Origin of the sequence: Cytobacillus massiliigabonensis (assembly GCF_900199725.1) — a bacterium.
GTDB lineage: Bacteria > Bacillota > Bacilli > Bacillales > Cytobacillaceae > Cytobacillus > Cytobacillus massiliigabonensis.
In genome coordinates this window covers 91298-148968 of record NZ_LT904904.1, presented here as the reverse complement: position 1 = coordinate 148968, position 57671 = coordinate 91298, and the positions used below count along the sequence as shown (strand labels likewise).

51 protein-coding genes, 3 tRNA genes and 1 rRNA gene (1 of these 55 cut by a window edge) are annotated in these 57671 nt (G+C 38.3%); 12 read left to right on the top strand and 43 right to left on the bottom strand.

Annotation, left to right across the window (positions count from 1 at the left end; all coding sequences use genetic code 11):
- The 7 genes from C1726_RS12100 to C1726_RS12070 all read right to left on the bottom strand — a co-directional run.
- Positions 1-886: the 5' portion of an ankyrin repeat domain-containing protein gene (locus C1726_RS12100; RefSeq protein ID WP_102273389.1), read on the bottom strand. Its footprint begins 194 nt before the window's first position; 886 of the gene's 1080 nt are visible here — the first part of the coding sequence; its start codon is at positions 884-886; the stop codon falls past the left edge of the window.
- Positions 887-939: 53 nt separating this feature from the next.
- Positions 940-1134 (bottom strand): Imm26 family immunity protein, encoded by a 195-nt coding sequence (locus tag C1726_RS26590; RefSeq protein ID WP_102273388.1) that lies wholly within the window; start codon positions 1132-1134, stop codon positions 940-942.
- A gap of 697 nt (positions 1135-1831) precedes the next feature.
- Entirely contained in the window at positions 1832-2860 is a 1029-nt protein-coding gene (locus C1726_RS12090) for a potassium channel family protein (protein WP_102273387.1), read from the bottom strand.
- A 3-nt stretch (positions 2861-2863) separates the two neighbouring features.
- Positions 2864-4096: a glutathionylspermidine synthase family protein gene (locus C1726_RS12085; RefSeq protein ID WP_102273386.1), complete on the bottom strand. Its 1233-nt coding sequence runs from the start codon at positions 4094-4096 to the stop codon at positions 2864-2866.
- A complete protein-coding gene (locus C1726_RS12080) occupies positions 4093-4554 on the bottom strand; it encodes an RNA helicase (RefSeq protein ID WP_102273385.1) in 462 nt (153 codons plus the stop codon). The genes C1726_RS12085 and C1726_RS12080 overlap by 4 nt, the downstream gene beginning before the upstream one ends.
- Positions 4555-4573: 19 nt before the next feature.
- Positions 4574-4972, bottom strand: coding sequence for a DUF350 domain-containing protein (locus C1726_RS12075; RefSeq protein WP_102273384.1), 399 nt, complete (start codon positions 4970-4972; stop codon positions 4574-4576).
- 45 nt (positions 4973-5017) lie between these two features.
- Positions 5018-5359: an aminotransferase yhxA gene (locus C1726_RS12070; RefSeq protein WP_235822768.1), complete on the bottom strand. Its 342-nt coding sequence runs from the start codon at positions 5357-5359 to the stop codon at positions 5018-5020.
- Between the two features lie 262 nt (positions 5360-5621).
- Between C1726_RS12070 and C1726_RS12065 the strand changes: the two genes are divergently transcribed.
- Positions 5622-6395: a DUF1266 domain-containing protein gene (locus C1726_RS12065; RefSeq protein WP_102273383.1), complete on the top strand. Its 774-nt coding sequence runs from the start codon at positions 5622-5624 to the stop codon at positions 6393-6395.
- Between the two features lie 242 nt (positions 6396-6637).
- Here C1726_RS12065 and C1726_RS12060 read toward each other — a convergent pair whose 3' ends face one another.
- Positions 6638-7249 (bottom strand): hypothetical protein, encoded by a 612-nt coding sequence (locus tag C1726_RS12060; RefSeq protein WP_102273382.1) that lies wholly within the window; start codon positions 7247-7249, stop codon positions 6638-6640.
- Positions 7250-7261: 12 nt separating this feature from the next.
- Positions 7262-8431 carry a ParM/StbA family protein gene (locus C1726_RS12055; protein ID WP_102273381.1) on the bottom strand — a complete coding sequence of 390 codons (1170 nt, stop codon included), beginning with the start codon at positions 8429-8431 and terminating at the stop codon, positions 7262-7264.
- Between the two features lie 553 nt (positions 8432-8984).
- On the opposite strand from C1726_RS12055, the gene C1726_RS12050 reads away from it, so the two are divergent.
- Complete coding sequence (locus C1726_RS12050; protein WP_102273380.1) at positions 8985-9905, top strand: VanZ family protein; 921 nt, start codon at positions 8985-8987, stop codon at positions 9903-9905.
- Between the two features lie 131 nt (positions 9906-10036).
- Here C1726_RS12050 and rlmH read toward each other — a convergent pair whose 3' ends face one another.
- The 23 genes from rlmH to C1726_RS11930 form a co-directional block, all read right to left on the bottom strand.
- On the bottom strand, positions 10037-10516 hold the full coding sequence (gene rlmH, locus C1726_RS12045; protein ID WP_102273379.1) for a 23S rRNA (pseudouridine(1915)-N(3))-methyltransferase RlmH: 480 nt from the start codon (positions 10514-10516) through the stop codon (positions 10037-10039).
- A gap of 80 nt (positions 10517-10596) precedes the next feature.
- Entirely contained in the window at positions 10597-10758 is a 162-nt protein-coding gene (locus tag C1726_RS12040; protein ID WP_102273378.1) for a CxxH/CxxC protein, read from the bottom strand.
- Between the two features lie 159 nt (positions 10759-10917).
- Positions 10918-12147, bottom strand: coding sequence for a S1C family serine protease (locus C1726_RS12035; RefSeq protein WP_102273377.1), 1230 nt, complete (start codon positions 12145-12147; stop codon positions 10918-10920).
- A 437-nt stretch (positions 12148-12584) separates the two neighbouring features.
- Positions 12585-13379: an MBL fold metallo-hydrolase gene (locus tag C1726_RS12025; protein WP_102273375.1), complete on the bottom strand. Its 795-nt coding sequence runs from the start codon at positions 13377-13379 to the stop codon at positions 12585-12587.
- Between the two features lie 6 nt (positions 13380-13385).
- Complete coding sequence (locus C1726_RS12020) at positions 13386-14183, bottom strand: two-component system regulatory protein YycI (protein WP_102273374.1); 798 nt, start codon at positions 14181-14183, stop codon at positions 13386-13388.
- Positions 14170-15498, bottom strand: coding sequence for a YycH family regulatory protein (locus C1726_RS12015; protein ID WP_102273373.1), 1329 nt, complete (start codon positions 15496-15498; stop codon positions 14170-14172). Before C1726_RS12015 ends, C1726_RS12020 begins: the two co-directional genes overlap by 14 nt.
- On the bottom strand, positions 15495-17318 hold the full coding sequence (walK, locus tag C1726_RS12010) for a cell wall metabolism sensor histidine kinase WalK (protein WP_102273372.1): 1824 nt from the start codon (positions 17316-17318) through the stop codon (positions 15495-15497). Before walK ends, C1726_RS12015 begins: the two co-directional genes overlap by 4 nt.
- A gap of 9 nt (positions 17319-17327) precedes the next feature.
- The gene (gene yycF, locus C1726_RS12005; RefSeq protein ID WP_102273371.1) at positions 17328-18038 is read right to left on the bottom strand and encodes a response regulator YycF; all 711 of its coding nucleotides are present in this window, start codon (positions 18036-18038) and stop codon (positions 17328-17330) included.
- A gap of 225 nt (positions 18039-18263) precedes the next feature.
- Positions 18264-19739, bottom strand: a complete 1476-nt coding sequence (locus C1726_RS12000) for a M23 family metallopeptidase (RefSeq protein WP_102273370.1) — start codon at positions 19737-19739, stop codon at positions 18264-18266.
- A 403-nt stretch (positions 19740-20142) separates the two neighbouring features.
- Positions 20143-20215 (bottom strand) — tRNA-Phe (locus C1726_RS11995).
- A 217-nt stretch (positions 20216-20432) separates the two neighbouring features.
- Positions 20433-20504: transfer RNA gene (locus tag C1726_RS11990), tRNA-Glu, on the bottom strand.
- Between the two features lie 10 nt (positions 20505-20514).
- A tRNA-Lys gene (locus C1726_RS11985) sits at positions 20515-20590 on the bottom strand.
- 262 nt (positions 20591-20852) lie between these two features.
- Positions 20853-22145 carry an adenylosuccinate synthase gene (locus C1726_RS11980; RefSeq protein WP_102273369.1) on the bottom strand — a complete coding sequence of 431 codons (1293 nt, stop codon included), beginning with the start codon at positions 22143-22145 and terminating at the stop codon, positions 20853-20855.
- Between the two features lie 259 nt (positions 22146-22404).
- Positions 22405-23769 carry a replicative DNA helicase gene (gene dnaB / locus C1726_RS11975; protein WP_102273368.1) on the bottom strand — a complete coding sequence of 455 codons (1365 nt, stop codon included), beginning with the start codon at positions 23767-23769 and terminating at the stop codon, positions 22405-22407.
- Positions 23770-24103: 334 nt separating this feature from the next.
- Positions 24104-24553, bottom strand: coding sequence for a 50S ribosomal protein L9 (rplI, locus tag C1726_RS11970; RefSeq protein WP_053478323.1), 450 nt, complete (start codon positions 24551-24553; stop codon positions 24104-24106).
- A complete protein-coding gene (locus tag C1726_RS11965) occupies positions 24550-26523 on the bottom strand; it encodes a DHH family phosphoesterase (protein ID WP_102273367.1) in 1974 nt (657 codons plus the stop codon). Before C1726_RS11965 ends, rplI begins: the two co-directional genes overlap by 4 nt.
- Before the next feature lie 69 nt (positions 26524-26592).
- Complete coding sequence (locus C1726_RS11960; protein ID WP_102273366.1) at positions 26593-27537, bottom strand: YybS family protein; 945 nt, start codon at positions 27535-27537, stop codon at positions 26593-26595.
- A 181-nt stretch (positions 27538-27718) separates the two neighbouring features.
- Positions 27719-29710, bottom strand: coding sequence for a methyl-accepting chemotaxis protein (locus tag C1726_RS11955; protein WP_102273365.1), 1992 nt, complete (start codon positions 29708-29710; stop codon positions 27719-27721).
- A gap of 314 nt (positions 29711-30024) precedes the next feature.
- Positions 30025-30261, bottom strand: coding sequence for a 30S ribosomal protein S18 (gene rpsR / locus C1726_RS11950; protein ID WP_053478822.1), 237 nt, complete (start codon positions 30259-30261; stop codon positions 30025-30027).
- A gap of 49 nt (positions 30262-30310) precedes the next feature.
- Positions 30311-30823, bottom strand: coding sequence for a single-stranded DNA-binding protein (gene ssb, locus C1726_RS11945; RefSeq protein WP_102273364.1), 513 nt, complete (start codon positions 30821-30823; stop codon positions 30311-30313).
- A gap of 57 nt (positions 30824-30880) precedes the next feature.
- Positions 30881-31168, bottom strand: coding sequence for a 30S ribosomal protein S6 (rpsF, locus tag C1726_RS11940; protein WP_057768004.1), 288 nt, complete (start codon positions 31166-31168; stop codon positions 30881-30883).
- Positions 31169-31360: 192 nt separating this feature from the next.
- On the bottom strand, positions 31361-32461 hold the full coding sequence (gene ychF / locus C1726_RS11935) for a redox-regulated ATPase YchF (RefSeq protein WP_102273363.1): 1101 nt from the start codon (positions 32459-32461) through the stop codon (positions 31361-31363).
- A gap of 128 nt (positions 32462-32589) precedes the next feature.
- A complete protein-coding gene (locus tag C1726_RS11930) occupies positions 32590-32787 on the bottom strand; it encodes a DUF951 domain-containing protein (protein WP_057768006.1) in 198 nt (65 codons plus the stop codon).
- Positions 32788-33166: 379 nt separating this feature from the next.
- Between C1726_RS11930 and yyaC the strand changes: the two genes are divergently transcribed.
- Entirely contained in the window at positions 33167-33814 is a 648-nt protein-coding gene (gene yyaC, locus C1726_RS11925; RefSeq protein ID WP_102273362.1) for a spore protease YyaC, read from the top strand.
- A gap of 166 nt (positions 33815-33980) precedes the next feature.
- Here the strand turns inward: yyaC and C1726_RS11920 are convergent, their stop codons facing one another.
- The 11 genes from C1726_RS11920 to rpmH form a co-directional block, all read right to left on the bottom strand.
- A complete protein-coding gene (locus C1726_RS11920) occupies positions 33981-34694 on the bottom strand; it encodes a DUF554 domain-containing protein (protein ID WP_102273361.1) in 714 nt (237 codons plus the stop codon).
- A gap of 154 nt (positions 34695-34848) precedes the next feature.
- Positions 34849-35691, bottom strand: coding sequence for a ParB/RepB/Spo0J family partition protein (locus C1726_RS11915; RefSeq protein WP_102273360.1), 843 nt, complete (start codon positions 35689-35691; stop codon positions 34849-34851).
- Positions 35684-36445, bottom strand: a complete 762-nt coding sequence (locus C1726_RS11910; RefSeq protein ID WP_102273359.1) for a ParA family protein — start codon at positions 36443-36445, stop codon at positions 35684-35686. Before C1726_RS11910 ends, C1726_RS11915 begins: the two co-directional genes overlap by 8 nt.
- Before the next feature lie 293 nt (positions 36446-36738).
- Positions 36739-37617, bottom strand: a complete 879-nt coding sequence (noc, locus tag C1726_RS11905) for a nucleoid occlusion protein (RefSeq protein WP_102273358.1) — start codon at positions 37615-37617, stop codon at positions 36739-36741.
- A gap of 180 nt (positions 37618-37797) precedes the next feature.
- Entirely contained in the window at positions 37798-38514 is a 717-nt protein-coding gene (gene rsmG / locus C1726_RS11900; protein ID WP_102273357.1) for a 16S rRNA (guanine(527)-N(7))-methyltransferase RsmG, read from the bottom strand.
- A gap of 27 nt (positions 38515-38541) precedes the next feature.
- Positions 38542-40431, bottom strand: a complete 1890-nt coding sequence (gene mnmG, locus C1726_RS11895) for a tRNA uridine-5-carboxymethylaminomethyl(34) synthesis enzyme MnmG (protein ID WP_102273356.1) — start codon at positions 40429-40431, stop codon at positions 38542-38544.
- 307 nt (positions 40432-40738) lie between these two features.
- Positions 40739-42124, bottom strand: a complete 1386-nt coding sequence (mnmE, locus tag C1726_RS11890) for a tRNA uridine-5-carboxymethylaminomethyl(34) synthesis GTPase MnmE (protein WP_102273355.1) — start codon at positions 42122-42124, stop codon at positions 40739-40741.
- A 503-nt stretch (positions 42125-42627) separates the two neighbouring features.
- Positions 42628-43248: an RNA-binding cell elongation regulator Jag/EloR gene (gene jag / locus C1726_RS11885; protein WP_102273354.1), complete on the bottom strand. Its 621-nt coding sequence runs from the start codon at positions 43246-43248 to the stop codon at positions 42628-42630.
- On the bottom strand, positions 43245-44024 hold the full coding sequence (gene spoIIIJ, locus C1726_RS11880; RefSeq protein WP_102273353.1) for a YidC family membrane integrase SpoIIIJ: 780 nt from the start codon (positions 44022-44024) through the stop codon (positions 43245-43247). Before spoIIIJ ends, jag begins: the two co-directional genes overlap by 4 nt.
- A 133-nt stretch (positions 44025-44157) precedes the next feature.
- The gene (gene rnpA, locus C1726_RS11875) at positions 44158-44541 is read right to left on the bottom strand and encodes a ribonuclease P protein component (protein ID WP_102275784.1); all 384 of its coding nucleotides are present in this window, start codon (positions 44539-44541) and stop codon (positions 44158-44160) included.
- A gap of 75 nt (positions 44542-44616) precedes the next feature.
- Positions 44617-44751 (bottom strand): 50S ribosomal protein L34, encoded by a 135-nt coding sequence (gene rpmH, locus C1726_RS11870; RefSeq protein ID WP_053478303.1) that lies wholly within the window; start codon positions 44749-44751, stop codon positions 44617-44619.
- 714 nt (positions 44752-45465) lie between these two features.
- Here rpmH and dnaA point away from each other — a divergent pair.
- The 9 genes from dnaA to C1726_RS11825 all read left to right on the top strand — a co-directional run bounded on the left by dnaA (position 45466) and on the right by C1726_RS11825 (position 57606).
- Complete coding sequence (gene dnaA, locus C1726_RS11865) at positions 45466-46812, top strand: chromosomal replication initiator protein DnaA (RefSeq protein WP_102273352.1); 1347 nt, start codon at positions 45466-45468, stop codon at positions 46810-46812.
- A 175-nt stretch (positions 46813-46987) separates the two neighbouring features.
- Positions 46988-48124, top strand: a complete 1137-nt coding sequence (gene dnaN / locus C1726_RS11860; RefSeq protein ID WP_102273351.1) for a DNA polymerase III subunit beta — start codon at positions 46988-46990, stop codon at positions 48122-48124.
- Between the two features lie 127 nt (positions 48125-48251).
- Positions 48252-48464: a S4 domain-containing protein YaaA gene (yaaA, locus tag C1726_RS11855; RefSeq protein ID WP_102273350.1), complete on the top strand. Its 213-nt coding sequence runs from the start codon at positions 48252-48254 to the stop codon at positions 48462-48464.
- An 86-nt stretch (positions 48465-48550) separates the two neighbouring features.
- Complete coding sequence (recF, locus tag C1726_RS11850) at positions 48551-49669, top strand: DNA replication/repair protein RecF (RefSeq protein ID WP_102273349.1); 1119 nt, start codon at positions 48551-48553, stop codon at positions 49667-49669.
- Positions 49670-49678: 9 nt separating this feature from the next.
- Positions 49679-49927 (top strand): extracellular matrix regulator RemB, encoded by a 249-nt coding sequence (gene remB / locus C1726_RS11845; protein WP_102273348.1) that lies wholly within the window; start codon positions 49679-49681, stop codon positions 49925-49927.
- Positions 49928-50036: 109 nt separating this feature from the next.
- Positions 50037-51959 carry a DNA topoisomerase (ATP-hydrolyzing) subunit B gene (gyrB, locus tag C1726_RS11840; RefSeq protein ID WP_102275783.1) on the top strand — a complete coding sequence of 641 codons (1923 nt, stop codon included), beginning with the start codon at positions 50037-50039 and terminating at the stop codon, positions 51957-51959.
- 110 nt (positions 51960-52069) lie between these two features.
- Positions 52070-54589, top strand: a complete 2520-nt coding sequence (gyrA, locus tag C1726_RS11835; protein WP_102273347.1) for a DNA gyrase subunit A — start codon at positions 52070-52072, stop codon at positions 54587-54589.
- A 94-nt stretch (positions 54590-54683) separates the two neighbouring features.
- Positions 54684-55775, top strand: a complete 1092-nt coding sequence (locus tag C1726_RS11830; protein ID WP_102273346.1) for an HD-GYP domain-containing protein — start codon at positions 54684-54686, stop codon at positions 55773-55775.
- A 280-nt stretch (positions 55776-56055) separates the two neighbouring features.
- A 16S ribosomal RNA gene (locus C1726_RS11825) occupies positions 56056-57606 on the top strand.
- Positions 57607-57671 lie beyond the last annotated feature (65 nt).

Sequence of the window (57671 nt, the reverse complement as noted above, 5' to 3'; positions counted from 1 at the left end):
TGCCAAATTTCATCTCAATCGTATCGGTCAATGTGAAAAAGTCGATATACTTGATTTCATATTCATTTTGCACTAGCTCAAGGCACAGATTGTCTCCGGTAAGAAAACTGACCAGTTCATCAGTTAATTTATATTTTTTTAGCTCATACTTTTTATTTTCCAGATTATGCATATCTGCCGGCTCCAGCGATTTTAAATAATCGGCCATGACTGTATTCTTATTACTAACCGCAATCGTATAAGGCCGCTCGCCGTCCTTCTCCGCTAAAGTAACGTCCGCGCCGTGTTCAATCAAAAATTTGACCATGGCCATATTACCCATACTTACAGCAACGGTTAATGGAGTCGCTTGATAAGGATAGACCTTATCCGGTTTGTTGTAATTGATGTCCACGCCATGATCGAGCAAATACGTAAGTGTCTTAAGATCGTGGTCCGATGCGGCTTGACGCAATACAGCGCCGCCATGCAGCTTGATATCTAATCCCAGCTCATGAATAAGCGGGATGTTCTTTTTGTTGCCATAGTAGGCTTGTGAATATGCGCCTGAACCGGTTTGATTAAGCTTATCCATCTTGCCTCCTTGCGCTGCAATATAGCGAACGATGTCCTCCTTGCAATAACGAACAGCTCGCAAAAAGGCCGGATTATGATTGACATTCAGGTTGACGCCGTGCTCTACCAGCAGCTTTACAACATTCATTCTCTGCGATACAAGCCCCAGATCCAACGGACTTAATGTGATATGCTTGCTAAGTACAATACCATCCTCAATATCCCAGCCTGCGGCAATTGCAGCCTGCAAAGCCGGAATATTTCCTTCGTAAATATGCATGGCGATTTCCGGCAGCTCCTCAAACTTCCCGATATCTTTCAAAACGATCATCCCAAACCACTCCTACATCTGCATTATGAGTTACTTACTTTTCAAATTGTGAATCACAGCCCCGGTCTCTTAGTCCGCCGCATCAGCCAGCCATGCTTGCATAGCTTTTTAGTCCCCAAGCGAATTACACCGAACGAAAGTGCCTTTTTGAAACGGCCCTTCAGCGCGCACACTATCTGGCATATTGCAAATCGATCATCCTGCATGGGAATTATAAATATATCGCCTTCGTTAAATTTCTTTTTCATGAGTTCCTTAGAATCTTACTTCTTTAGCTAAATATTTCTACACTCCCCAAATGAATTAGCAAAAAATACCATCGTCTTAATCTGCTGATATAACTACTATCAAACATTATTTCTTTTCTGATTGTATGTACCATCACAAGTGGTATGGTTTACCGTAACGTATATAATTGAGGTTTTCTTGATATAAAGAATGCTTAAATCAAAGCACCCTTCTTTGTTAACAATACAAATATTAAAAACTATCCGCTTTCATTTAAATATAAATCCTATCCTTAATTAAGCAACCAGGGAAAGTAAAATAAGCGTAGAATATCCGGTTATTTTCTGAATGAAGCACGTTTCGGGATAAATAAGGGGAGTTTTTCCGCTTATACAAAGCAAAATCGCCCATTTTCACGTTTTTAGAGTCCATAGGGGTAATTTCTCCGGCTATTATGGTTTTTTTCAATACTATTTACTAAATAAGCGGATTTCTTCCGTCTATTTCATCAGATCATATGCTTAACCTGATCCCCCAACCTTAAGGTGAGGCATTTGACTAAAAAACTCATTTATTTATGGTACAGTTCATCGAGGCGCATCAGGTTTTTATTTCACTAGAATTTGCCGTTCAAACTTGACATCTATAGGGCCTCCTTTGGATTACACCTACACAGGAAAATACCGATAAACTAGGCTGCATTTTAAATTTTTTCCATCACCCAACGATTTTTCTATATGTAATTTCATCACAGATGATAAACAGGTTGGCATCTTCAGGGATTTTTTCATTATGGCGGCGGGCAATGTCTAGGGCACTGCCATCTGAAATTAGTGTTGCACCCATATTAAATAGTTCCATGGCTGCATCTCTGTATGTATTCCAGTGTGCCTTCGTCTTAATTTCATATAAATTTTCACCGTCAGCGCTACTTAACATCTGATTGAATAATTTACTTGAACCATGGTGAATGGCTGCCTGCGCCATAAGCCGGGAAACAGAATCATTTGAAAGGATGACTTCATCGACATTTGCATGCTCAAACAACGCGATATGCTTGTCCTTTTTTATTTCTACAATGGTATAGATATTTTTATCATATTTCTTTGAGATATGTTCAACCCTGGAAGCAGTAAGCAATGTTTTTCCATCAGCGTATTCCGCAAAGTCATTTCGATCATCCGAAAAGATTGCCACCGATTTAGCCTCAAGGATATTCGCCTTCAACAACACCTCTTCCTCAGCAGGGTTGCCGCTAACAAAATGCACTCGATTTTGTTCTATTGGTGTCCGTTCAGCATGATCCACAATGACAACATCACATGTATCCCTGCCATTAAAAATTTCTTCCACGACATTTTCTAATTTCTCCTTTGATGCACCAATTAGGATGTAATGACCCTTTCCTGAATAATTCAATTGCCCTTCCTCCTTCAACTTTCGATATATGCTGAAGCTTTCAAATACCTTCCCGATAATAACACCCATTGCACCAATCCCTACAGTGTAGATTAGAATCATTGTGAAAATTCTTCCAATATCACTTTTCGGAAAATAATCCCCATATCCGACCGTAACAAGCGTGGTCATGGTCCACCACACTGCATCAATAAACCGCGGAAATGTCTCCGGCTCTGCCAGTCTCATTGTTATACTACTTATAATAATCATCAGCAGCGCAAGAACAGCAGCGTGCAAGAGGCTAATCTTCGTTAATTTTGAAAAGATTTTATGCAAAATCCACATACTCTATTTCTCCCCTTTTAAGAGCCCCACAGGTAAGTAATAAGAAAGGTTATTGGTAATAGTACCTCCTACCCTATATCCAAGTGCTGCCGGTTTTCCGTTCAGCAGAAAGCTTCCAAGCAAAAGCTGGCCATCCTGTTTTCCCTTTTCACAATTAAAAGTTATGGTTGGATGCTCGACATATTTCTGATAAACAGGGACGTATTCTGAATACGAACTCTGACCATCCTTGTATATTAATTGACCATCCTTATTAAATATTTTTACCGTGTCCCCTTCTCTCCCAAAGGCAGGTTTTTTTACATAAGAAAGACCATTTTGTAAAAAATATTCAGATTCAAAATAGGTCGGAAGAAAGTATTCATCTATCCACATATGCTCTTCATCTGTAAAAAAAGGATGATGCTCTTCATGCAATCCCCAAATAACAGCCTGAACCGCTTTATTTTGTAATAAAAATGCTGAAGGGGGATTAATGACAGAAAGCTTCCCCTCTTCAACAAGTTCTAATAACCATAGTCCGATTGGATTTCCTTCCTCGTCTACATCTGCTATCAAACTCTCTATCGGGAAGGTTTGCCGATAAAGGATATCTATTTTCATTCCATCCTCATCAAAAAGACCCACACCTTTATGAATTTGCAGCTTATGGAGCGGGGTAAATTTAGATGGTATAAAATTCTGAAGATAGAGCACGGTTTCGCGATCTTCGATGTTATCCTCGTGAGCAGTAAAAACAATATGAGGGGATTCCTTATCTGTGCATTGGAATATGATTTCACGAACTGCTTTTTGTAAAAGCCGATCCATTCCCTCATTCGGATTCTCCACTCCGAATTCTCTGCATACCAAACCATTTATGTGAAAAAGCTCTTTAATAAATGTAGGGGTATCAGCATTGATTTCAATGCATTTAAAACTATCACCATATGGAATAAGGTCAAGCCGGGAGATAACACTCTCGGATGGAAGTGTTTTAAGCCGAATAAATGTGAGTGTTTCCTTTGGGAAACCCATTTCCAAAAGGGTTTCATCAGGGGCCCTTCGAAGCAGGGAGGCTGTTTTTATAAAAATGAATCCAATACGCTGACTTATCAGCCTAATTTGAGAAACATCTTCTTGATGTAAAAGTTTTATATCATAAAGTGCATATTCCTCTCCATAAAGATTGGCCCAAAAGCCTTCTATTTTCCCGTAAAACTGCTGCCGTTTTGCATGATACGCTTGCCCGCTCAATCCTTTTTCTCTCCTAAGTCCTTGACGTATAGTACATACACTCCCCGATCTTCATCAATCTCCGTAGAGGTTACACACATTTGTCCAATACCTGGAACATCCACAACATCCTTTAAGAGAAAGCGAAGGACATCAAAGTGAGTATGACAGGAAATTCTGGCGAACAGTTTAAAATTTTCACTTTCTTCAGGGCTGCGAAACTCGATATGCAATCCATTGCCGCGATAACTTATTTCCTTTTCTCCCGGCAGATTCCTTCCTATTTCTTTAAGTACCAAAATGTCCTCTTCTCCATTCATCTCATTAGAAGTAAGCTCGTATTGGGTACCTCTCATAATAAAATACGTACATAGCTGTCTGGCATAAAATTCGTCCTCGCCAACATTCGGAATCGTATATTCATAGAACGGCTCATAATGGCCATTTCCTTTATCTATATAATAGGTTAATTTCTCCAATGTACTTCCCCGCCTCAAGTTAGTAAGATAGGCATTTTGCTACAATCCAGCCGATTGCTAAAGATAAGGATAATAGCAGGGTACCCACTGCCCGGTTATCCTCGATGATTGCTTTATGAATACTGAAACGTACAGTGATGACCTCTGCAAGAATAAAGACAATAATTTGGGACAATATCCCGATGCCCCCCCAAATGATCATATCAATTAGTGACACTGAGTACTCAGCAGCGGCACCTAAAACAATGGCAAGGCCAAGGATTTTACCTCCGAGGGACAATGCTGCCGTTATGTTTTTTTCAGCAATCAAACGAAATTCTTTTATCTTTGGTGTGCTGATTGTAAACAAAATAACTCCCACGATAAGGAGAAGCAGGGCAACCCCTAAATAAGATGCAAAATTAATATATAAATTCACTTATGATCCATCCTTTCCTCTTTATCCTTCATCATGTATGGACGTTTATCCCCCAATACTTTTCGACCCGCTGCCAAATCCAGAGCTAGTCTTGCCCCCTCCTTTAAAAGAAGTGCTATTTTTATAGCTCTTGTAGGAATCACTCTTTAACAGTGCGCTTTTGCTTCCATAATAATAGCCGCCATAATAATAATGACCATAGTGTCTCGAACTGCTGTCTTCACATGCCCAGATCCCATCATCGGAGTCCCATTCCCAATCATCACAATTCGGATCATTTGGGGGAGAAGGGACGTCAGCATTTTGCGAACTGCATCCAACCAGACCAAAAGTGAATGCCGTTGTTATGCCTGCCATTACTTTTCTCGTTTTTCCCAATGTATTCACCTCGTTTCCTTTATACACTATGCTTACGAACAGATTTTATTAAGGATTCATATAATTAAACAATCATGTTTTTACTTTACATTATCTTTCATGAAGAGATTCATGTATGCAACAATATTCCAGATGATTCTCTATTATGTAAAATATTGGTTTAATCTACCATTTATTGTGTTACAATAACATACGAAATGTAAGAAAAAGTTAACACTAAACAAGCCTTTTTAACTGTACCAAAGAATAACATGGAGAGGAACGTGATGGTTTGAAGACTTTTCTAATTATTGTGGGAATTATTGCAGCAATTGTAATTTTACTTATCGTAGGTTTGATTACAGCGAGCAAACGGATTGAGAATAACAACAAAAAAGCGCGAGGAGAAATGGAGATGGCGAACACTTTGCCGAAGGAGAAACAGCATTTGCTTGCCTACGGTGCCAATCTCTCTCTTTACCGCTCTGAGTCGCCACGGATACTGCCGGTGAAGGTAGATTATGAAACCTTGAAGGAAGGTCTTTCTTCATCCTGGGACGTTAGTAATACGGAGGAGGCCGTACAAACCCTGGAATGGCTACTTACGGAAGGGCATCGTGCAAGGTATGATCAGCTTCTTATAGCGTTAAAAGCTGGTCAGTCTTTTACAGAGGAGGAAGTTGGGAAATCCCAGCAATGCTATGAAGCAGCCCAAGAAGCGATGATGAAAAAGCTTTCCTTTACGAAGCCCGATTTTGATCAGGTAGACACCATTGCTGCATGGGATTTTGACCGAGCTGTAAATATTGCAAGATGGAGCTACATACTTGGTTATATTACCGAAGAACAGGCATGGGGCTATGTAGAGAGAGCAGCTGATGATGCCAGCCAATTCTTCGGATCCTGGAAGGACTATTTTATATCATTTGCATTTGGCCGAGCCATTGCTTACGAGGGTGACATTTTCGATATTCTTTGGAATGGAAAAGAATTGCTGGATGAAAAGGACTCGATCTGGAATGAATTTAGCATTAAACGATCCGGAACAAAAAGCCAAATAATTTAGGAGTGGACAAGGTCTGAGAGAATGTGATGCTTGCTATACATAATAGCCGTCAACCATAGGGCTAGAATTACCTATAAATCATCGCCGTCAACCATAGGGCTAGAATTACCTATAAATCATCGCTCTCACAGACCTCTGGCCCTATTCCCCCAATTTTTTGCCGTTACTTATGGTACTGTTTCCCCGTTATAGTTGTTAATGAGGTTTATTTTGTATTTGCAATTTTCCCCTTTTCTATCATGCTACTTATTCATTTTATTAAGAAAATCCCCTAACAGACTGTCTAGATCATTTTCCATGTCAGCCTGTTGCTCTTCTGCTGTTATCGATTTATCTTTTGTTACTTTTTTCCAATCAAACGTGTCTAAATCATCCATAGTACTTAAATCTTCGGCGTCAGCTTTTTTCTCAAAAGTACTTAAATAGTCACTCGCTAAGGATGCTTCCGTATCAGGTACCTCTTCATTCGGCAATTCTTCTTGCAAATATAAGGCCTCATTAATATCTAGAGAATTACTATTTAACGATGCAAGCAAGGCAGTTGTACGAATGGGATCCGTTAAAAGCTGGTAAACAATCGAACCCAATACGGCCTCCGAATGCTCATGTTTTAACCAATCTCGTTGTGACTTACTTAATTTATGAGGAAGAGGAACCGTAATCGTTTCCCGTTCCTTCGAAAAGGATTGTCCAACCCCTTGTAACACAAACTCGGCAATCTTACTCGAAAAATTCCTTCTTTCTAATTCCTTTAGCCTTTGTAAATGCCCTAATAGATGATCAGGGGTATCTGAAGGGATACGAAATGAAATGGCTTGCCCTCTCTTAATCTCCTTTGAACTAGAGCTTTTCATATCATCACCCTATTATTTCTTTACAGGTTCTTGGGATGGCTTAGACTTTTCATTCTTCCTCACAAAATCAGTAATAAGCTTATAGTAAGCATTCGCCATCATCCAAATACTCTCTTTCTCATCTTCAAAGAAATCAATATTATACCCATCTAGATTATTATTCAATGTTTTAATATATTCTTTTAAAACATTCGCTCCCCCACCAACAAAATAGCAGATTTCTGTTTGTGAATTTTTCTGCCATACATTTCGTAATAGACGATATTGTTTTTTTGCTAGTTCAAGTAAGATCCGATCCGTAATATCATGGACACTTGTCCGACTTCCCTTCACCATAATATGATTCCGGTCATTTTTTCTCGTGATAATTTCGACAACATCACGACGGCTATCTAATTCGATGGCATGTTTGGATCTGATTTCTTCTCTAATAGCCTCTAATGATTCCGATACACCTAGATTAAATCCTTGTGCCTTATCATCATCAACATTTCGATTCTTAATGACAGCAATATCTGTCGATAGTCCCCCTATGTCCTGAATGATTATTCTTTTATCAATTAAATCTTTATTAATGATTTTTAGCTGGTTGTCCATGACAAGATTAATATAAGCAGCAAACCCTTCTGGATAAATCTTCACTTCATTAAACTTAATATTCACTTTTAGACCTTGATATTTAGGAGTAACAAGGAATTCCACCTGATGGACGGAACCAACCAATTTGGAACGGTATCCAGCGTCCTTCCCTTCCTTTACTTCACGTAGTGGGAGGCCAGTTCCAAGTGTATAATTGGCATCGATAATATTTTTTACTCGTGGGAAAGTATTGCTATTCTCCTCATTTACGGCATCTAATGCTAGAGTGGCAAAAAGCATGATCAATGTTTGATCTTCTTCGGATTTAGCACTTCCTGGATCTAGCTCTGTTGCATTGTCACTTTTTGTTGCCAAATGCCCTACACGGTAGATGGCATTGTTGTCTTTCAATGCAGGGGAGTGAACCTTAATATGTATTCCTTCTAACGGATTTTTATTATTTAATTCTTCTATTCCAATCACAGGACGATCTTCTGTGTCTATTCCTACAATATTAGGAATATTTAATTCGTACTCTAATTCACCAAAAATGGCCTTAATGGAGTCATTACCAACATCTACAGCTGCAATTCTAGAGTTCATCTTTAATCAATCCTTTTTATTTATTTCTTTACTATAAAAAGGCTATAAGAGATTACTAGATTCCACAATGAGCTATACCCAAAAGATATACAACTGTAAACACTTCGTAAACTATGGCTATTTGTAGACATTTCCGTAATCTTTAGCAACAAACCCGTATACATCTTGCCGCTATAGGATGTATACGGGGTTGTTTACTTGTAAACGCTTTTGCATACAATCTGATTACAAAATGTAGACATGTAAACAATTTTGTATACTTCATTTTTTTTGTAAATGATTGAGAAATTATCAACCTCTTGAAAAATTGAATAATTGTCATTCTTTAATTTGATCTAAACAATTTTTCCATAAAATTACTATATAAGTCACTATTACTATTAATGCATACAAACAATTATCCTGCCATTCAGCCTCTATTTTTGTTCATTAATCCCAAATTTTTCTTACTTACTTTCACTGAAAGTGTCTAAATTGTCACCTTCATTTTCACTTAAAAGTCATTTTAAACAGCTACAATGATATTTATTCTATTTTACGTGGAGGAAGGTAAATGAAAAAGCAACATTTGATTACCACGATTACAATTATATATACGGCTCTTACTTTATATTTTATGTTTTTAGGTTTTAATCGCCTAGAACATAGAAGTAATTACATGGATGCAGGTTATGAATTTCTAATTATTCCATCAAGCGTCCCTTTAAAATTCCCTAGTTTCCGGTTTTCTTGGTTGTACGACTTAGGAAATATAGCGGCATTCATCCCCTTTGGTATCCTGTTTCCTTTATTAAAACAAGTTAACTTTGGAAAATTTTTAAGCTGGTTTATTATCGTAATTCTTGGATTAGAAATACTCCAAGTTTTAACATATCTCGGAGCCTTTGATGCTGACGATATTATTTCAAATACAATAGGTGCAATAATAGGCTATGTTGTCTACAAAGTTGGTTTCACACCAAAATTGACTTGTATGAAGCTCATTGTTTCTTGCTCAACAGCTACTCTACTGTTAGTTTGTGTAATGTGCGTCTCTGAAATTTTAGATAAGCGCGTAAGTTCTAAACAGCCTTTACAGTATATCGAGGAAACAATGGGGAAGAAGCCACTAACGAAAGATATTCCAAACTTCACTATAACTGGCGATACAATAGAACCCCAATTCAACTTGTACAGTAATGATAGGAATACTAGCCAAATCTATACTTATAATGTTGAAGGGAAAGAGGAGCTAATTTTTTATCTAAACCTTGGCATTCCAGATTCTGAGGAATTTAAGGGTAAAGTAACCATATATACGGATGATAGGGTAAGAATTCAAATAGATGAGAAATACTTAATAGAACAAGGAACAATGGAAATGCCATTAGAAATCCCACTATTTAACGAGACGAAAGAAATAACCATAGCTATTACTGGTAACATAAAATTATGGGATGTAGACTTCACAGAACTAAAGCATTGGTGGGAGTAGTCTAGTGACTAATACCGATGTATGGCTGCGGTAAATATTTAAAGGGATTGGACGTGTCCAATCCCTTTAAATTCATAAAAAGCCGACCTTATTATGTTAGGATGCTAAAAGTCCCTTTCCTTTAACTACACTTACTTATGATACGGTTCCCCCCGCAAAATCCGAAACGCCCGATAAACCTGCTCAACTAGTATCAAACGCATTAACTGATGAGGAAACGTCATCTTCGAAAAACTCAGTTTCTCATTGGCACGCTGCAAGACCTCAGAGCTCAATCCAAGCGATCCGCCGATCACAAATGTAACTTTGCTTTTGCCATATGTAGCAAGCTTATCTAGCCCATCAGCCAGCTCCTCTGATGTTTTCATTTTTCCCTCAATTGCAAGAGCAATGACATGTGCATCTGGATGGATCTTTGATAGGATCCGTTCGCCTTCCTTTTGTTTCACTTGAAGCATTTCTGTTTCGCTTAGTTCTTCTGGGGCTTTTTCATCTGGAACCTCGATGATTTCCATTTTTGCGTATGCTGATAATCTTTTTAAATATTCATCGATTCCTTGCTTTAAATATTTTTCTTTTAGCTTGCCAACCGTTATTATTGAGATATTCACAGGTCATCCTCACTTTGTAAACAAGATATCCACACCAGTTATCCACATATCCACATTTTCTATCCACATCTTGTGTGAGATCATTCGTTCGCCACAATATATACAGCGTTATTTCGACAATATTCACAGGTTGTTGATAACTCTTGTTCCTTTGATACTTTTGATAATTGTGGGAAGGTTTCGTACTCATCAACCACTGTATCTATTGCTATATCAACGTGTTCTTCGCAGCTGTAAATCATTTATGTATTCCTTCTTTCTTCATTTTTACTTATGATTATTATTTGAATTGTGGATAATTTTCATTCCACTCACATTTCCTACTTATCCACATCCCATCTTATCAAAACAATAAAAAACAGGAAAGCCCCCACTGTGCTTTCCTGCTTTAAATCAGCTATTTAGAATGTCTCTCCGCTCAGTTTGATCGTTGCTTCCTGGAGCTTTCCTGCTCGGTAAAACTTCACTTTCATTTGATCGCCGACTTTTTTCTGATTATACAAATGCTTTCTTAGCTGAATGACATCAGCAATTGCTTCGCCATCCATTTCAACAATGACATCCATTTCCTTTAAGCCTGCTTGTGCTGCAGGTGAATTCGGCTCAACAGATGTAATCGCAACTCCAGTTTTCACATCAGCCGGAAGCTTTAATGCCTCCTGCTGATAATAGCCAGGGATTTCACTTACTGATGCTAATTGAATACCCATATACGGTCTTCTTACTTCACCGAACTTCTCTAGGTCCTCAATAATTGGCCGTGCATAATTGATTGGAATAGCCAATCCAATACCTTCAACTGCCGATTCAGCAATTTTCATTGAGTTAATCCCGATGACTTGGCCGCTAATATTAATTAATGCTCCGCCGCTATTCCCAGGGTTAATAGCCGCATCTGTTTGGAGAACCTCTGCCTGCCAATCAGCGGTCCCATTTTGATCAATATCAACTGGTACCGTCCGTTCTAAGCCAGAAATAATCCCTTGTGTGACAGAGCCCTCAAATGTGCCTAATGGATTTCCAATTGCAATGACTGGTTCTCCTGTTTTCAGCACACCGGAATCACCAAATTCGGCAACCGTTTTAATATCCTTTGAGTCCACTTGTAAAACGGCGAGATCGGTCCAAATATCGCTGCCCACAAGCTCTGCCGGTATTTTTGTTCCATCAGCGAGACTTACTTCCAGCTGCTGTGCCCCTTCGACCACATGATGATTCGTGACGATAAAGGCATTTTTCCCTTGTTTTTTATATATGACACCTGAGCCAGTTCCAGCTGGTACGCCATCCTCCCCAGTCTCTCTGGACCAGAAGCCGGCTGCTTGTATATTTGTTATACTAACGACAGCATCCCCCGCTTTATCAACGGCTTTCGTTACATCTGTTACGACGTTAAGGGATACATTTTGTGTAGGAATGTTTGCATTTTCGTTGCTTGCAGCTTCCTCTTGCAATTGGTTATCCGGCTCAATCGAATACGGCAAAACATTGTAAGCTGCGAGCTTAGGGATTGCAACAATAACAAGAATGGCGCCTAGAATGACACCTACTAGGCTTGCTAAAAAATAGCCGCCTTTATTTCCTTTTTGTTTATTGGATCGATTTTGATAATCTTGATCATAATAGCCCACATTGCACCAGTCCTTTCATTTCACGTCTAATTAAAGAATGAGAGAGCTACATGTCTTCCCTTTATGTCATGAATTGTCCTAAGATTTATTCTTCCTTCTTACCCATTATTATACTCCCTCATTTTTTATAAGCTAAACAAAAAGTGATTATTAAAAGCATTCTTACGACTTTGTTCATAAATTTGATGAATTTTGTTAAGAAAAGCGCAAGCGCCTTGATTATCGCCGGACAAACTGGAGGGGCTCTGACTGAGATAAAGGAAACACGATGAGCGAGAGCGAATCGATGTTGACTTATCGTAGGGAGGAGACCTGAAGTTTGATAGGCGATAGGCGCTGGAGCTAGACAATTCTCTAACTCAAAAGTTACACTTTCTTTGTTAAAAAAAATGAGTACCGCTATCAAGCGGCACTCATTTCATGCATCTATTCCACTATTAAACCGCTGTTAAAGCAGTTGGAATTTTCGGGTCTGTATCAAACAGGTCAAACTGCTCCCCTGCTCTAATCCCTCTGCTCTCAAGTGTTTGTGCAACAGCCATTCTTGCTAAATCCTTCATATTATTATCCTGACTTAAATGAGCCAGATAAATGCGCTTTGTTCGATCTCCAGCTACCTCACTCATGGCAATCGCCGCATCCTCATTAGAAACATGACCAACATCACTTAAAATTCTTCGCTTAATACTCCAAGGATACCTTCCCATTCTAAGCATTTGCACATCATGATTGCTTTCGAATACATACGCATCCGCATTGGAGATAAGACCTTTCATTCGGTCACTTACATAGCCAGTATCTGTTATTATAACTACCTTTTTTTGCCCATGATGAAACACATAGAACATCGGATCTGCCGCATCATGAGAAACACCAAATGATTCAATATCTAAAGAACCGAACGTTTTTACCGTTTCCATATTAAAAAGAAACTTCTGCTCAACTGGTACTTGTCCAATTAAGCCATCCATTGCCTGCCATGTTTTCTCGTTTGCATACACAGGCAATTTATACTTTCTAGCAACGACCCCGACACCTTTAATATGATCACTATGCTCATGTGTAACTAAAATGCCTGAGAGCTTCCCCATATCCCGGTCAATTTTTTGAAATAAGGCTTCCATCTGTTTCCCGCTTAGACCAGCATCAACCAAAAATGAATGATCCTCCGTCTCAACATAGATCGCATTCCCGGTACTTCCGCTTGCGAGAACACTAAATTGCAAGGACATATTCTCTCACTCCACTATTTTTTTCTCTTCATTGTTTAATTGCATAATCTGCCCCTCGATCGCGTGGACAAATAAATTCTCTTCATCACTAATGACAAAGCGCCAAGCTGGCGTCAGCACCTGAGATGTACCTGTATGAACAAAGGTAACATAGCCTAGCTCAACTTTTGATATTTTGCTTTTTGGCTTTAATGAGCCTTTTTCATATAATGTTTCAATGGCTTTAAGCGGCTGAATTATTTTTTCTTTTTCCGACAGTTCTTCGATATTTTCTAATATTGTTTGCTGATAGGAAACGATATCATTTTCAGCATTTAGCCAAATCGTCAATTCACCGCTTATATTTTTATAGAATACCTTATCCTTGAACTGCTGATAATAGGTAATTTTGTTTTCATCTTTCCCCCAGAAACGATACTGATCGCCATAGATCACATGGTTTTTAACAAAAGAATTAATCTCTGACGTATCCAGCTTATCATTTAACTCATATGGCTTTTCAAGAGTAGCAGTTAAAACCAGCCCATCATTCACTGTTACTTGCTGCCCTTTTAGCTTGGGATCTTCTAAGCTATCATCATTCGTGAAATTTTTTGGCCTCGCACTTAAATAGTTATCTTTCTGAAAGTTTTTCGGAAGTTCAATATACTCAATTTCATCTGCTTTCAGTCTTTTATCAAATGAAGGCTCCGCAATTACTTCTAATTGACTGGAATCTTTTAATTTAAAGAACTCATACATTAAGTAAATATCGAGTACAAGGAAGGTCAAAATAAAGATTGTTTTAATTTTACTCCAATCCATGATTGCCCCCCTCTATTTCATCGAAGGATATTTTATTCCATGTATCATTGTATTCGTAGTACCAAGCTGGTTCAAGATAAACTAATACATTGTGTAAATCCTTTTTCATCGTATACCCTATCACAATATTCTGCACCTGGTTAAGATGAACGCCTTCCATTCTTTCCAATTTCTCAATTACCTCTTGTCCGGATTGGAGGGTTGTTTCTGAGGAATCTGTCTGAATGCCAAATGAAAAATTACTGCGAGAATACTCCAAGATCTCATTTTGCCCCCAAGTATGGCTGATTTCAGAAATTCCATTCGCATCACTAAACACAGGATATCCATTACTCTCATAGAGGCGGAACAATACCCGATAACTTGATTCATCTACCTTTACATATTGGTAATTTCCTGTCCATCCCCCGTGTTCATTAACAAAGTCAATGCTCCTTTTCAAGAGATTATCTGCAGGAAACGGCTTCTCATTGCTTTCAGCCGGGTTCACATATGAAAGTGTATTTTTATCATAATTCACCCGCATCAAACTTGAATAATCCTTAAATTCTACTCCAGAAGATTGATGATTCTTCTGAACCACACTCGGATTTGTAAATAAGGCATTCTTATATTTTTCATAATCTAATGGCTTTGTTATATATTGATACCTTAACATCTTTGTTTCATTCGACGGCAAAAATAGTACTCGTTCATTTGAAACTTTATATGGAAAATAAGATAAATAACCAGAATTGTATTCCACATTTTTAAAGAAAGCATTATTAAAGTTATTGACGAACGACGAAGCAACATGGCTTCTAAATGCCTTTTTCTCTTTAGCTGATATGAAATAGACATAGCTTTGTTCCTTCGACGTTCCATCTACATCAATAACAATACGATCAAATTGAAAATTTGGAAGTTTTTTATCCTTAATATCGATAATCGATCGGTAAAGATCAATAGGAATCAAGTCTGGAAATTCAATGACTGCTTTTCCCGAATTATGGATAAAGGAGGAGAAATTCTCAATCCCTCCTGACATATTTTCAAAATCAGCATAATTCCATTTGCTAATTTCAGCTATTACCTTATTAATTTCATTTGTATTAACTGTTCCGAAATGCTTCTCTTTATCCAAATGATAAAAAATCCGGTCTGGTTTAACAATTTCCCCGACATCCTTTTTGTCGCTTATTGCTACTTTTTCAACCGTATTCTGTTCGGTCATCACTTCTAAATTTGGCTGGTATGTCCAAATGCTCCATGTCAATAAAATACTAAAACACACTAAAATGACTAATATGACTGATTTAATATTTTCATATGTCATTCCCAATCATCCTCTTCAGTACGAGCAAAAGGCAGACTGAAAAAGATCGTTGTTCCTTTTCCCTCTTTACTCATTGCCCATATTTCACCGCCATGTGCTTCAACCATTTCCTTAGCAATAGCAAGGCCAAGACCTGTGCCACCCAGCTTTCTCGTTCTAGCTTTGTCTACTCGATAAAATCGGTCAAATATTTTATCAATATTTTCTTTTGGTATTCCTACTCCTTGATCAGAAACACTTACAATCATCATATCCAGCTTTTCTTCGACACGGAATGTAACCTTTCCGCCTTCTGGAGAGTACTTCAGTGCATTGGATATGATGTTATCCAGCACTTGTGTAAGCTTATCCGCATCAATCTCAACAAATGCAGCCTGATTAGGCAGTCTTCGGTCAAAAATCACATTTTGATGCTTCGTTAATTCAAATCGATCGATAATCCGGTTATAGAAGGAAATAAGATCGATCCACTCTTTTGTCAGACGGTAATCCTTGCTGTCCATTTTTGATAATTGCAGCAAGTCATTCACAAGACGAATCATCCGCTCTGTCTCATTTTGTGTTACTTCTAAAAAATTCGGTGCAATTTCTTTATCCTGCCATGCACCATCTGCAAGCGCTTCTAAATAGCTTCTCATCGTCGTCAGTGGTGTTCTCAATTCATGAGAAACATTTGCAACGAATTCCCGACGCTCCATCTCAATTTTTTCCTGCTCTGTAATATCATGAAGCACAGTAATAAGGCCGTTTACAAATCCAGTTTCCTTTTGAATAACAGAGAAATTTGCCCGTAAAATTAACGTTTTTGAAGGTTCACTGTAATCTAAAATGACTGAATCCCGTTCTGCAAGCAGCTCATCAAAGGTATAGTCTTCCTCCAGACCAAGAAGTGGAACGATTGGAGAGGATAAAACTGTTTCACGTGAAACATTCAGCATTTCTGCCGCGGGTTCATTTATTAAAATGACACGCCCCTTCCGATCAGTCGCAATCACGCCATCCGTCATATAAGAGAGAACAGAAGAAAGCTTTCGCCTTTCCCCTTCAGTTGTTGCCTGTGCCTCCTGGAGCTTTTTCGTTAAATTATTAAATGTCATGGCAAGCTGACCAATTTCATCATATCCATAAACCTTAACTTTTCGTGAAAAATTCCCTTTTGTCATCGCAAGTGCCTGTCTTCTCATATCTGACATTGGCCTTGTAATTGTTTGTGCCAAAAGAACACCTAATACTGCAGTTATTGCAAGCGCAATAGCTGTACCAGTAATAAATATATTATTAATTTGCCTCATTTGCTGAAAGACATTTTCTATTTTGGCAACTAAATAAATAGCACCTTTTACTTCGCCTTTATGCTTAATCGGTGTAACTAATACCCAGATGCGATTTCCCGAACCATCTATCCGTTCCTCGCTCGATTTCTGAGCGGTTGCAAGCGTCATCCTTATAAGGGTATCTGTTGTCCTTTGTGTCACAACGCCTTGATTATCCGGATCGGATGTCCCAAGAATCTTCAGTGAATCGTCAATGACCTGTACTTCCGTAATATCTGGCGAGTAAAAATCTCTCAATAATTTATAGACATCGTCTTCAAGGGTAGTCTCCTCATCAGTCAGACGATCCTTCGTCATTTGTTCCTCGACATAATACGCAAGCAATTTCACACGGTCTTGAATGGTTGTTTTAAAATTATCCTTCAACGTAAACTCTAATTGCCGTACAAAGTAAACGCCAATAATTTGCATAGCAATCAAGATTAAAAGGACATATATAATAACAAATTTAAGGTGAATCGAACGGAAAAAGCCTACTTTTTTCATTGATGCTCCTTACTCCTGTTCAGGATTTCGCAAGTAATACCCTACTCCTCTTCTCGTAACAATCCAGGTAGGATGACTTGGGTTATCTTCAATTTTTTCTCGAAGACGTCTAACCGTTACATCAACAGTTCGAACATCTCCATAATAATCATAGCCCCAAACAGTTTGAAGGAGATGTTCCCTGGTCATTACTTGTCCAATATGCTTCGACAAATAATGAAGAAGTTCAAATTCACGGTGTGTCAGCTCGATCGTCTCTCCGCGTTTAGAAACGATGTAGGCATCTGGATGAATAGTAAGCGAGCCTACCGTGATTTCATTCGACTCATCCTCCTCTACCGCGTTTGCAGTGATTTGCTGGTGTCGTCTTAGATTCGCTTTAATACGCGCGATCAGCTCTCTCGTACTAAAAGGCTTTGTTACATAATCATCTGCACCAAGCTCAAGCCCGATGACCTTATCAATTTCAGAGTCTTTTGCCGTCAGCATAATAATTGGCATATCGTACTTTTTTCTAACTTCTCGGCAAACCTCAATTCCGTCTCTTAGAGGAAGCATAATATCAAGAAGAATCAGGTCAGGTTTAATCTCCTCCACCTTCTCCAATGCATCGTTTCCATCATAGGAACAGATAACATCATATCCCTCTTTCTTCAAGTTAAATTGCAAAATATCAGCAATTGGTTTTTCATCGTCTACTACTAGAATTTTCTTCTCCATATGGCTCTCCTTTTTCTATTGGATTATTTGGAAGGAAGTGTATTTTCATTATTATTCATATATGTTCTCACTTTTACTTTACCATTTTATAATTGAGAATACACGTATTAGAAAGATGTTACAGTATACATTCAACAGTTGCTATTAAATAGCAGCATCTTTCCAAAAAGAAATAGTAAAAAAATCTCTAGTATGTTGAACTAGAGACTTTTTCATGTCGAACTATTAGCGAATATAATTTAATGGATTTTGCAACTGTCCATTTTTGTGAATTTCAAAATGCAAATGAACGCCTGTTGAGTTTCCAGTAGAGCCCATAACACCAATTTTTGAACCCTTTGATACGGTTTGTCCAACATTTACATCAATAGATGAAAGGTGGGCGTAAATTGTTTTAAAGCCATTATTATGGTCAATGACAATTTTATTTCCAAAACTTCCATCATAGCCTGCTGATACAACCACTCCATTGTCTGCCGCTTTTATTGTACGATTGCTCGGTCTTGCAATATCAATTCCCTTATGCATTCTTCCCCAGCGATGACCAACCTTACTTGAAATATATCCGCCATTTGCAGGCCAGATAAAGCTACCTTCTCCACGAGATGGAACTACTTTTGTCCCTTTTACTACAATATGTTTAACTGGCTCTTGAAGTATTTCTTCTTTTACCAGTTGCTTTGCAATGACTTGGCCATTCTGTTCAGATATATGATAGGTTGCTGCTCGCTTGCCATCTTGTCCTTCCTGTTTAACCTTTGTGTCTCCTTTAAACATAGAAGAATCTTCAACAACCTCTTTTTCAAATGGTACATGTTCTTTTGTAAAATATTCCTTTTCAACAACTACTTGAACATACGGCTTCAAAACAGTAACGTTTAATTCCTGATCAATTTGAAGAAGCGAATCTTCCGTTAACTCTGGATTAATAGCAAGCAGCTGTTTTGTATCAAGGTTATGCGCATGAGCAATTCCTCCAAGTACATCCCCTTCTTTAACTTTATATTTCACTTCTTCTACTGAACCCTTTTCAAGAAGTTTGATTGCGTCCGCAACGGATAATATTTTCCCTGGTTCAATTTTCTCATTGGAAACTGTCACTTCTTTTGATAAACGAACGTCTAATATACGAGTTTCATTTTTCTCTAAAGGGGGTAATGAATTACTATCAGAAGCTTTTCGTGCCTCTAATGCTTTTAATTGATCTTCAGATACATATTTTAACTTTAATTGGTCTATTACGGTCTTTGCCATCTCTGCATTTTCAACATAAGCGACTGGATTTCCATCGATTACTAACGCGGAAGCATCAGCTTTTACACCAATCTCTTTAATCACTTGTTCTGCAACCTCTGAATTATTAGTAGCAGCATTTGAATGAAAGACCTGTTCTGGAACATATGTAACCTCAGACGCTACAGATAGATTAAGATTCTTAAATGCATCTTTTGACTCAGATAATTTTTCATTGACTATATTTTCGATTATACCTTTATCTGAAACAGTTCCTATGTATTTATCATTCATGTAAACATAATAAACAGTAGTTAACTTTTCGCCATTTGCTAAGGCAGAAGCACCTCCTGCAAACGAAAGTGCAGCTACAGCTACCGCTGTAATTGCTGTCTTTTTAAATCCTGCTGTCATTTTCTTATATGTATAATTTTTTAACGATATTATTTTTTTAATTGAATCTTGCATGTTACATCCTCCTAGACTACGGTACCAAACACACTTTCATATAGTGCTATGTAACTATTTTTTGATTCCTATAAAAATTCACTTCTTTACTTTATCATAAAAGCCCCCTCATAAATTAATAGACTTCATAATGTAACAGAATTGTATAATAGATGACATTTTATTACCATTTATCCTAGAAAAGAAGAAAAGCATAGCAGGAATTGTCGAAATAATAAATCATACATTCAAGTATAAAATGCCTATATATCACAGTTTTCAAAAGTTTCTTGATCTTCATTGCAAAAAATCAAAAAAAGAGGTAGAGCTCCTTCTACCTGCAAAAAATTACCCCAATATTACAAATGTGTAACAAAAAAAGGGAGTATGATTGAATCATACTCCCTTTTTGCTATTTTTTTGATGGCTCAGGACGGAATCGAACCGCCGACACAAGGATTTTCAGTCCTTTGCTCTACCGACTGAGCTACTGAGCCATATATAATATAGTTGCCTAATTTATTATTCCAGTTCAAATCTGTGCGGCAAAGCCCTTTGGTCTTTGTTGCAGATTGGAAATTTTCTATTCATAGATGTCAAGCTTCGCAGGCAAATTTTCAATCCTCTACCAACTGAGCTACTGAGCCATATATAAAATATGACAGTCAGCAAGGAGGCTGTACTTGCCAGCCGCTTACTGACTGTCATGTGCCATGACCCCTACGGGATTCGAACCCGTGTTACCGCCGTGAAAGGGCGGTGTCTTAACCGCTTGACCAAGGGGCCATTATCAAAATGGTGAGCCATGAAGGACTCGAACCTTCGACCCTCTGATTAAAAGTCAGATGCTCTACCGACTGAGCTAATGGCTCGGTATAAAATTTGTCATCCTAATCTTTGACTTCAGTTTTACAGATGTTCCAAAGCTCTGCGTTCTTTGTCACAGATTGCTATTCAGGATGTAAACGCTCTGGACTGCAATCTGCTCTACCGACTGAGCTAATGGCTCGGTATAAAAACTCATTGTGACGACGTTTTTTATAATATCATATAAACTAGGTTTATAGCAATAACTTTTTAACTTTCTCCTAAAAAATACAGAAGCCCTGATACGATTCAGGGCTTCTTTTATTATTAATTTTGACGCCAAGGGCTTCTTACAACATTTGTTTGTGTACGGTCTGGACCAACTGAGAAGATTGATAGCGGAATTCCTGTTAATTGAGATACACGCTCTAGGTAATGACGCGCATTTGCAGGAAGCTCATCTAAAGTCTTGCAGCCTGTAATATCCTCTGTCCAGCCTTGCAGCTCTTCATATACTGGTTCACATTCAGCTAGCACCTTCAAGCTTGCTGGGAATTCTTCAATAACTTCACCTTTGTAACGGTAAGCTACACAGATTTTCAATGTTTCAATTCCTGTTAATACATCAATAGAATTCAATGAAAGGTCTGTCAGTCCGCTTACGCGGCGAGCATGACGCACAACAACGCTATCAAACCAGCCAACACGGCGAGGTCTGCCAGTTGTTGTTCCATATTCACGGCCAACCTCACGAATTTGGTGGCCAATTTCATTATCAAGCTCAGTAGGGAATGGACCATCACCCACACGGGTTGTATATGCTTTAGAAACACCAACGACATGCTTAATTTTTGATGGACCTACACCAGAACCAATTGTTACGCCGCCTGCAACAGGGTTTGAAGATGTAACAAATGGATATGTCCCTTGATCAATATCAAGCATGACTCCTTGTGCACCTTCAAATAGAACTCTGCGTCCTTCATCAAGTGCATCATTTAGAACCACGGATGTATCGCATACATAATGCTTAATTTGCTGTCCGTATTCATAATACTCATCTAAAATATCTTCAATTTTAAATCCTTCTGTTTCATAAATACGATCAAACAGACGATTTTTTTCTTCAAGATTACGCGCAAGCTTTTCTTCAAATACTTCACGGTCTAAAAGATCAGCAATTCGAATTCCTATTCGTGCTGCTTTGTCCATATAAGCAGGGCCAATTCCCTTTTTTGTTGTGCCAATTTTGTTTGCACCTTTGCTCTCTTCTTCTACTTCATCTAATTTTAAATGATATGGCAGAATGACATGAGCGCGGTTACTGATTCGGAGGTTATCAGTTGTTACTCCCTTTTCATGCAAATAAGCTAATTCTGTTATAAGCGCTTTCGGATCTACAACCATTCCGTTTCCGATCACACAAGCTTTATCCTTATAAAAAATTCCTGATGGAATTAGGTGAAGCTTGTAAGTTTCCCCATTAAACTTAATTGTATGTCCCGCATTGTTTCCACCTTGGTAACGAGCAATCACTTCTGCATTTTCAGAAAGAAAATCGGTAATTTTCCCTTTCCCTTCATCTCCCCATTGCGTTCCAACAACTACTACTGATGACATAAAAAGCACCTCCGAGATCTTCATTATTAAAAGTATTAGTATACATATTCATTAATTTTTTCAAATAAATCTTATTATATCCCTTCAAACATTCCTATTTTATCAATAATCAAAGCAAAAAGTCAATAAAACACGAACATTTTATATGAAAATATGAAAATACGTTCGTCTAAATAATAAGATTTTTCACCAAAGTTACTACAATGCTCCATGCCTCTAAAAAATTAAAGAGGACTAGCATATTACTAGTCCCCTTCATTTATGCGCCTGGCGGCATGGACGGATCATCATACCGCCGCTCTAAGTTTACAAATTTATTATACTCTTTAACAAAGGCTAATTGCACTGTACCTACTGGACCATTACGCTGTTTGGCAATAATAATTTCAATGATATTCTTATCCTCTGATTCCTTATCATAATAGTCATCACGATATAAGAAAGCCACAATATCCGCATCCTGCTCAATACTCCCTGATTCACGGATATCTGACATCATCGGCCGCTTATCCTGACGCTGCTCGACTCCACGGGAAAGCTGAGATAGGGCGATAACAGGAATCTGAAGTTCACGTGCTAACGCTTTTAACGAACGTGAAATCTCTGAAACTTCCTGCTGGCGGTTTTCTCCTGAACGTCCACTGCCGAGAATCAGCTGCAAATAGTCAATAAGGATCATCCCAAGTCCATGCTCTTGCTTTAAACGGCGGCATTTTGAGCGAATTTCAGTAATCCGGACACCTGGTGTATCATCAATAAAGATACCAGCATTTGACAAGCTCCCCATAGCCATCGTTAACTTGCCCCAATCATCATCTGTAAGTGATCCGGTACGAAGTCTTTGTGCATCAATATTTCCCTCTGCACAAAGCATACGCATCACTAGCTGTTCAGCACCCATCTCAAGACTAAATATCGCGACATTCTCTTCTGTCTTCGTTGCAACATTCTGGGCAATATTTAAAGCAAAGGCCGTCTTACCAACTGAAGGACGGGCACCAACAATAATTAAATCGTTGCGCTGAAAGCCTGCTGTCATTTTATCAAGCTCAGCAAAACCTGTTGGAATTCCAGTAATGTCCCCTTTTCGATTATGCATCACTTCAATATTATCGTAGGTACGAACAAGAACATCCTTTATATTATGAAAAGCTCCTGCGTTTTTCCTTTGGGCTACTTCAAGGATATTTTTTTCAGCTTCTCCAAGTAAGACCTCAACCTCATCCTCACGGGCATATCCGTCCTGCGCAATACTAGTTGCTGTTCGAATGAGCCGGCGGAGCAAAGATTTTTCTTCAACAATTTTTGCATAATATTCTATGTTTGCCGCAGTAGGAACCGATCCTGCAAGCTCACTTAAATAACTGACCCCGCCAGCATCTTCGAGAAGTTTAGCTGCACTTAATTCCTCTGTTACCGTAACTAGATCAACTGCTTTTCCTTGATCGTTCAGCTTCAGCATGACATTAAAGATCTTTTGATGAGCAGCGCGGTAAAAATCCTCTGGAATTAGAATTTCAGAGGCTAATGTGAGGGAAGATGGCTCAAGGAAGATCGCACCAAGAACCGCCTGCTCCGCTTCAATGTTTTGAGGCGGAAGACGATCTGCAAATAAATCACTCATCAATAAAACCTCCTTATATTAAAAGCGGAAGCGCCTTGTTTAGGGGCGACAAGCATAAGACGAGCCTCACGGAAAGGTGTTCTTTACCTTTTTGGGAGGATTGGCTTATGACCTCGAGCCCCTAGGCGCTGCAGCTGGATATCGTTAAAAGCGGAAGCGCCTTGACCAGGCACTGAAAATTAAAATCTATTAATCAAATCTATAACATTATCATTTAGACCAAGCACTATCATTACATACAAACACCTAGAAAAAATGTGATCAGCAAGAACCGATCACATTTTTTTCAACTCTTCTATTTTATCATGTTTATGTGTAAATGGAACTTCCAAATTTAGTTTGCTTCTTTTACATGAACATTTAGTGTAGCTGTCACTTCAGCATGAAGCTTGACAGACACCTTTGTATAGCCTAGTGTGCGTATCGCATCAGGCAGTTCAATTTTCCGTTTATCCACTTTTAGATTATGAGCTTTTTGAAGTTCTTCGGCAATCTGTTTGCTCGTAATAGAACCGAATAAACGACCGCCTTCTCCTGCTTTTGTTGAGAATTCTAAAGTAATTTTATCCATTACTTCCTTTAGTTTTTTTGCATCTGCAAGCTCTTCAGCAGCAAGTTTTTCTTCTTTTTTCTTTTGGGCATTTAATGTGCTGACGTTTGCCTGGTTCGCCTCTACTGCTAAACCTTGCTTAATTAGGAAGTTTTGTGCATACCCATCAGCAACATTTTTCACCTCTCCTTTTTTTCCTTTACCTTTAACATCTTTCAAAAATATAACCTTCATACTTTCTTTCTCCCTTCTATATACTCATCAATTACATGCTGCAAGCGTTCTTCTACTTCATCTAGTGAAACATCTGAGAGCTGAGTAGCTGCATTAGTTAAATGCCCTCCGCCTTCAAGATTTTCCATTATGACTTGCACATTTACATCGCCTAGCGAACGCGCACTTACACCAACTGTATATTCTGACCTTTTGGAGATGACAAATGAGGCAATGACCCCATCCATCGTTAATAAGGTGTCAGCCGTCTGTGCGATCAGTACTTGGCTATACTCTTCATCAGAATGCCCCTTTGCAATGGCAATCCCGTCTCGATAAAAGTATACATTCTCAATGATTTTTGAGCGTTTAATATACGTCTCTACATCTTCTTTTAAAAACTTCTGCACAAGAACAGTATCGGCTCCAAGCGAGCGCAAATAAGAAGCTGCATCAAATGTCCGTGAACCTGTTCGTAGTGAGAAGCTCTTCGTATCAACAATAATCCCTGCCAATAATGCAGTAGCTTCAAGCATTTCGACCTTCACATTCTTTGGCTGATATTCAAGCAGCTCGGTTACAAGCTCTGCTGTTGAAGAAGCGTATGGCTCCATATAAACAAGCAATGGATTTTTAATAAACTCTTCAGCACGACGATGATGGTCGATTACAACAACATGTTCAAGCCTATGAATAAGCCTTTCCTCAATCACCATCGAAGGTTTATGTGTATCAACGACAACTAATAATGTATCTTCAGTTGCAATTTCAAGTGCCTGTGCAGGGGTGATAAACTTTGCGAATAATTCTTCCTTCTTTTGTATTTCTGTCATTAATCGCTGGATACTTGTGTCAATTTCCTGGAAATTCACAACAATATACCCTTCACGTTTATTCATTTCTGCAATCTTTTGAATACCAATTGCTGCCCCAATCGCATCCATATCCGGGTTTTTATGTCCCATGATAATAACTTTATCACTTTCAGTTATTAATTCCTTCAATGCGTGGGCAATAACTCGTGCACGAACCCTCGTCCTTTTTTCAACTGGATTTGTTTTTCCGCCGAAAAATTTCACTTTTCCATTTGTCTGTTTAATAGCCACTTGATCTCCGCCTCGTCCAAGTGCTAAGTCAAGACTGGATTGGGCAAGAACACCAAGCTCTGGAAGCGATGATACACCCGTTCCCACACCAATACTTAAGGTTAAAGGGATATTTTGTTTTGATGTTGTTTCTCTTACCTCATCAAGAATAGTAAATTTCCCTTTTTCAAGCTGCTGAAGTATTTGCTCATTATAGACAGCTATAAATCTTTCTGAAGAAACTCGTTTTAAGAATACACCATTATCAACTGCCCACTTATTTAAAATGGAAGTCACCATATTGTTCATGCTGCTTCTCGTCTGGTCATCCATCCCCTGTGTCAAATCATCATAATTATCCAGGAAAATTATAGACAGCACAGTTCTTTCTTCCTGATACATTTTTTCAATTTCTGTTTGTTCTGTTACATCGAAAAAGTATAACAGCCGTTCTTCAAGTTTTAGAATGACACGAAATTTCCGATCATGAAGAGTAATGATTTCGGTTTCCACTTCCTGCTTTATTAAGGGTATGAGTAAATCCCCGACATCATAAAGCGATCTTCCCACTAACGTATCTTCATCAAAACAGGAGGCTAGAAAGGGATTGGTCCATTCGATGAAATAATCATCATTAATCAGCATAATCCCAATGGGCATTTCCATCAAAGCCTCTTCACCGACTTTTTTGACCCGATAGGATAGAGTGGTTATGTATTCTTCTGTTTCCTTCCTCTGCATTGCATCCATTTTTAAAATATAATAAAAAGGAAGAAAGGAAAGAAATACCCCTATAATACTCAAAAGCCAGTTATAATACGCTAATACTCCGAGAAGCACCACTGTTATGCCCATCAGCCCAAAAATGGGATAGCGAATGGACCGCTTTTCTATATAAGATGGCATTTTTTTCAGCTCCCAAACAGTAGTGTTAGATGACATTCAAAAAGTCTCGATTTCCTTTTGAACACTCATTTATCCATTTTTATTTTCTAACCTTTTCCTTAATTCAAACCCTAAGTCAATTATACCTAATATCCTAACAATAGGAAGGAGAATTGGGGGAAAGATTGTGAAGACTGCTGCAATAATAGGAACTGCTTTAGGTATGCCTTTCTTATGACAAATATAGAATATAAATGCCAGCCCTTGAACAACCATACAAAGCTGAAGGATAAACGACAGATTGACCAATGCTAAATACCAATAATCTCCCTCTTCAGGTTTTAATATAAACGATGCCAGCATAATTACCAGGTAATACCAAAGGATGCTTTTTGGCAAAGTAATTTCTTTAAAGAGTGTTCTTTGTTGTGGGATCACCCCAAACCTTTTTACGATCGGAAAAGAAACTAACTCGATCAATAAAACAGCAGCTACAGAGGTCATAACGAATAAACTGGGTGTCAAGGACTCAATCATGTTAATCATTGCTTCAAATTGTTCCATAGCGGCCCCATCAACATTTCGGCCCAACATTTCAAAAATTGCCGCAGATTGATCGAGAGAATCCCTCATCGCACGAATCAATTCTTCAATGATATTCATCTTAAAAATAACAGCCAATACGGCATATTCTACAATTAAGGTCATTAAAAATACTAGCGTAGAAGCAATAAATGAAAAAGCTCTGCTCCTTTTTTCTTGGATAAAATGCCCGATTACAAGGCCTGCTATACCATAAGATAATGTAAATGGAATGGCTAGAACCGTTCCTACCATCATAGACAGAATAATCGCGGCAACGAGGAAAACAAAAGAATCCATTCGGGTATTCTTAGCGGCAAATAATATAAACGGGACTGCTAAAAATAAGTTCGTAACCAGCCCTAACACGGGAATAAAGATCGTGATTAATATTAAAACAGCAAAAATAGCTAAACAAAGTGCTCCTTGCGTTAATTTATGTGCATGATTCAAATTTCCACCCCCTAGATGGGCACTCATAAAGTCTATTTTAGCTAGTAATATCGAGAGTTTCAACCATGCGGCACTTTGCACAGGGACAATGCTAGTATTAAGTAGTCGACCTATTTATTTTTCAGAAAAATCTGATTCTAATGGAAAAGGGATATCATTTCAATGATATCCCTTTCTCTCTTTAATTAATTTTAAACTTTTCTACAATATCTTTTAGTTCATTGCTTAATTCCGTTAATTGTTCCGCTGATTCAGCAACTGACTGAAGTGCATGAAGCTGTTCATCTGTAGAAGCACTTACTTCCTCACAAGATGCGGCTGCCTGTTCTGCCATCGCAGCCATGCTATGAATGCCGCTTACTACATCTTCTTTACTCTCAGCAAGGTGAATCATCTCATTGCTTATATAAAGGATAGAGTTTCTCATTCTCTCAACAAGTTCGGATATGTTTTCGAAGCTTTGCTCCGTTTCACTTACCACTTCAGATTGCTGATTAAAGGTTTCCTTCGTCTTATTCATTGATTCAACAGCTTGTAACGCACCGTTTTGGATATCAGTAATAGTCAACTTCACTTCATCCGTAGCTACAACTGATTGCTCTGCAAGCTTCCTTACCTCTTCAGCTACAACTGCAAAGCCCTTCCCATGTTCGCCTGCACGGGCAGCTTCAATACTAGCATTTAAAGCTAATAGATTCGTTTGTGAGCTTATTTCTGTAATAGTAGTCATAACCTTTTCTATCTTTTCAATCTTATTTTCCAAATCAGTGATCACTTCTTCCATGGAGCCAAGGTATTCCCTTGATGTCGTAAATGATCCTTTTAAATGGCCAATTTGCTTGATTCCCGATTGATTAATATCATCAGCCTTTTCAGCTAGTGAAGTCATCTCAGTCGCTTTTTCGCTAATATCATTAATTTGATTACTTAGCTGACTAGACAATTGATTCGCTGATTCCGCTTCTGCAGCAGATTGCGTAGCACCCTTGGCAATTTCATTAATAGCAGCGGCCATTTCCTCACTAGAAGCATTTGTTTCTTCAGAAACAGCACTTAAACTTTCCGCAGATTCTTTCACATTATTAACAGATAGATTTACCGCGGTCAGAATCGACTTCATATTTTCTACCATCGTATTAAAATGACCGCTTAATTCACCAATCTCATCCTTAGAAGTTACATTTACTTTCACCATCAAATTTCCATCTGATACTTGATTAAATGCCTTTTTAAGCACTGTGAGAGGCTTTGTCAGCCCAACAGCAACAAAATAAGTAATGGCTATAGCGACTATAAGACCGATTATTGAAATAAGGACAATACTGTTTCTAATTTTTAGGGCTGTCACCATTAAATCCTTATCGGAATAGGCTGCGCCCACCTTCCACTCTGTATTTGGTACAGTATCAAAAACTAACTTCTTATCTGCACCTTCATACACGTACTCAATAACTCCGTCGCCCTTTTGATGCTCATACATTTCTTTAATAAATGAAAGGTCCATCAAGTTATTGCTTCTCTCTGTCGGATGGACGATTGCTGTACCTTCCCGAGAAAAGACAAAAGGATATCCATTGTATCCGATTCGTACAGAACTAATCATATTTGTTACATCAGTAAGCTTAATATCTAGTCCGATTACACCAATTACTTTAGATCCTTCTTTAATAGCATAGGAAGCCGTAACTACATATTCCTTTGTTGCCGCATCTTCATACGGCTCGCTCCATAATACTTGATCCGGATTTTCTACAGCTTTTTTATACCAATCCCGAGAAGTTGGATCGAAATCAGGTGGTAAATCAGCTTTTGGCATAATTTTTAAATCTTTATTCGCACTCGCTGCATAAATAGATGCAACATCTTTATTTTTATCAAGGAAATTAGTAAAATCTTTTTCTAATTCAATGTTTGCTTTTTCATTTTCAGCCGACTTAATATAATCCTTCACACGCTGGGATTCCGATAAAAATTGCATGTTCGAAGAATATTTTTCTAGAAATAATTGAAGTGAATTATTCATTTCAGCAACAATGCTCTTTGTTTGACCAACTACTTCTTTTTCAATTTCATGATCTGTCTGCTGATATACAAAAAAGCCAACTGTTAAAAGAACTGCAATAAATAAGCCAGAAATCAGTAAAATCAGTTTGCCTTTAATTGACTTTAACACGATGTTTTCCCCCTTTTTTAGACTAAATTTTTTTTGAACAATATCTTTGTATGTCCCTTAATTATGGAACTAATTCCCATGCGCCTCACATTTCGTTATTCCTATTCTCTTTCTCCCCTTATTCCATCAAAATAAGTAATCAGTCATTATTTCGACATAAATCTACATAGTTTTAATATTTTCATATAATTTTTTTCTGGATATTTGAAAGTTTTTTACACTTTTGGATATTTATTACACTTACACATTAGTGTAAATATTTATAATTTTCCACACACAAAAAAGACACCGAAGATTCGGTGTCTTTATAAAAATTATTCACCTGAAACATAAGGCAGTAATGCCATTGTACGTGCGCGCTTAATAGCAGTTGTTAATTTACGTTGGTATTTAGCGTTCGTACCAGTTACACGACGTGGTAAAATTTTACCGCGTTCTGAGATGAATTTTTTAAGAAGATCTACATCTTTATAATCGATGTGTGTGATTCCGTTTGCAGTGAAAAAGCAAACTTTACGACGTTTTGCACGTCCTCCTCTACGTCCTCCCATAGCCATGGATTTTTCCCTCCTTTATATTGTATGATAAAATAATCGGTTTTTAGAACGGCAGATCATCATCTGAAATATCAATTTGACCGTCATTGGCAAATGGATCTTTGTCTACACGTGTATATCCCTGATTATCTCGGTTGTACTGCGGTTGTTGATTCTGATTGTTGTTGTTCCCAAATGGGAAATCCTGTTCCCTAGGAGAGCCGTAGCCTGCGCTATCACTTCTATTACTATTGCTGTTGCGCGGTTCTAAGAATTGAACACTTTCAGCCTGAACTTCAGTCACATATACGCGCTTGCCGTCTTGGCCTTCATAACTGCGTGTTTGAATGCGTCCATCAACGCCTGCAAGACTTCCCTTTTTCAAGAAATTTGCTACGTTTTCAGCTGGCTTTCTCCAAATCACACAGTTAATAAAGTCTGCTTCTCGTTCGCCTTGCTGATTCGTAAATGTACGATTCACTGCAAGAGTAAAAGTTGCAACTGGCACTCCATTTGGGGTATACCGCAATTCTGGATCCTTTGTCAAACGTCCGACAAGAACAACACGGTTCATCATTAGAATCAACTCCTTCCAACCATTGTTCCACATGGAACATTTTGGTAAAGCAATCTATTATTTTTCGTCTTTAACAACGATATGACGGATAATGTCTTCGTTGATCTTAGCTAAACGTGTGAACTCATCTACTGCTTTTGCTTCAGCATTCACGTGCATTAATTGGTAGTAGCCATCGCGGAAATCATTGATTTCATAAGCTAAACGACGCTTACCCCATTCTTTAGAATCAGTCAATTCCGCACCGTTATCAGTTAAGATTGTGTTAAAACGCTCGATAAGAGCCTTCTTAGCCTCATCTTCAATGTTTGGGCGGATGATGTACATAATTTCGTACTTTCTCATCACTTTCACCTCCTTTTGGTCTAAACGGCCCGACTATACGGGCAAGGAGCAATTATTCATTACTCACAAGATGAAAGTATATCATATAAGTTCAACTTTTGCAATGCAGGTCCTCTTTACTTATCAGGCTAAGGTCTAATCAGCAAAAAACACTGCAGATAGAATCTGCAGTGTTTTTGATTTCGTTCATTATTAAACATTGAAACGGAAGTGCATAACATCGCCATCTCTAACGATATATTCTTTTCCTTCTAAACGTACTTTCCCAGCTTCCTTAGCTGCTGTCATACTTCCAGCAGTTAATAAATCGTCATAGGAAACAGTCTCAGCACGAATAAAACCCTTTTCAAAATCAGAATGGATCACGCCTGCACACTGAGGAGCCTTCATTCCTTGACGGAACGTCCAGGCACGAACCTCCTGCACACCAGCTGTAAAATAAGTAGCTAAGCCAAGCAGACTATATGCTGCACGAATTAACTGATCAAGACCTGATTCTTCAATTCCAAGCTCTTGAAGAAACATTTCCTTTTCTTCTCCTTCAAGCTCAGCAATTTCTGACTCAATCTTTGCACAAATAACAATAACCTCTGCATTATCTTTTTCAGCAAACTCTCTCACTTGCTTTACATATTCATTGGAGGAAGGATCAGCTACATCATCTTCGCCAACATTTGCTACATAAAGTACAGGCTTAATCGTTAACAAATGAAGCCCTTTTGCTACCTTCATTTGTTCTTCTGTAAATTCAACCGTACGCGCAGGCATGTCTGCTTCGAACGCTTCCTTTAATTTTTCAAGAATCTCCATTTCAAACATAGATTCTTTATCTTTTTGCTTCGCCATTTTCCCCACGCGAGCGATGCGCTTATCAACTGTCTCTAAGTCAGCCAAGATTAACTCTAAGTTAATAATCTCGATATCATCAATCGGATTTACTTTCCCAGATACATGTGTAATATTATCATCTGCAAAGCAACGGACAACTTGACATATAGCGTCCACTTCACGAATATGTGATAGAAATTTATTTCCTAGTCCTTCGCCTTTACTAGCCCCTTTTACAATTCCGGCGATATCCGTAAATTCAAAAGCAGTAGGAACTGTTTTTTTAGGTTGAACAAGCTCTGTTAGTTTGTTTAAGCGGTGATCCGGCACCTCTACGATTCCAACATTCGGATCAATTGTACAGAACGGATAGTTTGCAGATTCTGCTCCCGCCTGGGTAATTGCATTAAATAATGTAGACTTTCCAACGTTCGGCAATCCTACAATCCCAGCTGTTAAAGCCATTATTGCCACTCCTCTATTAAAAAATATCTATTAAAAATCATATCGTTTCATTCAGGTAATACCCTTCACAATTATAGAGATATAAGCGGGAAAAGACAAGCACTCGGCAAAACCATGACAGATGAACGTTATTCCTCGCCTTTCACAAGGATTTTTTTCATTTTACGTGCAAATTCCCTGCGGGGAATTAACACACTATGTGCACATCCCTCACATTTTATGCGGATATCTGCCCCCATCCGAATTACTTTCCAGCGATTCGTTCCACATGGATGTGCCTTTTTCATTTCAACAACATCATTTAAATTAAATTCCTTTTGCTCCACTGCTAACCCTCCCAAACGTAGTGCTCTTTTACTTTATTTAAGCTTAAATGAACAAAATTATCAAAGGCTACCTTCTATTAATTGTATATTCTTAAAAATCACAGGTCTTTTCACCTGGATTCCACTTTTCATTTAATCGGTACGTATACATTGCTAAATTCTTCCGTATACTGTTACTACTAATCGAAATGCGATAGCACCTCGTCCCCCGTCAAGCACAAGACGAGCCTCACGGAAAAGAGTTTTTTACCTTTCTGGGAGGGGTTGGCTTGTGAGCTCGAGGTCGAAACGCGACGTCCTGTACGTCTGAGGCGGTAATGTAGCTGGACAACATGAAAGTTCATAGATATCTGAGTTAATAGAAAAAGGGGTGGAACCAATGAATTTACGAAATAATCTGTTTGATAAAAAAGACGGTGCAGCGAGAATTCCTTATGACGAGACAAATGCAGCTGCGGATTTAGCAAAGGCAATTAAGCATCTATTGCCATCAGGGGTCACTAGCCGCCCAGTTGTCATTGTCTGCATCGGAACAGATCGCTCAACTGGTGATTCATTGGGACCACTTGTCGGAACATTGCTTGAAGAGAAAAAACTATCCTCTTTTTTTGTATACGGCACACTTGAAAATCCCGTCCATGCAGTCAATCTTGCCGATAAATTAGACGAGATAAAAAAGACTCATTTCAACCCGTTTATTATCGGAATTGATGCTTGCTTAGGCCGTTTGAAAAGCGTTGGAATGATTCAAGCTGGAGAAGGTCCAGTAAAACCTGGAGCAGGTGTAAATAAAGATCTTCCTGAAGTAGGACATATTCATATAACAGGAATTGTCAATGTAAGCGGATTTATGGAGTTTTTTGTTTTACAAAATACAAGGCTTCATCTTGTACTAAATATGGCTAAAACGATTGCTAATGGGATTTATAAAGCAAGCTTAGGATATGATTCCAGTCCAATTATATCTGCATTTAAATGGGAATCTGAAAAAGAACAGGATATTCAAGGCAGCATTGGAAAAGCATAAGCGCCTTGAACATCGCCGTACAAACTGGAGGGACACTTCCTTTCGCTAAAGAAAACACGGTGAGAGTAAGCAAATCGATGCTGACCATCGCAGGAAGGAGTCCTGAAGTTTGTACGGCGATAGTCTGCTTGCGCTCGACAATCCCAAAAATCATGGTAACTATTTGCTAAACATATAAACGATATAAATAAACGATTGTTACAATTATTCCTGTTACTAGAATAGCCGGAAGCAGATTTGCTACGCGAATTTTTGTTATTCCTGCTAAATTCAAACCAATAGCAAATATCATAACTCCTCCTGTAGCAGTCATTTCTGTAATAAAACTATTCATTAGCTCTGCTGGTACAAACCGATCAATTTGTGTGGCAAAAAGTGCAATCAATCCTTGATAGATAAACACAGGGAACGCAGAGAAAAGAACACCAATCCCAAGTGTCGTAGCTAATATTAATGCAGTAAATCCATCAATAATTGACTTCGTATAAAGCACATCATGATCGCCTCTTATCCCGCTGTCTAATGCACCAATAATAGCCATGGCACCGATGACGAAAATTAGGGTTGCTGTTACAAATCCCTGTGAAATACTGCCCTGATCATTTGAACCAAGCTTTTTTTCAAGCCAGTTTCCGAGTGCGTTAAGTTTATCCTCTAATGCAAAATATTCACCAATTACCGCACCGAAAACGAGGCTTAGAATGACAATTAAAAAATTTTCGCCTTTAAGTCCCATTTGCAGTCCGAGGACCATAACAGCGAGTCCAATTGCATACATGACGGTTCCCTTCATATTCTCAGGTATTCGATTAAGCCGCTTACCTATTAATGTTCCAATGATAATCAATAATCCGTTGACAAGTGTGCCTAGTAAAAACATCTTCTTCACCTTATTCAGTTTATTTCGAAAATCGAATATTTTTAAAATACACTAACATGTATTGGTCACTCTTTACAACCCTTTTTTTTAGTTTTATCTTTTTCAAAGCAAAATATATAAAAGAAAAAACCATCTATCTGATGGTTTAAAAGAACTACTTTTTCTCTAAAAGTTCTATAATTCTTTCTAAATCTTCCTTTGAAAAGAATTCTATTTCAATTTTCCCTTTATTCTTTGATTGCTTAATTGTCACAGTTGTTCCAAATCGATCTCGTAATGAGGACTCCCGTTCTTTAATAAAAATATCTTTTTGTTGTACCGGCTTTTTTGTTTCACGTGGAACATCATTCAACTGTTGAATAAGCTGTTCAAGCTGGCGAACATTTAGGTGATCTTTTATTGTTTTTTCTACAACTGCTTGGAGCTTATCCTTGTTTCTTAAGCCTAAAAGTGCTCTGCCATGCCCCATGGAAATTTCCCCATTGGAAATAAGCGCCTGCACTCTCGGAGGTAGGGATAATAATCGAATATGGTTGGCGATATGAGGTCTGCTTTTCCCAAGACGCTTTGCCAGTTCTTCTTGGGTTAGCTTCAGCTTTTCCATTAAAAGCTGATAAGCAGTTCCTTCTTCAATAGGCGATAAATCCTCGCGCTGTAGGTTTTCTAAGACAGCAAGCTCCATCATTTGCTGTTCGTTTAACTCTCTGACAACCACAGGAACAGTTTCGAGCTTCGCTTCCTTTGCTGCTCGGAAGCGTCTTTCACCCACAACAATTTCATAGCCTTTAATGCTTTTGCGTACAATGATCGGCTGAAGAATGCCATGTTCAATAATTGATTGCTTTAGCTCTTCAATTGCTTCCTTGTCAAATACTTTCCGTGGCTGATAAGGATTGGGCCGCAGCTCTTTCGTTCGAACTTCTTGAACCGTTTCTTCCTTCACGGTTTCCATGTTTGTAAAAAAAGCATTTAGTCCTTTTCCTAAGCCTTTAGCCATTCGAAACCACTTCCTTTGCCAAATCAATATATACTTCTGCTCCACGGGATTTAGGATCATACGTAATAATTGGCTCACCATGGCTTGGTGCTTCACTTAGACGAATATTTCGAGGAATAATCGTTTTATACACTTTATCTTGGAAATATTTTTTCACTTCTTCAATGACTTGTAATCCTAAATTCGTCCGTGCATCAAGCATGGTTAACAAAACACCCTCAATTTTCAGTTCATGATTTAAGTGTTTTTGAACGAGACGGACAGTATTTAATAGCTGACTTAATCCTTCCAATGCATAATATTCGCACTGAACAGGGATTATAACTGCGTCTGATGCAGTCAATGAGTTTAGTGTAAGCAAACCTAATGAGGGAGGACAGTCAATGATGATATAATCATAGTCTTCCTTAATCTCTTCCAATGCCCTTTTTAATCGTACTTCTCTAGAAATCGTCGGTACTAACTCTATTTCTGCTCCTGCTAACTGAATGGTTGCAGGAATTGCATATAGATTTTCAACAGAAGTTGGCATAATTACTTTAGAGGCTTCCACATCATCTACTAGCACATCATAAATACATTGTTCAACATCTGCCTTTTCAATCCCAACTCCGCTCGTTGCATTTCCTTGCGGATCAATATCAACGACCAGGACCTTCTTGCCTATGTATGCCAAACATGCACCAAGATTTACTGAAGTAGTTGTTTTGCCAACTCCGCCCTTTTGATTCGCAATGGCAATAACTTTGCCCACGATATCACCTACCTTCATCTTCTAATTAAGGTTATTAAAAGCATATATGTGAAAAATTTCAACGTTTGAGAAATGGAGAATCTGCCATTATCGAAAAATGACAATCACGTAATCTATTTTAACATGAAAAAGGATAGAGAATATTCTTTTTGTTAAAAATATGGAGAAGGAAAAATGTAGATATGTAAAAGCCTGTGGTGCACACACTCAGAAAGTGATCCAAAAGAACGATCAAAGTTCTGAACGCATACTCCACAGGCAGTATACTAATCCATATCAATAATTTATGAAAGCTATTTCTTCTTAGGAATTTTTATTGTGATTTGATAAAATTCATCAAATTCCTCTTCTTTGGAATCTAGATTAATCCCACTATCTGATACCATTGACAACGATTGGCGAATCGTATTGACTGCAATTCGCATATCCTTGCTGAATGCCTTTCTTTTCGGCTTTGGCTTTGAATGATTTTGTTCAAGAAGCCTAACTACACGATCCTCTGTCTGCTTAACATTTAGATTTTTTTCAATAATTTCTTCTAGCAATTTTACTTGTTTTTCAGGATTCTTCAATGGAATCAATGAACGGGCATGACGTTCTGTAATTGCTTTGCTTAATAAAGCATCTTGTACAGGCTGAGGGAGCTTTAATAGTCTGAGTTTATTTGCAACTGTAGACTGCCCTTTGCCTAGACGCTGAGCTAATGCCTCTTGCGTTAGATTATGCAATTCTAGAAGTTTTCCGTATGCTACCGCTTCTTCAATCGGAGATAGCTCTTCCCTTTGGAGATTTTCAATTAATGCAACAGAAGCTGTTTCCGTATCATTTAAATTTTTTACGATAGCTGGAACCTCGTCCCAGCCAAGCTTCTTCATTGCACGCCATCTACGTTCACCAGCAATAATTTCAAACTGGCCATTTTCGAATTCTCTTACAACAATCGGTTGAATAATGCCGTGTGTATGAATGGTTCGTGACAGTTCCTCAATTCGATCATCATCAAATACCGTTCTTGGCTGAAAACGGTTAGGAACAATAAGGTCAATGGGGATTTTTTTTACCTCTTCATATTCCCCAATCCTCTCTATATCCACTTGTTCTTCGATCTTTTCCGCTTCTACTTGCTCTCCCTTTTCGCCTAGGCCAAAAAAGCGTGAGAAAGAATGCTTCATCACCCTGCACCACCTTTACGAAACTCCCTATTACATATTCTCTATAAAAATGACAAGTCCTTCCGAAATATCAATATAACCTATTTTTCAGCACTGAAATTGTGAACATTGCTGCTCCTTTTACAAAACCTCATAGCTGTAACCCATTCATTATGCCATATTTCTATGAAAAACGTAACATTATTCAATTGGTGTTTTATTTGGTGTACCTGGCTTTCTTGGGTACTTTTTCGGAGTGGATTTTTCTTTTTTGATAATTAATATATTCCGCTCACTTTCTTCTTGTGGAAGAGTGAAGGAGTATGATTGATCAAGCTTGCCACCCAGGACAGCAATCGCCTTTTTCCCAGCATCTAATTCCTCTTTTGCACTTGCACCCTTCATAGCTATAAAAGTACCGCCAACTTTAACAAGCGGCAAGCAAAGTTCGCTAAGCACAGATAGTCGAGCTACAGCCCTTGCTGTAACTGCATCATAAGCTTCACGATGCTCCTTTTTTTGACCAAAGGTTTCTGCACGGTCATGGATAAATTGGACATTCTTCAAACCCAATTGATTTGAGAGATGCTCTAAAAAACCAATTCGTTTATTTAATGAATCGACGATAGTAACATGCAGTTCTGGAAAAGCAATTTTAATTGGCAAGCTAGGAAATCCTGCCCCAGCTCCTACATCACAAATATGTAAAGGCTCTTTAAAATCAAAATAAAAAGCAGCCGTTATCGAATCATAAAAATGCTTTAAATACACCTCTGGCTTGTCAGTAATAGCCGTTAAGTTCATTTTTTCATTCCATTCCACTAATGTAGAATAGTATGTTTCGTATTGTTGAAGCTGCTGAGGCGAAAGTATAATCCCCTTCGCACTCAGCATATCAATAAATTGTTCTATATTCATCGCCTAGTCCTTTCCAAATATCTCGCTCTATTCGTTTGAAACTCTTGCGATTCGCCCCTGCTCAATATAAATCAGCAAAATTGAAATATCTGCTGGATTTACACCAGAAATCCTTGAAGCCTGCGCAATGGATAAAGGCTGAACTTCTTTTAAATTATGCTTCGCTTCTGTAGCAAGTCCATTAATTGCATCATAATCGATATTCTCTGGAATCTTCTTATCTTCCATCTTTTTCAAACGTTCAACTTGCTGAAGGGATTTTTCAATATATCCCTCATATTTAATTTGAATTTCTGCTTGTTCTTCAACATCTGGATCCAGCAGCTCTTCACTAGGAACTAGCCTTTGAATATGTTCATACGTCATTTCTGGTCTTTTTAACAGATCAGAAGCCCGGATCCCATCCTTTAATTCACTTCCGCCTAGACTGTGAATTAATTCTTGAACTTCGGCAGTTGGCTTAATGATTGTTTTTTGGAGTCTTTTAATTTCGCCTTCAATCGATTGCTTTTTTGCTAAGAATTTTTGGTAGCGTTCTTCTCTAATAAGACCAATTGAGTAGCCCAATTCAGTTAAACGTAAATCAGCATTATCATGACGCAGCAATAAACGATATTCTGCACGTGAAGTAAGTAAGCGGTACGGTTCAGAAGTTCCTTTTGTGATAAGGTCATCAATCATAACGCCAATATAAGCATCTGAGCGGCTTAATATAACCTCTTCTTTTCCAAGTGCCTTTAATCCTGCATTAATTCCAGCCATTAGACCTTGTCCTGCTGCTTCTTCATAACCAGACGTGCCATTAATTTGACCAGCTGTAAATAAGTTTTTCACTTGTTTTGTTTCCAAGGTTGGCCATAGCTGAGTTGGCACAATTGCATCATATTCAATGGCATAACCAGCACGCATCATTTGCGCATTTTCTAACCCAGGTACACTTCTAATTAGCCGATGCTGAACTTCCTCAGGCAAGCTTGTAGAAAGGCCTTGAACATATACTTCCTGTGTATTTCTTCCTTCAGGCTCTAAGAAAATCTGATGACGAGGCTTATCATTGAAACGAACAACCTTATCTTCAATGGATGGACAATAACGCGGACCTTTTCCTTGAATCATTCCTGAATACATTGGTGACCGATGAAGATTGCTATTAATAATTTGATGTGTTTCTTCACTCGTATACGTTAACCAGCAAGGCAGCTGATCGGTAATATACTTTGTTGTTTCATAGGAAAACGCTCTTGGTGTTTCATCGCCAGGCTGAATTTCCGTTTTGCTATAATCAATGGTATGGCTATTTACGCGAGGAGGTGTTCCTGTTTTAAACCGGACTAAATCAAAGCCAAGCTCCTGAAGATGTTCAGACAGCTTAATAGAAGGCTGTTGATTGTTCGGACCGCTTGAATATTTTAATTCCCCTAAAATGATTTCCCCTCTTAGGAAAGTCCCTGTTGTAATAATAACTGTTTTAGAAGTGTAGACAGCACCCGTTTGGGTTACGACTCCTTTACAAACACCATCTTCTACAATTAATTTTTCGACCATTCCTTGAATGAGTGTCAAGTTCTCTTCTTCTTCAAGGATTTTCTTCATTTCGTGCTGATACATAAATTTATCAGCTTGTGCCCTCAAGGCACGGACAGCTGGTCCTTTTCCTGTATTCAACATCCGCATTTGAATATGGGTTTTATCGATTACCTTTCCCATTTCCCCGCCTAACGCGTCAATTTCCCGGACAACAATTCCTTTTGCCGGTCCTCCAACTGATGGATTACATGGCATAAAGGCAATCATATCTAAATTGATTGTCACAACTAATGTCTTTGCACCAAGACGTGCTGATGCAAGGCCAGCCTCACAGCCTGCATGACCTGCGCCAACAACGATGACATCATAATTTCCTGCTTCATATGGCATGATGCTGCCTCCTTTATTACATTTTATATATAGGACTGCCTATAAGGCACTTCCGCTTTTCTCTTGTCCAGCTCCTACGCATAGCCCCTCGAGGTCATAAGTCCATCCATCAAGAAGGTTAAAGAACAACCTTCCGCTGGTCGCCTTATGCTTGTCGGGGCTGAGCAAGGCGTCTCCGCTTTTCTTTGTCTAGCTCCGGCACCTAGCCCCTCGAGGTCATAAGTCCATCCATCAAGAAGGTTAAAGAACAACCTTCTCGCTGGCTAGCCTTATGCTTGTCGGGGCTGAGCAAGGCGCCTCCGCTTTTCTATTTCCCTAAACAAAATTGGGAGAACAGCTGATCGATAAGGCTCTCATGGACACTGTCTCCAATAATTTCGCCGAGCAATTCCCATGTTCTTGTTAAATCGATTTGGACAATATCAATGGGTGTCCCCATTTCAACGGCATGTATCGCTTCTTCAATCGAATGTAGGGCTTGATTAAGCAGGGCTATATGACGGGTGTTGGATACATAGGTCAAATCCCCCGTTTCAATGGATCCTTCAAAAAATAATGATGCGATCGCTTCCTCTAATTCATCTACTCCTCTATCTTCTAGTAAGGAGGTCGTAACAAGCTTATGATTTTTTGAAAGTTTATGGACTTGGTCCATGTCAATCATTTGAGGCAAGTCTGTTTTATTAACAATTACGATAACATCCATGCCTTCTACAGCTTTAAATAAATTCTCATCCTCTTTCGTAAATTCATCTGCATAATTAAGAACGAGTAAAATTAGATCCGCTTCCTTTAATACTTGCCTTGACCTTTCTACACCAATGCGTTCCACAATATCCTCTGTTTCACGAATCCCTGCAGTGTCTAATAATCGGAGCGGAACCCCGCGTACATTAACATACTCCTCAATCACATCTCTTGTTGTTCCAGGAATATCCGTGACTATTGCTTTATTTTCATGCACAAGACTGTTCAGCAAAGATGACTTTCCTACATTAGGCCGCCCAACGATTACAGTTGAGAGTCCTTCCCGCAAAATTTTCCCCTGCTGAGAAGTGCGGAGCAGCTTTACAATCTCCTCTTTTACATAGGTGCCTTTTTCTAACAACATACGATGTGACATTTCCTCTACATCATCATATTCAGGATAATCGATATTCACTTCAACGTGAGCTAATGTTTCTAATATCTCTTGACGAAGCTTCCGAATAAGTTTAGATAACCGACCTTCCATTTGACCTAGAGCCAAATTCATCGCACGATCTGTTTTAGCACGAATTAAATCCATAACTGCTTCGGCTTGAGATAAATCAATACGCCCGTTTAAAAATGCCCGTTTTGTAAATTCCCCAGGCTCAGCTAGTCTTGCCCCATTCGTTAGCAGGAGCTGGAGCACGCGATTAACAGAAACTAAGCCTCCATGACAATTTATTTCAACAACATCCTCTTTCGTAAAAGTTTTTGGACCTTTCATAACGGATACCATTACTTCTTCCGCTACTTGCCCCGTCTTTGGGTCAATAATTTGACCATAATGTATCGTATGGGAGGAGACTGTTTTTAGCCTTTTTCCACCTATCCCCTTGAATAATTTATCTGCTATAGCAATTGCCTGATCACCACTTAATCTTACAATGGCAATGGCTCCTTCACCCATTGGTGTAGAAATAGCCGCAATTGTATCAAATTCCATTTAAAACCCACCTCACTTACTGCCTCACAAAATCCGTTCATCCCAAATAAATAGAATAGCACATGCTTATTTTTAAGAAAAGAATGGAGTACCGCTAATACTCAATTATCCACAAGTCTTTTTTAACAAGTCCCTATTCCTTTTATCCACATTCATTAAAATTATTATGCTTTATTTTAACTTATCCACATGTGAATAACAATAAAACCAGATGATAATTCACATTCAGGCATTTTAAACATAAAACATTTATTAGCAGTTGGTCACAACCAGGTATGTAAATTGCCGTCTGCATCATTTCACCGCGCTGATTATTACTTCATGCATAAAGGCTTGTTCAATAAATCAGACCAACAATTTATATTCGTAAAAGTAGGTATAAAAAAACTCCCAATCCTTTGATTGGGAGTTTTTTTATTTGTCCAGCTCCAGCGGCTACCCCCTCGAGGTCATAAGCCAGCTGGTCTTATGCTTGTCGGGGTGATCAAGCCGCTTTCACTTTTCTATTTTATTGGTGAAATAACAAGATGGCGATGCGGGTCATTGCCGCTTGAATAGGTTTTTACTCGCTTATTTTCTGCTAGAGCTGCATGAATTACTTTTCGTTCATATGAAGGCATCGGTTCTAATGAGACATTTTGACCTGTTCTTAACGCCTTTTGTGCTAAGCGCTCCGCTAATTGTGTAAGGGTATCGTTACGTCTCTTTCGATAATCTTCTGCATCAAGCAAAATATTTATATATTGATCTGAGTAACGATTAATAACAAGTTGCGTTAAATATTGTAAGGAGTTTAACGTTTGTCCCCTTTTTCCAATTAAAAGAGCAATCTTCTCTCCTGTTAAGACAAATTGAATATTTCGGCCTTCGCCAACAACTTCTATTGCAATTGGAGCACCCATTTTTTCACTAATATCCAACAGGAACTTCTTTGCTTCATCTATTGGATCTTGTTTCAAAACAGCTTTCACAATTGCTGGTCTAGCACCAAAAATACCGAAAACACCTTTTTTTCCTTCATCAACAATCGTAATTTCTACGCGCTCTTTTATCGTTTGTAATTGAGCGAGTGCCGACTTTACTGCTTCCTCGACTGTAGTCCCCGTAGCAGTTACTTGTTTCACTTTTTTGCTCCTCCTGCATTACCGGCAGCTTTCGCATTCTTAATCTCCGGTCCTTTAATAAAGTACGTTTGAACAATCATAAAGATATTTCCTACAACCCAGTATAATGAAAGAGCAGCTGGGAAGTTAATAGCAAAGATTATAATCATGATCGGCATTAACCAGAGCATCATGGCCATTTGCGGATTTTGGTTCGCCGTTCCAGCCATCATCATCTTCTGCTGAATAAATGTTGTTGCCCCTGCAATTAATGGCAATAAATAAATAGGATCTGGCGCCCCAAGATCAAACCATAAGAAATTATGGTCGGCAATCTCTCTTGTACGAGTAATTGCATGATAAAAACCAATTAAAATCGGCATTTGAATTAGCAATGGAAAACATCCTGCTAAGGGATTCACACCATGCTGCTGGAATAAAGCCATTGTCTCTTGCTGCAGCTTTTGCTGAGTCTTTTGATCCTTTGAGCTGTATTTCTCTCTTAGCTTTTGCATTTCAGGCTGAATTGCCTGCATTGCTTTTGAGCTTTTCGTCTGTTTAATCATGAGCGGCAGCAAGAATAAGCGAATAATAATCGTAACGATGATTATCGAAAATCCAAAGCTACCACCTGCAAATTCCGCAACTTTGATGATAAACAGTGAAAGCGGATACACTATGTACTCGTTCCAAAAGCCTTCACTCTCAGAAGTAATCGGCTTATTGATTTCCGTACAACCCGATAAAAGAGCTATTATGAAAATCAGACCAATTACTAGAAACATTCTTTTTTTCAAACGTTTTTTCCTCCTAACTGCTTAGAAAATAATTATCATTATTTTTTCCATGCATAAAACACAGACTTACATATATTTTAACATTTTTGCTAACTCATGTCTTTTAAAATAAGACAGGCTAAAACACATCATTTTACTTGATTCTAAAATTCTGTTGTCCATTATTGCCTGATTTTTGTTTTTTCAAAACCTTTGAAAGCTTTAATACATGGGTCAGACTTTTTTTTATTTCTTCTAATCCCATCTCAGCTACAGGTTTTCTAGCAATAATAATATAATCAAATGGGTTAAGCACTTCATTCTCCATTTCATGAAAGGCCTGGCGGATATATCTTTTTATTTGATTTCTAGTGACTGCATTCCCTATTTTCTTACTAACTGAAAGACCAATTCGAAAATGCTCCTGCTCTGGCTTTTTTAGCGAATAGACTATAAATTGGCGATTTGCAAATGACTTTCCTTTCTTAAAGGCCTCTTGAAACTCTTTATTTTTTTTCACACGATACTCTTTTTTCACCGTCATTTACACCACCTTTAATCCAATACAAATTTCTATGATTATGGAAAAAAAGACCACTGACGTTTCAGTGGTCTAAGCAGATAATACTTTTCTTCCTTTACGACGACGACGAGCAAGTACATTACGTCCGTTAGGCGTACTCATACGACTACGGAATCCATGAACTTTACTTCTTTTACGCTTACTTGGTTGGTAAGTTCTTTTCATTATATGACACCTCCCTGAGGAATAGCTGCTAAAGACAGTCTTAACTATTATAAAGATGCTACTAGAAAATTGTCAACTCTTGATTGAAGAAGCTGAAAATATTTATTTGAAATTTGAAAAGATCTACTAGGAGAGTTTACCCTTTTTTCTGCAATCTGTCACTCAAAAATTTATATTTTAATAAAGTAAATTTCTCCAAGGGAATATTGCCATTACAGCTTGTGGATAAATTTTCGACAGTTTTTTCATTATCCACAACACATATTGACAGCTTTTTCACATAATCCTATCATGTGGACAATTTTTATGCCCAATATGTTATGCTTGTGGATAATATCTGAAAAACCGTTGCACCTCCTAGTATTATCTGTTATCATAATTGTGTTTTCACTCTTGATAATTTATTGTGTATAACTCCTTTATCCACAGATTGTGGATATTATGTGGACAGTTTATTCAAACAGCTTGTAAAACGTTGTCCACAAGTAGTGGATATTGTCGAAACCCTACTTTACTTCCTTATTATATATTTTTCCACATTTTCGTTTCGATAGATTCTAATAAATAAGCTCACTAGCTTTAGTGTTAAACAAGAATGAAGCAAGACTCAAAACATAAAGATGTTCTACTAAATATAGGTTGTACGGCTTGTATAACCTATATTTTTAATGCGGAATTTAGCAGCATCAATAAAGGCAAAAGGAGGGACAATGGTTGGAGAATATATCGGATCTTTGGAATAATGCTCTTGCTAAGATCGAGAAAAAAATAAGCAAACCAAGTTATGAGACATGGTTAAAATCAACAAAAGCTCACGCCCTTCAAGGCGATACTTTAGTCATTACAGTTCCAAATGATTTTGCCCGTGATTGGCTTGAAGAGCGTTACTCCAAACTGATCTCAGAAATTGTCTATGAAATAACTGGAGAAGAATTAGGAGTAAAGTTTATAATCCCGCAAAATCAGGCTGAAAATGATATGGATTTTCCTAATCCGCCAAAGAAAGGGAAAAAAGAAGAGGAGCAGCCAGAACTGCCTTCCATTATGCTTAATCAAAAGAATACGTTTGATACTTTTGTTATAGGTTCAGGAAATAGATTTGCACATGCTGCATCTCTTGCTGTCGCTGAAGCACCAGCAAAAGCTTACAATCCTTTATTTATATATGGAGGAGTAGGTTTAGGAAAGACACATTTAATGCACGCAATCGGACATTACGTTTTAGATCATAACCCGTCTGCAAAGGTTGTTTATTTATCATCGGAAAAATTCACAAACGAATTTATTAACTCCATTCGTGATAATAAAGCGATTGATTTCCGAAATAAATACCGTAAAGTAGATGTACTTCTAATTGATGATATTCAGTTTTTAGCGGGAAAAGAATCTACACAAGAGGAATTTTTCCATACTTTTAATACATTGCACGAAGAAAGCAAGCAAATTGTCATTTCAAGTGACCGGCCTCCAAAGGAAATTCCAACACTTGAAGATCGGCTTCGTTCTCGATTTGAATGGGGTCTTATTACCGACATTACTCCTCCAGATCTTGAAACAAGAATTGCTATTCTTCGAAAAAAGGCTAAAGCGGAAGGTCTGGATATTCCAAATGAAGTGATGCTTTATATTGCTAATCAAATTGATTCAAATATCCGTGAATTAGAAGGAGCACTTATAAGAGTAGTAGCTTATTCCTCCTTAATAAATAAAGACATAAATGCTGATTTAGCTGCTGAAGCGCTAAAAGATATCATTCCTAGCTCCAAACCGAAAGTAATTACCATTCATGATATTCAGAGAGTTGTAGGAGAGCATTATAATGTAAAGCTTGAGGACTTTAAGGCAAAGAAGAGAACGAAATCAGTTGCTTTCCCACGACAAATTGCTATGTATCTATCAAGGGAATTAACGGATTTTTCACTGCCTAAGATTGGTGAAGAATTCGGAGGAAGGGATCATACAACTGTTATTCATGCCCATGAGAAAATTTCTAAGCTAGTCCAAACAGATACTCAATTCCAGAAACAGCTGAGAGAAATTCATGAAATTCTAAAAGTATAATGTGAATAACTCTATTCCGCTTACACACAGTCTGTCCACATGTGGATAGGCTGTGTTTCCATTCAATAAACAGAGTTATCCACATATCAACAAGACCTACTAGTACTTCTATTATTTTTTTAAAAGAAAATATATAACTATACACCATAAAAAATTATATCGGAGGATTAAAAAAATGAGATTCATAATCCAACGGGATCGTTTAGTTCAAAGTGTTCAAGATGTTATGAAAGCTGTGACAAGCAGAACAACAATCCCTATTTTAACGGGAATCAAAATTGTTGCGACTACTGATGGAGTAACATTAACGGGCAGTGATTCAGACATTTCAATTGAATCTTTTATCCCTAAAGAAGAAGCTGGAGATGAAATTGCAGAAATTAAACAACCAGGAGCCATTGTTCTTCAAGCCAAATTCTTTAGTGAGATTGTAAAAAAATTGCCTACAGATACAGTTGAGATTCATGTTGAAAATCAATTGCAAACTGTTATCCGTTCAGGAAAATCTGAATTTAAACTGAACGGCTTAGATGCTGATGAATATCCACATTTGCCGCAAATTAAAGAAGAAAATATTTTTAAAATCCCAACAGATTTATTAAAGGCTATGATTAGACAAACGGTATTCTCAGTGTCCACCTCAGAAACACGCCCCATCTTGACAGGTGTAAACTGGAAGGTTGGAAATGGTGAATTAACCTGTGTTGCAACAGATAGCCATCGACTAGCATTGAGAAAAGCAAAAATTGAGACAGAAGCGGATGAAAGCTATAATGTGGTAATTCCAGGGAAAAGCTTAGGTGAGCTAAGTAAAATTCTAGATGACAACAATGATTTAATTGACATTGTTATTACAGAAAACCAAGTTTTATTTAAAGCAAAAAATCTCTTATTTTTCTCAAGATTATTAGAGGGCAATTATCCTGATACTTCAAAATTAATTCCGAATGAAAGCAAGACGAATATTGTCGTCAATACAAAGGATTTCTTACATGCGATTGACCGTGCTTCGCTGCTTGCCAGAGAAGGAAGAAATAATGTCGTTAAATTTACAACTATTCAAGATGGAATCATTGAAATTTCTTCAAATACACCTGAAATTGGTAATGTAGTTGAAGAACTTCAAAGCCAATCGATTGAAGGAGAAGAATTAAAAATATCTTTTAGTGCTAAATTTATGATGGATGCATTAAAGACACTTGAAGGATCAGAAATTACGATAAGTTTTACAGGTGCGATGAGACCATTTGTCATACGGCCAATCAATGATGATTCAATTCTTCAATTAATTTTGCCTGTTCGAACATATTAAGATAAATTAAAAAGCTGCTCGTGTGTTGCGGGTAGCTTTTTAATTTAATAAGGTTACCTTTGAATATTAATCAGTTATTTAGTAGAATAAAGTATTAGAGGCTATTTTTAGATGAAGAAAGAGTGAAATGATGACGAAAATTAAAATTGATTCTGAATATATAACATTAGGGCAATTCTTAAAGGCTTCGGATGTAATCCAAACAGGTGGAATGGCGAAGTGGTTTTTAAGTGAATATGAGGTATTTGTTAATGGAGAGCAGGATCAAAGAAGAGGAAGAAAGCTTCGTGTAGGGGATAAAATTGATATTCCTAATTATGGTTCCTTTGAAATTATTTAATAAACTTTTTCTGAAGTGAAAAGTTTAGTTTTAATTAAATAAAGCAATTGACTGAAGCTTTAAAAAGCTAAAAGGATGTAGCGTCTATGCACATAGAGCAATTACTTTTGAAAAACTATCGCAATTATGAAGATTTAGAGGTGCACTTCGAAAATAAAGTTAACGTTATACTAGGTGAGAATGCTCAAGGGAAAACAAACGTGATGGAATCCATCTATGTGTTAGCCATGGCGAAATCTCATCGAACATCAAATGATAAAGATCTTATACGCTGGGATCAAGAGTATGCTAAAATAGAAGGACGGATACAAAAAAATTATGGTTCATTGCCTATGCAACTAGTGATTTCTAAAAAAGGGAAAAAGGCTAAATGTAACCACATTGAACAGAAAAAGCTAAGTCAATATGTAGGAAATATGAACGTTGTTATGTTTGCTCCAGAAGATCTTCATCTCGTAAAAGGCAGTCCACAAGTAAGACGCCGTTTTATTGACATGGAAATTGGCCAAGTATCACCTGTTTATTTGCATGATATCAGCCAATACCAAAAAACATTACAACAGCGCAATCATTATTTAAAACAGCTGCAAATAAAAAAACAAACTGATCATACGATGCTTGAAATCTTGACAGAGCAGTTTATTCATACTGCCGTGAAGATTGTATCTAAGCGATTTGAATTTCTGAGGATGCTGGAGAAATGGGCGATGCCGATCCATGAGGGCATATCTAGGGGATTGGAAACGCTGAAAATAGAGTACAAGCCGTCAGCAGATGTATCAGAACAGCAAGAATTGTCGAAAATGATAAATGTATATGAGGAAAAATTTGCTAAAATGAAAAATAGAGAGATAGAACGCGGAACTACTCTATTTGGACCACATCGGGATGATCTTCTTTTTTATGTGAATGGCCGGGATGTTCAAACATTTGGGTCACAGGGGCAGCAAAGGACAACCGCTTTATCTGTTAAGCTGGCAGAGATTGAACTCATTCATTCAGAAATTGGTGAGTATCCGATTCTTCTTCTTGACGACGTTCTTTCTGAATTGGATGACTACCGTCAGTCCCATTTATTAAATACAATACAAGGGAAAGTCCAAACCTTTGTAACAACAACGAGTGTCGATGGAATTGATCACCAAACATTAAAAGAGGCAGCTGCATTTAATGTTAAAGCTGGCGGTATAACTAAGATTCAATGAGGTGAGTGTTTGTATATCCATGTCGGAGAAGATATTTTAGTTCGTTCAAAGGATATCATTGCAATTTTAGATAAAGAAAGTGTCAACTCTTCTAAGTACATAGAAGAGTTTTTAGAATGCCAGAATGATTCTGTTGTAAATCTTTCTAAAGGGTCTTTTAAATCAGTAGTAATCACTTCAAAGAAAGTCTATTTTTCCCCACTAGCTTCAGGAACATTAAAAAGACGCACGAAACAATCAGTTACCCACGATTACTAAAATAATAAGAAGCTAGTAATAAAAATAACCTGACATTAAACGTCAGCTTTTATATAGATGATTGATTTGTAAGTTATGCATAATGAAAGTGTAGGTGATCGATGTGTCAATAGAGCAAAAGGCTGCACAGGAACAGTCCTATGATGCGAATCAGATACAGGTGCTAGAAGGTCTTGAAGCAGTAAGGAAGCGTCCTGGAATGTATATTGGTTCTACAAGTGCTAAAGGTCTTCATCACCTTGTATGGGAGATTGTTGATAATAGTATTGACGAAGCATTAGCCGGATATTGTTCAGAAATTAATGTGTGCATCGAAAAGGATAATAGTATAACCGTAACGGATAATGGCCGGGGAATTCCTGTAGGTATTCATGAAAAAATGGGTCGCCCAGCTGTTGAAGTTATTATGACCGTTCTGCATGCTGGAGGGAAATTTGGCGGCGGCGGATACAAAGTTTCAGGCGGATTACATGGCGTAGGAGCATCAGTAGTAAACGCGCTATCCACGGAACTGGAAGTGTATGTCCACCGTGATGGCAAGATTCATTATATTAAGTTTGAACGAGGAGTTCCTTGTGCGGATCTTAAAGTAATTGGTGAAACAGATCATACTGGGACAATTACTCACTTCACGCCGGATAGTGAAATCTTCACGGAAACAACTGAATATGATTATGACACACTTGCTAATCGTATTCGTGAGCTCGCATTCTTAAATCGCGGATTAAAGATTACGATTGAAGATAAGCGTGAAGAAAATAAGAAAAATGAATACATGTACGAAGGCGGAATTAAGTCATACGTTGAGCATTTAAATCGTACGAAGGATGTTATTCATGAAGAGCCGATTTATATTGAAGGAGATCGTGACGGTATAAATGTTGAGGTTTCCATGCAGTATAATGATGGATTTACTGGAAATATTCATTCCTTTGCTAATAATATCAACACATATGAAGGCGGAACGCATGAAGTAGGTTTTAAAACCGCTTTAACTAGGGTTATTAATGATTATGCTAGGAAAAATGGCATTTTTAAAGAAAATGATGCCAATCTTTCTGGAGAAGATGTACGTGAAGGGTTAACTGCAATTATCTCTATTAAGCATCCTGACCCTCAATTTGAAGGACAGACTAAAACGAAGCTTGGGAATTCTGAAGTTCGTGCCATTACAGATACTATTTTTTCAGAAACACTTGAAAAGTTCCTTTTAGAAAACCCAGCCGTTGCCAGAAAAATTGTAGATAAAGGACTTATGGCAGCGCGTGCAAGGCTTGCCGCAAAGAAAGCACGTGAATTAACAAGAAGAAAGAGTGCGCTTGAAGTCTCAAGCTTACCTGGGAAATTAGCGGATTGCTCTTCTAAAGATGCTTCTATATCTGAGCTTTATATCGTTGAGGGTGACTCAGCGGGCGGTTCAGCTAAACAGGGGCGTGACCGACATTTCCAAGCGATTCTCCCTCTAAGAGGGAAAATTCTAAATGTGGAAAAGGCAAGATTGGATCGTATTCTTTCAAATAATGAAGTTAGAGCAATGATTACAGCAGCAGGTACCGGAATTGGAGAAGATTTTGATATCTCTAAAGCAAGATATCATAAAATTATTATTATGACGGATGCTGATGTAGATGGTGCACATATTCGAACTTTACTATTAACTTTCTTTTACCGATATTTAAGACAGATTATTGAGGCTGGATATATTTATATTGCACAGCCGCCGTTATATAAGGTGCAGCAAGGGAAGAAAATTGAGTATGCGTACAATGATCGTCAGCTAGAGGAAATCATGAATAGATTGCCAAGTCAGCCAAAGCCAAATGTACAGAGATATAAAGGTTTAGGGGAAATGAACCCAGATCAGCTTTGGGATACAACAATGAATCCTGAAACAAGAACGTTATTGCAAGTGAATTTAGAAGATGCGATTGAAGCTGATGAGACCTTTGAAATATTAATGGGCGATAAAGTTGAACCACGTCGTAATTTTATAGAAGAAAATGCACTATATGTAAAAAATCTAGATATATAATAGGATGCCAGGATAGACTCAGGATTATTCTATCCTGGTTTTACATAGAAAAGCCTAATGATAAGCATATAAACATGCTGGAAGTTTCACTTATAAGGGAGGTTCTTTAAATGGCCGAAACTCCGAAGTCTCAGATAAAAGAAAGAAATATAAGCACAGAAATGCGTGAGTCATTTCTTGATTATGCGATGAGTGTAATTGTATCGCGTGCATTACCTGATGTTCGTGACGGTTTAAAGCCGGTTCACCGTCGAATCTTATATTCAATGCATGACCTTGGAATGCATTCAGATAAACCATTTAAAAAGTCCGCTCGTATTGTCGGGGATGTTATTGGTAAATACCATCCTCATGGCGATTCAGCGGTATATGAAACAATGGTCCGGATGGCACAGGATTTTAACTATCGCTATATGCTCGTAGATGGACATGGAAACTTTGGTTCTGTTGATGGGGATGATGCTGCGGCAATGCGTTATACAGAAGCTCGGATGTCTAAAATTTCAATGGAGCTTCTGCGAGATATTAATAAAGATACGATTGATTATCAAGATAACTATGATGGAGAAGAAAAAGAACCTGTTGTTCTTCCTGCACGTTTTCCTAATTTATTAGTTAATGGAACGTCAGGAATTGCAGTAGGAATGGCAACAAATATTCCTCCACATCAGCTTGGAGAAGTAATCGACGGTGTCTTAGCAGTAAGTAAGGATCCCGAAATTACTATTCAAGAGTTAATGGATATTATTCCTGGGCCGGATTTTCCAACTGCAGGTATTATTTTGGGGCGCAGCGGTATTCGTAAAGCTTATGAAACTGGAAGAGGCTCTATTACTATAAGAGCGAAGGTAGAAATTGAGCAAAAGCCAAGCGGCAAGGAAGTTATTATTGTCAATGAAATTCCTTATCAAGTGAACAAAGCGAAATTGATAGAAAGAATTGCTGAGCTTGTTAGGGATAAAAAAATTGATGGCATTACTGACCTTCGAGACGAATCAGATCGCGATGGAATGAGAATTGTTATTGAGGTTCGTAAAGATGCGAATGCTAATGTTTTATTGAATAATTTATATAAGCAAACAGCTTTACAAACAAGTTTTGGTATTAATTTACTTGCCTTAGTTGATGGAGAACCTAAAGTTTTAAACTTAAAGCAATGTTTAGTTCATTACTTAAACCATCAAAAGGTTGTGATTCGCCGCAGAACAGAGTTTGAGTTAAGAAAAGCAGAAGCTCGTGCTCACATTCTAGAAGGTTTGCGTATTGCATTAGATCATTTAGATGAAGTCATCGCATTAATCCGCAGCTCTCAAACAACAGATATCGCCCGTGAAGGATTGATGACGAAGTTTAATCTATCCGAAAAGCAAGCACAGGCTATTCTTGATATGCGTCTTCAGCGTTTGACTGGATTAGAACGTGAAAAAATTGAAGAAGAGTATGCTAACTTAGTCAAACTAATTGGCGAGCTTAAAGCTATTTTAGCAGATGAAGAAAAGCTACTAGATATTATCCGTGAAGAATTAAGTGAAATTAAGGAACGATTTAATGATAAGCGCCGCACGGAAATTGTTGCAGGCGGAATTGAGCAAATTGAAGATGAAGACCTTATTCCGCGTGAGAATATTGTCATCACTTTGACTCATAAGGGGTATGTTAAGCGCCTGCCTGTATCGACCTATCGCTCTCAAAAACGAGGAGGTCGCGGGATTCAAGGAATGGGAACGAATGAGGACGATTTTGTCGAGCATTTAATCACTACTTGTACCCACGATACGATACTTTTCTTTACAAACAAGGGAAAGGTTTATCGTTCGAAAGGGTATGAGATTCCTGAATTCAGCAGGACAGCTAAAGGAATACCGATCATTAATCTCCTAGGAATTGAGAAGGATGAATGGGTAAATGCTATCATTCCGGTAGAAGATTTTGTTGATGACTGGTTCTTATTCTTTACAACAAAAATGGGAATTTCCAAACGTTCTCCATTAAGCTCATTCGCTCATATTAGAAACAATGGATTAATTGCATTGAATTTAAGAGAAGATGATGAATTAATTTCTGTCCGCTTAACAGATGGCAATAAGGAAATCATTATTGGAACAAGTAATGGATTGCTTATTCGATTCCCTGAGACTGATGTCCGTTCAATGGGGCGTACTGCAACAGGCGTGAAAGGAATTAGTTTAAATGGCGATGATGAAGTTGTCGGAATGGAAGTTTTAGAGGAAAACTCTCAAATATTAATTGTTACTAAAAATGGTTATGGCAAACGCACACCTTCTGAAGAATATCGAATTCAAGGAAGAGGCGGAAAAGGAATTAAGACATGTAATATAACTGAGAAGAATGGTAATCTTGTATCCATGCGTGCAGTAACTGGAGAAGAAGATTTAATGTTAATTACAACTGGCGGAGTCCTTATTCGTATGGCAGTAAGTGATATTTCAACAATGGGCCGTAATACCCAAGGGGTAAGACTCATTCGTTTAGATGAAAGCCAAAATGAATATGTTGCTACTGTTACGAAGGTTGAAAAAGATGAGGATAAAACAGAAGAAGAATTAACAAAGCCAATTGAAAGTGCTGATCCACACCTTGAAGATGATGAGGTTAATGAGCAGGAGTAATAATAAAGAGGAGGAACACAATTTAGTGTTCCTCTTTTTTATTAAAATGGAGTAGAATAGTAATAAGGACTCATGACATTTGAGGTGTAAAAAAATGCGTGTTAATATAAATGAACTTCTAGAAGGGTGTATTTTATCGGAGGATATTTACAGTCTGACAAATCGCCCTATCGTTAGTAAAAAGACAATTATTACGAATGAATTAATTGGAATATTAAAAGCCTTTTTAATTAGAGAGGTTCATGTAGACAAATTGATGGTTAATGGTTCACCATTTCAGCCTAGGGAAATTCTAGATGATGATGGGATTGAGCAAAAAAGTGTTCCAACTATAATGGAAGCTAGTCTGGAAGATGCCTTTTTAATTGGTGTCCGAGATTATAAGAAGGAATTTAAAAATTGGCAAGCAGGTATCCCTATTGATTTTTCAAAGATTAGGAATATCATGATCCCTTTAGTAGAAAAGTCGGAAGTAACCCCATCTGAATTATTCTCCTTGCACCACCTATCAACGCAAGATGAGTATTTATATCAACATGCGGTTGCAGTGGGACTTATTAGTGCGTTTATAGGAAAAAAACTTAAAATGAATAAGGGTGACATTGTTCAGCTTGCTATTGGGGGATGTTTATCTGATGCTGGAATGGCAAAAATTAAACCAGCTATTTTAAATAAAAAGTCTACATTAACAAAACAGGAATTTGAAGAAATGAAAAAACATACAACCTATTCGTATAAAATGGTTCAGAATATTTCTCTTTTAAGGGAAAGTACAAAGATTGGCATTTTACAGCATCATGAAAGATTAGATGGCAGCGGATATCCTTTAGGAGAGAAAAATAATAAAATTAATATTTTTGCTAAAATCATTGGTGTTGCTGATACATTTCATGCTATGACATGCAGCCGATTATACAGACGGAAGCAATCACCGTTTAAAGTATTAGAGATGATGCTTCAAGATATGTTTGGAAAATATGATATTACTGCAATGCAAGCTATAGGATCAGGTATAATGACCTTTTCAATTGGAAGCAGTGTAAAATTATCTGATGATCGTGTAGCAGAAATTCTCTTTATAGAAGAAAAGTCACCAACGAGACCACTTGTGAAAATTACCCAAACGGATGAGATTATCCATTTAGAAAAGAATCGCCAATTATTTATAGAAGAAGTACTAAAATAGACCGTATTTGTACGGTCTATTTTTATATTTACTAAAAAAACACTTGCAATTATTATAGTAGGTTGATATACTTATTCAAGTCAGCAAGAGAAAAGATTTCACAAAAAAATCTTTGTTGACTCTTCAAGAAATATATGATATATTAATAAAGTTGCTTCTGAAAAAGAAGTTAAATTTATTTAATCTATTGCTCTTTGAAAACTGAACGAACAAAAAACGTCAACGTTTATTATTTTGCCTTTTAAAAAAAAAGGTATTTATGAGCTAATCAACTCACAATTTATTGGAGAGTTTGATCCTGGCTCAGGACGAACGCTGGCGGCGTGCCTAATACATGCAAGTCGAGCGAATCTGAGGGAGCTTGCTCCCAAAGATTAGCGGCGGACGGGTGAGTAACACGTGGGCAACCTGCCTGTAAGACTGGGATAACTTCGGGAAACCGGAGCTAATACCGGATAATTCTTTTCCTCACATGTGGAAAAGCTGAAAGATGGCTCCGGCTATCACTTACAGATGGGCCCGCGGCGCATTAGCTAGTTGGTGAGGTAACGGCTCACCAAGGCGACGATGCGTAGCCGACCTGAGAGGGTGATCGGCCACACTGGGACTGAGACACGGCCCAGACTCCTACGGGAGGCAGCAGTAGGGAATCTTCCGCAATGGACGAAAGTCTGACGGAGCAACGCCGCGTGAGTGATGAAGGTTTTCGGATCGTAAAACTCTGTTGTTAGGGAAGAACAAGTACCGTTCGAATAGGGCGGTACCTTGACGGTACCTAACCAGAAAGCCACGGCTAACTACGTGCCAGCAGCCGCGGTAATACGTAGGTGGCAAGCGTTGTCCGGAATTATTGGGCGTAAAGCGCGCGCAGGCGGTCTTTTAAGTCTGATGTGAAAGCCCCCGGCTCAACCGGGGAGGGTCATTGGAAACTGGGAGACTTGAGTGCAGAAGAGGAGAGTGGAATTCCACGTGTAGCGGTGAAATGCGTAGAGATGTGGAGGAACACCAGTGGCGAAGGCGACTCTCTGGTCTGTAACTGACGCTGAGGCGCGAAAGCGTGGGGAGCGAACAGGATTAGATACCCTGGTAGTCCACGCCGTAAACGATGAGTGCTAAGTGTTAGAGGGTTTCCGCCCTTTAGTGCTGCAGCAAACGCATTAAGCACTCCGCCTGGGGAGTACGGCCGCAAGGCTGAAACTCAAAGGAATTGACGGGGGCCCGCACAAGCGGTGGAGCATGTGGTTTAATTCGAAGCAACGCGAAGAACCTTACCAGGTCTTGACATCCTCTGACAATCCTAGAGATAGGACTTTCCCCTTCGGGGGACAGAGTGACAGGTGGTGCATGGTTGTCGTCAGCTCGTGTCGTGAGATGTTGGGTTAAGTCCCGCAACGAGCGCAACCCTTGATCTTAGTTGCCAGCATTCAGTTGGGCACTCTAAGGTGACTGCCGGTGACAAACCGGAGGAAGGTGGGGATGACGTCAAATCATCATGCCCCTTATGACCTGGGCTACACACGTGCTACAATGGATGGTACAAAGGGCTGCAAGACCGCGAGGTTTAGCCAATCCCATAAAACCATTCTCAGTTCGGATTGCAGGCTGCAACTCGCCTGCATGAAGCCGGAATCGCTAGTAATCGCGGATCAGCATGCCGCGGTGAATACGTTCCCGGGCCTTGTACACACCGCCCGTCACACCACGAGAGTTTGTAACACCCGAAGTCGGTGGGGTAACCGCAAGGAGCCAGCCGCCTAAGGTGGGACAGATGATTGGGGTGAAGTCGTAACAAGGTAGCCGTATCGGAAGGTGCGGCTGGATCACCTCCTTTCTAAGGATGAAATGAAGTCTAACTTCATTAAAAGACGTTTCATTGTTCGTTCAGTTTTGAGAGAG

What these genes read in the sequence shown, in the direction of transcription:
- C1726_RS26590 (WP_102273388.1), bottom strand. Translation starts at nt 1,134, where the DNA reads ATGAAAAAGAAATTTAACGAAGGCGATATATTTATAATTCCCATGCAG.
- C1726_RS12090 (WP_102273387.1), bottom strand. Translation starts at nt 2,860, where the DNA reads ATGTGGATTTTGCATAAAATCTTTTCAAAATTAACGAAGATTAGCCTC.
- C1726_RS12060 (WP_102273382.1), bottom strand. Translation starts at nt 7,249, where the DNA reads ATGAAAAGCTCTAGTTCAAAGGAGATTAAGAGAGGGCAAGCCATTTCA.
- C1726_RS12055 (WP_102273381.1), bottom strand. Translation starts at nt 8,431, where the DNA reads ATGAACTCTAGAATTGCAGCTGTAGATGTTGGTAATGACTCCATTAAG.
- C1726_RS12050 (WP_102273380.1), top strand. Translation starts at nt 8,985, where the DNA reads ATGAAAAAGCAACATTTGATTACCACGATTACAATTATATATACGGCT.
- C1726_RS12040 (WP_102273378.1), bottom strand. Translation starts at nt 10,758, where the DNA reads ATGATTTACAGCTGCGAAGAACACGTTGATATAGCAATAGATACAGTG.
- C1726_RS12025 (WP_102273375.1), bottom strand. Translation starts at nt 13,379, where the DNA reads ATGTCCTTGCAATTTAGTGTTCTCGCAAGCGGAAGTACCGGGAATGCG.
- C1726_RS12020 (WP_102273374.1), bottom strand. Translation starts at nt 14,183, where the DNA reads ATGGATTGGAGTAAAATTAAAACAATCTTTATTTTGACCTTCCTTGTA.
- C1726_RS12015 (WP_102273373.1), bottom strand. Translation starts at nt 15,498, where the DNA reads ATGACATATGAAAATATTAAATCAGTCATATTAGTCATTTTAGTGTGT.
- walK (WP_102273372.1), bottom strand. Translation starts at nt 17,318, where the DNA reads ATGAAAAAAGTAGGCTTTTTCCGTTCGATTCACCTTAAATTTGTTATT.
- yycF (WP_102273371.1), bottom strand. Translation starts at nt 18,038, where the DNA reads ATGGAGAAGAAAATTCTAGTAGTAGACGATGAAAAACCAATTGCTGAT.
- C1726_RS12000 (WP_102273370.1), bottom strand. Translation starts at nt 19,739, where the DNA reads ATGCAAGATTCAATTAAAAAAATAATATCGTTAAAAAATTATACATAT.
- C1726_RS11980 (WP_102273369.1), bottom strand. Translation starts at nt 22,145, where the DNA reads ATGTCATCAGTAGTAGTTGTTGGAACGCAATGGGGAGATGAAGGGAAA.
- dnaB (WP_102273368.1), bottom strand. Translation starts at nt 23,769, where the DNA reads ATGAGTGATTTATTTGCAGATCGTCTTCCGCCTCAAAACATTGAAGCG.
- rplI (WP_053478323.1), bottom strand. Translation starts at nt 24,553, where the DNA reads ATGAAGGTTATATTTTTGAAAGATGTTAAAGGTAAAGGAAAAAAAGGA.
- C1726_RS11965 (WP_102273367.1), bottom strand. Translation starts at nt 26,523, where the DNA reads ATGCCATCTTATATAGAAAAGCGGTCCATTCGCTATCCCATTTTTGGG.
- rpsR (WP_053478822.1), bottom strand. Translation starts at nt 30,261, where the DNA reads ATGGGAGGACGTAGAGGAGGACGTGCAAAACGTCGTAAAGTTTGCTTT.
- ssb (WP_102273364.1), bottom strand. Translation starts at nt 30,823, where the DNA reads ATGATGAACCGTGTTGTTCTTGTCGGACGTTTGACAAAGGATCCAGAA.
- rpsF (WP_057768004.1), bottom strand. Translation starts at nt 31,168, where the DNA reads ATGAGAAAGTACGAAATTATGTACATCATCCGCCCAAACATTGAAGAT.
- ychF (WP_102273363.1), bottom strand. Translation starts at nt 32,461, where the DNA reads ATGGCTTTAACAGCTGGGATTGTAGGATTGCCGAACGTTGGAAAGTCT.
- yyaC (WP_102273362.1), top strand. Translation starts at nt 33,167, where the DNA reads ATGAATTTACGAAATAATCTGTTTGATAAAAAAGACGGTGCAGCGAGA.
- C1726_RS11920 (WP_102273361.1), bottom strand. Translation starts at nt 34,694, where the DNA reads ATGTTTTTACTAGGCACACTTGTCAACGGATTATTGATTATCATTGGA.
- C1726_RS11915 (WP_102273360.1), bottom strand. Translation starts at nt 35,691, where the DNA reads ATGGCTAAAGGCTTAGGAAAAGGACTAAATGCTTTTTTTACAAACATG.
- noc (WP_102273358.1), bottom strand. Translation starts at nt 37,617, where the DNA reads ATGAAGCATTCTTTCTCACGCTTTTTTGGCCTAGGCGAAAAGGGAGAG.
- rsmG (WP_102273357.1), bottom strand. Translation starts at nt 38,514, where the DNA reads ATGAATATAGAACAATTTATTGATATGCTGAGTGCGAAGGGGATTATA.
- mnmG (WP_102273356.1), bottom strand. Translation starts at nt 40,431, where the DNA reads ATGCCATATGAAGCAGGAAATTATGATGTCATCGTTGTTGGCGCAGGT.
- mnmE (WP_102273355.1), bottom strand. Translation starts at nt 42,124, where the DNA reads ATGGAATTTGATACAATTGCGGCTATTTCTACACCAATGGGTGAAGGA.
- rpmH (WP_053478303.1), bottom strand. Translation starts at nt 44,751, where the DNA reads ATGAAAAGAACTTACCAACCAAGTAAGCGTAAAAGAAGTAAAGTTCAT.
- dnaN (WP_102273351.1), top strand. Translation starts at nt 46,988, where the DNA reads ATGAGATTCATAATCCAACGGGATCGTTTAGTTCAAAGTGTTCAAGAT.
- yaaA (WP_102273350.1), top strand. Translation starts at nt 48,252, where the DNA reads ATGATGACGAAAATTAAAATTGATTCTGAATATATAACATTAGGGCAA.
- recF (WP_102273349.1), top strand. Translation starts at nt 48,551, where the DNA reads ATGCACATAGAGCAATTACTTTTGAAAAACTATCGCAATTATGAAGAT.
- gyrA (WP_102273347.1), top strand. Translation starts at nt 52,070, where the DNA reads ATGGCCGAAACTCCGAAGTCTCAGATAAAAGAAAGAAATATAAGCACA.
- C1726_RS11830 (WP_102273346.1), top strand. Translation starts at nt 54,684, where the DNA reads ATGCGTGTTAATATAAATGAACTTCTAGAAGGGTGTATTTTATCGGAG.